The organism is Psychrobacter sp. NPDC078929 (assembly GCF_050267985.1).
Classification (GTDB): domain Bacteria; phylum Pseudomonadota; class Gammaproteobacteria; order Pseudomonadales; family Moraxellaceae; genus Psychrobacter.
Map to the genome: position 1 here is coordinate 1 of NZ_JBNNFX010000013.1, position 57,671 is coordinate 57,671.

Sequence of the window (57,671 nt, forward strand, 5' to 3'; positions counted from 1 at the left end):
ATAGCGAACGATATCTTTTTTGTGTGAGAGCTTAAAGATTAACCGTTCGCTATTTTTTTTGCCATTAATTTGTCGCCAATGTTCAACACGCCCTAATCGTTATCTATTAATAAACACCTATTGATGACTGTCTGTTATTTAGCATCGTATCTAGGTCAGACTAACGATATAATTACTGGTATTACCATTCATAAATAAAGCTTCCTTAAACTATGACTATCAATCAACAAGACCTCGCAACATTACAACCCACAGCAAATACGATAGATAACGATAGTATCGAGAAAATATCTATCGAAGAAAATATCTCTCAAACTGTAAATAGTAGTGCTGAATCAGATCTAATCGAAGAAGAGCTGCCTGAAGAAGACAGTGTCGATATTACGCATCTGCGCACTCCTATAAAGGTAGACTTATCTCCTGTTTATAACTTTTTAGGTGCTCGAACCACGCAAGCTTGGGTAAATGCTGCGATTGAAAACCTACCTATGATCATTCAAGACCATGCCAACTGCGAAAAAAAGGCCGCTGGTACTGCGATGAATTTGATATTTCGTTATGAGTTCTCGTATGACTTGCAGCGTAAATTGGCACAGCTGATACGAGAAGAGATGCTGCACTACGAGCAAGTACTGGGTATCATGAATGAGCGCGGTCAAGAGTGGAAATATCTAAGTGCTGGACGCTACGCCAAAGGTATGTTGAAGCATAAACGCACTTACGAGCCAGCAGCGATGGTTGATGTATTGATAATTGGGGCATTTATTGAGGCGCGCTCTTGTGAGCGTTTTGCAGCGTTGGCCGAAGTCATCGATGATGAACGCTTAGCGAAGTATTATCGTTATCTACTCAAGTCAGAGAGTCGTCATTTCGAAGATTATCTTGCGCTCGCTCAATCATTATCAGATGAGAATATCGATGAGCGAGTTGCTTTCTTTAAGGAAGTAGAGGCTGAATTAATCAGTAGCCCAGATGCTGAGCTACGCTTTCATAGTGGCACACCTGCTTAAAGCCCACGCCTTACCTAAACCTGTTACCTATATAATGTAGAAAGTAAAAATGTAGGAAACAAAAAAAGGCACTGTGTTTGATACGAGTTATATACTCTTACCAAACACAGTGCCTTTTTATCTATATACAAATGCCTATTTATATACAAATACTAATAGCTACCGATATAGTTAATTCTTACTTTTTATCTTCCATCAATGGACTATCATACTGTTTGTTACTCTTAGCGACATTATGCGGATCATGATCTTCCGTAGCCTTTTCTGCTGCAGCTGGATTTGCTTTTTGTAATGCATCATCAGGGACAATGCCGTTATTGTCATCTGCATCTTTTAAGTTATGATCGCTATTGACGCTTTCATTATGTGAGTTATTCATTGCTACTCCCTACTATGATAATTACTTATCTAACCCAAGAAACACTATATTTTTTGAGATTTGCCCCTGTTTAATCTTTTTCATCAGGATTTAAGATGCGAGTTTGTGCGTTATCAATGTTGGCATAACGATTTAAATCATTAATACCCTCACTCTTGGGTGCTGCACTACCGACAGTATCTTCATTGATATTGTCATCGAATGCGGTGCTACCTTCTTGATCACGACGATCTGGTTGGCGCGCTGGATTGTCATTATCATTTACGTGTTCTGAGTCGACCACAGATTCATCAAAAGTATCAGTTCCTTTGTTCTCGGTAGTATTTTTTTCAATTGCACTATGATCATCAGATCCTAGTACCTTTGTCTTGTCTATTGCTGAGTCTTTGGCTTGCATTATCATATCCTTTTTTTATATTTATAATTTTGTCGATTTGGTTAGCACACTGTTATCTATAGTCCTTTACTCGTTACCTTTTTGGCTCAAGTCGTAGGCACTTAGTTCTGCTGCGTTCTTGCCACCTGCTGGAAGATTTTCTTCTTTACGTGGATCAGCATAAACTTCGTCAGTCTCTTGCGAGTCTTGCTCAGGGCCATCGATTTCAGGCTTGTGCTTGCGCCCTGCGTAGCTATCTTTAGGGTTTTCTAACTCACTAGCAGCAAGGTCATCCACGATTACTTTTTCTTCTGTTTCCGTTGCTACTGGTGTTACTGGTTCTTGCATAGTCATGGCGCGTCCCTCGCTTTATTATTTGTTGTTATCGTATATTAGGTCGGTGATTAATATTAGAAATTACTTATCAGTACGTAAATCATCATCGATAAAAGGCGTTTGCTCTTCTTCGTTTAACGATTCAGGGGCGTCGGCTTTTTTATTCTCTGCTAAGTTTTTTTCAACTTCCTGACCATTTACCTGTTCTGCAGCTTGCTTGATATCTGAATTGTCATCGTTAGTAGTACTCATGGTTTATTTCCTATTCTTATGATTTTATTAAATTGTTTTGAAACATTAAATCGATATACGTTTTGAACTTGTCCCAACGCCCAAATGAGTAACCAATACTTATCAAGTAGCGTCAGAATTGATATTAATTATAGGTATGACCTTGGGTAATGCACCAGTGTACTGCCGTATCAATATGTGAATAATTGTGAGGTTGCAAGTCAGTTTGTAACTTTTGCAATTGGTGAGCACAAAAAACCAAGCACCAGTATTTACCAGTGCTTGGTCAGATAGATAATTGAATAGCTGATTATCGCCTAAAGGTGCTTTTAAGAATTAGCTAGACTCTTCGACACGATTAATCGTTTTTAATAAATGCTCTTGTGCGACGTGTGGCTCCTCACCTGCTGCTGGCTGTAACTGCTGCCAAACGCCAGTGCCATTAAGTGTCCACGCTTGCGTATTATCCTGTAAGTAGCTAATTAAGCCATCCTGATAAATCTGCTTAAATAGCTTTTTATTCTCAATCGGGAACGCCACTTCTACACGATGGAATAGGTTACGATCCATCCAGTCTGCACTACCGCAGTATAGACGCTCATCACCATCGTTATAAAAATAATAAACGCGCGTATGCTCCAAAAACCGACCGATAACAGAGCGCACAGTAATGTTTTCAGAGAGTCCTTTTACTTGTGGACGTAAACAACACATCGACCGCAGAATTAATTCAATATTAACGCCTGCCTGCGAGGCATCGTATAATTTATCAATGAGACGGCGCTCAGTTAACGCATTGGCCTTGATAATGATATGAGAACGTTTGCCCGCTTTGGCATGAGTGATTTCATCATCGATAAAGCTCATCAACTTCTCATGCAAAGTAAACGGTGCATGTAATAGTTTTTTGAGGTTGGCAGGCTTACCCATGCCGGTTAACTCTTGGAATATCTTGTGAACATCTTCTGAGATATCAGGATCGGCGCTAAACAGACCATAGTCCGTATAGACTTTGGCATTGGCCGCGTGATAGTTACCAGTGCCTAAATGAACATAACGACGGATTCGATCGTCCTCGCGGCGTACGATTAGCATGAGCTTGGCATGGGTCTTGTAACCTACGATACCGTAGACCACGACCGCGCCTGCTTCTTGTAGATAGTTAGCAACGGCAATATTAGAGGCTTCATCGAAACGCGCACGCAACTCAATGACGGCCGTGACTTCTTTACCATTACGAGCGGCTGCTGCCAGTGCCTTAACGATCTCTGAATTGGTACCTGAACGGTATAGTGTCTGCTTGATTGCCAGCACTTTAGGATCGCTGGCGGCCTGCCAAAGCAAATTGATAATGGGAGAAAATGCATGAAACGGATGATGCACGAGCACATCGCTTTTGCGCATGGCAGCAAACATACTGGTCGATTTGTCAGACTTATCCATCTCTCGACGAAATGCTTTAGGTATGGCATGGGTAAACGGCTGATAGCGTAGCGCTGGGATATTAAAATCAAACAGCAAGCGCGTCAGATTGACGGGGCCATTGACACGATATAGCTGGTTGTCATGCAGTTCAAACTCATTAAGCAGATACTCACTGATATGCGTTGGGCAATCAGTTGTGACCTCAAGGCGCACCTTATCACCGAAGCGGCGATTTTCAAGCTCGCCTTCTAGTGCTTTGGCAATATCTTCAACATCATCGGCCAAGTCTAAATCAGCATTACGTGTCAGCCTAAATTGGTGACAGCCTGTCACACTCATGCCAGGGAATAGCTCACCGATATGCTCATGAATGATAGCGGATAGCATTACATGATGCTCTTTACCACCAGTTAGCTCATCTGGCAGACGAATCACACGCGGTAGACTGCGCGGCGCAGGTACAATCGCTAAGTTGATATCACGTCCAAAGGCGTCCTTGCCTTCCAAGGTAGCGATAAAGTTTAAGCTTTTATTTACAAGACGCGGGAATGGATGCGCCGGATCAATGCTAATCGGTGTCAATACGGGTACGACTTGCTCCGTAAAATAACGCTTCATCCATGCAGACTGCTCAGCGTTTAGCTCATCACGTTTGAGATAGCGAATATCTTCGAGCGCAAGTGCTGGCAGGATATCCTCATTGAGAATACGATACTGCTCACTGATAGCCGCATGAGTAATAATAGATATCTCGTTTAACACTTCGCTAGGACGCATGCCATGAGCACTGGTAGATACATCACCGATGTTAAGCTTTTGCATGATACCAGCGACACGAATCTCAAAAAACTCATCAAGATTGGATGAAAAAATAATCAAGAAAAATAAGCGTTCAAGCAATGGGTGACGTGAACTAGATGCCTGCGCTAATACTCGCAGATGAAACTGTAATAAAGACAAATCTCGATTGATATAACTGCTGGGTGAATAGCTGCCGTCTTCTGAGCGTTGCCAGTCGATGTCGGTCAGATCATTATAGTTACTGCTTACGCTCATATTTTTATTAACGTTTTCGTTGCCATCTTCACTCACACTATTAACGTCGATCATCTCGTTCATATCACCGCTGTTCTGATTATTATTTATCTCTACCACGTTACTACTCCTTTTGCGTTATCGATACGCCATCATCTTTTATCGTTCTGTCTTTTCTAGGGCATGTCCTAGTCTTATTCGAAATAGCCGAGCCTACAACATCCGATCCTATAATCTAGGGCGTGTCCTCAATTCAAACGAGTGTCCTCTAAATGGGCTAAAAACAGCTAAATTTTGCCAAACATCGTCAAATAGTTGGTCAATATCTCGATATTATCTGCACTATTTTCCTTGTTTGACGGCAATTTATCTCATTTTTATCACCATTTTTAAAATGAGGACACGCCCTAGCCCAACCTTAATGCTTTATATTTATGAAGATGCTTGCGGTAATACAGCGTTTTTCATGCGTTTTTTGATAATACGTTGCTTGTTACGTAAACGCTTATCGCCTTGATTGTCTTCGTAGTATTTTGGATTGGTAAGCATCGCAATCAGAAGCGCTGACTCATCTCGGTTTAGATTGGCCGCAGACTTATCGAAATAATGATGCGCTGCTGCATCAATACCATAGATACCATTACCAAACTCCGCCACATTTAGGTAAGCGGTCATGATGCGCTGCTTGTCCCACAGCGTTTCTATCATGACAGTAATGACAGCCTCTTCTGCCTTACGCACATAAGAGCGATGCGAAGTCAGAAATAGGTTTTTTGCTAGCTGCTGCGTAATCGTTGAGCCACCAGCAGACATCTTACCTGTTTCTTCATTTTTCTTTTGCGCCGCTTTAATACCTTTGAAATCAAAACCACTGTGCTGACTAAACGTCGAGTCTTCACTCACAATCGCCGCTTGCTTAGCAGATTTGGCAATCGCATCATATTCAGCCCATGTCTGGGTGACCGTGCCGCCCGTTAGGCGATGCGTCAACATAAACATACTGTTGTTAATTGGCTGTGTTTTCCAAATTAATAATAGCCCGACGACCAATATATGGAATGCGACAACCAATAGCATAATTGCCAATAACAGACGTTTGATAAATGTGCCAAAACTTGTCATGCGCGATATCCGAGTGATTAAAAAAGTAATAAGATAATATAGGTCATCTGCTAATAACTAAAAACAGCAACTATGAACCAATAGTCCTAAAATAGCTGTCATTGCCTTTTATTAACAGGCAGTCATTAGTAATGACCAGTAGCAGGTCATCTTACCTAATCTCACAATCACTGTCATTATTTACACCACTTCTTTATGATGTAATAATAAACCAACTATTTTTTACTTTTTATCAAAATAGCCTAATAATCAGCATTTTTTGGCATACTTTAAGCTCAGAGAGCTCACCATGCATAATAATAGTATAGAAGTATTACGAGCGCGTGTTATTGCCGCAAGCCCAAACCTCAATACCACTGAAAATAGCAATCAATGGTGGCTACTAGGAACCTCTGGCTGTCATTTATGTGATATCGCTGAGCAAATACTTGCACAGTTTCAGTCGGTACAACCAATCACTTACCAAAATGTCGATATTGCAGACTTTGATGAGGCGCTTATGATGGATTTTGCCACGTCTATCCCTGTGATTTTGACTCCATCACAGCGATTAAATTATCCGTTTTCAGTGATGGATTTGCAGCAACTGTTAGCTCACAACTAACGGCACTTTGTTTTGATGTTATAGAGCTTTTAAATTTCTTATATTAGAATATCTACCGCTAATTTTAGCTAGTATGGTATTTCAATATTTGCTAGACTACTTTTATATTCTGTTTGGTAAATTGATTATACTAATGCTAATGATTTACTGATCAATAATCTCAACTCTCTAACCTTGCACTCTGTTAAATCATATACATACAATTCTCAGCGAAAGCACCTAAGAGCAACTATTAGGGCGTGTTTAACACGCCTTAATAAATATAGTTAGCTGAATGTAAAACTGTTATGGATTTAAACGCGCTACTGGTATAAATTTTACTTGCGTGCTGCGTTCCCAGAGGCTGCGCAAAATTCATCCCAGTAGCGCTATGACATTTTTAGAGTGTATCGACTATAGTAATAACTTAGTATGACTTTAAAACCAGTAAAAAATAAGCTGGTATACACAATAATAAGGACTGTTAATAACAATAAGGACTGTTAATTATGTACACTTTCTTAGCCTTAGCGCCAATTCTCGTTGTATTCATACTACTCATAGTTATGCGCCTGCCAGCTAAGATAGCTATGAGTATTGCCTATTTGGTGACAGCTCTGCTAGCCTTTTTCATTTGGCACGCTAGTGGTGCTCAGGTAGCGGCTGCTACTGTTAATGGGATTATTGTGGCACTTACTATTTTATTCATTGTATTCGCAGCTATTTTACTGCTGAATACGCTGAAAGAAAGCGGCGCTCTTGTCGCCATACGTAAGGGCTTTATGGATATTTCACCTGATAGGCGCGTCCAAGCGATCATTGTGGCATGGTTGTTCTGCTCTTTAGTAGAAGGTTCATCAGGATTCGGAACACCATCTGCAGTGGGTGCTCCGCTGTTGTTGGCTTTAGGCTTTCCAGCGATGGCATCGGTCATGGTTATTCTTATCATTCAATCTACACCCGTATCATTCGGTGCAGTTGGTACGCCTCTACTACTTGGCGTTTGGTCTGGTATTACTGATAAACAAGATTTAGCACAGTCCATTGCCCCTACTACTGCCGAAAATTATTTATTACAGATTACAGCTAACGTAGGCCTTGTACATGCGCTTATTGGGTTTTTGATACCTTTAATTTTAAGTGCTTTTTTGACAAGGTTCTTTGGTGAAAAACGCTCCTTCATAGAAGGGCTTAAAGTATGGCCATTTGCCATTTTTGCAGGTCTTTGCTTTACTATTCCTTATTTTTTGGTTGCTAAATTTCTAGGGCCTGAGTTCCCTTCACTCATTGGCGGTTTCATTGGGTTGTTAATTGTACTTCCCGCTGCTAAGCGTGGTTTTTTGATGCCTAAAGATACTTTTGATTTTGCCCCTCGCGCAAAATGGGACAAAGACTGGCTGGGTACTTTAGACGAGGTAAAATATGATGATTCAGCAACCCCAAAGTTCTCTTTAATTCGTGCATTTTCGCCCTATTTCATTGTGATTGCCTTATTGGTCATAACTCGAGTGATTGCACCACTCAAAGCTTTTCTGGTAGGGGATTTAACAACCATTAGCCTTACTAATCTTTTTGGTACAACAATCTCTAGTAAGATACAGCTCGCCTATTCTCCTGGTAGCATTCTAATTATTACTTCTTTATTATGTATTTTACTGTTCAAAATGAATAGCCAAGCGGTAAAGCGCAGTTGGAGTAACTCGGCAAAGACCATGGTTGCTGCCGCACCAGCTTTGCTATTCTCGGTGCCTATGGTACAAGTATTCATTAATTCAGGCTCAGCCGCTGAAGTCGCTACTGCGCTACCGGCTATGCCAATATTACTGGCTGAAAGTGCTGCCGATGCTTTTCAAAATGCGTGGCCGCTAGTGTCTCCATGGATTGGGGCAATGGGTGCTTTCATCGCCGGTTCAAATACTATTAGCAATATGATGTTTTCATATTTTCAATGGTCAACAGCCAATCAGATCGGACTCAATAGCGACCTTGCAGCACAAGTAATAGCCTTGCAAGCTGTGGGTGGTGCGGCTGGTAACATGATTTCGGTGCATAATGTGGTAGCTGCTTGCGCAGTAGTCGGCTTGGTGGATAAAGAAGGCTATGTGATTCGCAAAACACTGCTAGCGATGATTTATTATGTCGTGCAAGCAGGTTTGATCGGTATGGCTATCATCTTCGGTCAAATATGGTGGTGGGCTTTAGCCGTTCTCTGGCCCATAACATTCTTTGGACTGATGTCTTTTTGTGGCAAATTTTCCCGTAGAAAACTGAATGGACGATAATCAGGCAAGCTGACGCTATTAAACTAGATCTAGTAGCGTTAGGTTAAGGTTGCCTTCTAGTTAAAACATAACAGCAATAAGAGATAAACCTATGAAAGACTTAACTAAAATCACCGAAATCGAAGATCTGCGCCGCGTTGCTGAGCGTAAAGTGCCGCGTATGTTCTATGACTATGTCGATTCAGGCTCGTGGACTGAGACCACCTATCGTAATAACGAGACTGACTTTGACCGTATCAAGCTGCGCCAGCGCGTATTGGTCGATATGGATAACCGCAGTCTGGCAACGAGTATGATCGGTGAGCCAGTCAAGATGCCTGTAGCCATCGCCCCAACGGGTTTTACCGGCATGATGTGGGCAGATGGTGAGATACATGCCGCACGCGCCGCTGAAAAATTCGGCGTGCCCTTTTCACTATCGACCATGAGTATCTGCTCTATCGAAGACGTCGCTGAAAATACCAGTGCGCCGTTTTGGTTTCAGCTTTATGTCATGCGTGATCAGGACTTTATGGCCAATTTGATTCGCCGTGCCAAAGCAGCAAACTGTTCTGCGTTGATTTTGACTGCGGACTTACAGGTGCTGGGACAACGTCATAAAGACATCAAAAACGGTCTATCCGCACCGCCTAAGCCAACACTAACCAATATCATAAACCTCATGACCAAGCCGCAATGGTGTATGAATATGCTGGGCACCAAACGTCGCACGTTTGGTAATATCGTCGGTCATGCACAAAATGTTGAGGATCTGTCATCACTCTCTGCTTGGACGGCAGAGCAATTCGATCCGCGTCTGAGCTGGGACGATGTGGCGCGTATCAAAGACATGTGGGGCGGTAAACTTATCATCAAAGGTATCATGGAGCCTGAAGATGCTATTATGGCAGCTCGCAGTGGCGCGGATGCCTTAGTCGTCTCAAACCATGGCGGTCGTCAATTGGATGGCGCGTTATCTTCTATCTCTGCCCTCGCAGACATCGTACAGGCAGTACAAGCCGAAAACAGCGATATCGAGGTATGGCTAGACAGTGGCGTTCGCTCTGGTCAAGATGTACTAAAAGCCATCTCATTGGGTGCAAAGGGCACAATGATTGGTCGCGCTTTTCTCTACGGATTGGGAGCGTATGGTGAAGACGGGGTGCGCCGCGCGCTTGAGATTATCTATAAAGAGTGTGATATATCTATGGCATTCTGTGGTCATACCGATATCAATACTGTCACGGATAATATCTTGGTAAAAGGCACGTATGAAAACCTCAAAGTGGGTCGTTTTTAGAGCGGCTGATTGTAGAACAATCAACGTTTAAAACCGGCTACACATAACATAATTTGCTCATACCCTTTATACTGTCTCTATAACTTTTTGATGACAGTTAGCCTTTATGACCATTCAACAATTATTAAAAACAGCGCCCGTCACTACCCTGCTATTAGCCAGCTTTATCGGGCTATTTGTCATGCAGCTAGTCACGGGCGTCGATGCCAATAATCCCTCAACGGAGTCCCTGCTAAACTGGGGCGCAAACGCTCTGCCTTACACCATGCAGGAACAGCCATGGCGATTGGTCAGCAGTGCGTTTTTGCACATTGGTCTCATGCATCTACTATTTAATGGCTTTGCCATGTATTTCTTTGGGCAGATTGCCGAGCCGATGTTTGGCTCAGCCAAGTTCTTAGCGTTATTTTTATTGGCGGCAATCGGTGGCAACTTGCTCAATAACTATGTCACATGGCAAAGTATATTGGATGGTACAGGACAGCCTGGACTATCAGCTGGCGCGTCAGGCGGTATCATGGGTATTGGCGCGGCATTATTAATCGCTGCACTGTTTAAAATATCGGTCAATGGCATGGTGCTTAACCTCAAAAGCCTGATATTTATTATGGGCATCAACCTCGTCTATGGGTTTGCCGTACCGGGTATTGATAATGCTGGTCATATCGGTGGCGCAATCACGGGACTAGTGATTGCATTGGCTTTTGCCATTGGCTACCGTCAGTGTCTGGCAGTCGCTATACAAAACGCAGCGATTCAGCAGCAGCGCACGTTCAATTCTTATCAAACCAATTACTCATACAGTACTCACGACAACCCACCATATGACAGTCAGTATAATGACCAATACGATAACCAAAGTCCTTATGACGCTACTTCTATCGACCAATCGCCTCATATTGATGCCAATTCAACCGAGCAAGATACTGTGGTTACCAACAATGAAACGAATGCGTCTGATATAAATGCTAACAATAGTGCCGAAAGCATTACTACTATCAACTCATCGTTAGATAATAGCGCGGCTCATGATAGTGGTATTGAACCCGAAGCCCTTAAAAAACCTTCCATTATTTGGCAGCTATTACCATGGCTTGCGATGTTACTTATCAGCATTGGCTTTGTCTGGTGGTGGCAAGATATTCATCAGCAAATCCTACAAGTACTAAAAGCCATTGAGTAAATGCTCATACTTATCTATCATTGCTATATAGCTCCCAAAAACAGCATACTGACCAACATCACTGATTCCTTTTATTGCTTACTCTTTTGAACACGTTTTGCTTACTCGCACCACTCAGTTATTTATACTCACTTACGAGATCCAATTATGTTAAAACTTGCAGCGCTACCTAATATCTCTACACGCACTATGTTTAGCGCGTTTACCGCTACTGCACTATTTAGTGTGGCTAGCCTGTCTAACGCCGCACTTTTTAATGACAACTTGCCGACTGACAAAGATGCTGAGCTTAGCGTTGGGGTCAATGTCATGGCGGTCAAATCCGCCTATGATCTCGAAGACAGCACTGAAGTGCGTGTGTTACCGGGCGTGTTTTATGACAATAATAGGATCTATGCGCGCGGTGCTCAAGCGGGTGCGTACTTGATCAATGATGGTGTCAATCAGCTCTCTGCTTACGCGCAGCTCGCAGGGAATTCGTTTGATCCTGATGATGCTAATGGTGCCCTGCAAGGTCTCGATGAGCGCAAACTATCCGCAGAAGCAGGTATAAGCTACCAGCGTCGCACGCCTATCGGTGCGTTTCGTGGTCAGTTTGCGACCGATGTGTTGGACGAAAGTGGCGGTAATACTGGTCGCTTAACTTACCTTGCCAAGATCACGAGAAACAAGCTGACGGTCTATCCAAGCATCGGCTTTGAGTATCATGATGCGGCCTACAATGAATACTACTATGGCGTCAGTGAAGAAGAGTCAGCAGAAACAGGCGTTGCCGCTTATAAATCTAACTCGAGCTTGAATCCGTATGTCAGCGTTAGTGCCAACTACGACTTTAATGATAAATGGGCAGGATTTGCCAATCAAAGCGTGAGCTATGTACCCAATGAGCAATATGATAGCCCAATGGTAGACTCACGTACTGAAGCGTCGACCACGCTTGGTTTGCTTTATAAGTTTTAAGTATTGAAATATTGACACTTTAAAATAAAAAAGCCGAGCATTTTGCTTGGCTTTTTTTATGGTTGATTAGCTATAAGGCTTGATAATGACTGCTTGATTGTTTACAAGATAGTGCTTAATATCATAACAGAAGACTATCTTTAACAACTCTATTAATGAGCTCCACAATACAACAGTTAATAATATAAAATAGATGGAATACAAATGAACTTCGCTGTAGAGACCTTCCTTTTTGACACTCCACTTTATACAAAGATCACTATAGAAGAAGCAGATAAAGCAGAATTTTATAGATTAGTATATACAGATGGAGATAAAGATGTTGATGGTTATAATCCATTTCGTAAAACTCAGACAACCTTTAAGATTACTAGGGTTTTGGCTGTAAATAATAGTTATTTCGTACCAAATGGAGGTTTTTCAGAGCTGCAAATAAGCTGTAAAAGATACGGTGAGGTAATAAGATACTACTGTTCTTATGACTCAGAGAATAAGAAATTGATGAAAATCGGTCAGTTTCCATCAGTAGCAACTATGCACCTACACGAAATTAAGCAGTATAAAAAACTATTGCCTGATGAAAAAATGAAAGAGATTACGCGTGCAATCGGTCTTGCTGCTAATGGTGTTGGAATAGGTTCCTTTGTATATTTAAGACGAGTATTTGAACATTTAATCCAACAAGCTTATCAAGAAGCAATTGAGAATAAATCAATATCAGAAGGTGATTTTCAAAGAGCAAGGATGGATGGGAAAATTGAACTTTTGAAAGCCTATTTGCCAATATTTTTAGTTGATCATAAGGAACTCTACTCCATATTAAGTCTAGGAATACATGAGCTGGATGAAAACACTTGTCTTCAGCATTTCGATACTTTAAGAGTAGGAATTGAAATAATATTAGATGAGCAGCTCGAAGCTTTGAGGAAAAAAGAAAAAATTGATGCCGCTACATCTAAAATAAAGAACTTAAAAAGTACTATTAAGAAATAGACTTCTAAAAGCTATAAACCGTGCCGTGCCTTAGCAATTATTTTAAGCTATAGTATGAACTATTTCTTTTTTGGAGAAAAATCAATGTATTGGGTAGGATATCGAGTTATAGCGTTAGATGGTAGTAACCCAGGCAGTAAATGCTTGCTAGGTCCCTTTAATTCTTATGAGTCAGCTAAAAAAGAAAAAAGCAAGAATAGAGCAAGAGATATGGAACAAACAGCTATATTCAAAGCTGATTCAGAAGAAAAAGCTGAATTACTTTTGAAAACTGAGCAATTTTCTAGACTTTGATACATAAATTTATGAATAACTGTTTCTGCGGAGAACTTTCAATAAAAAAAGACCTTGCCACATTACATGACAAGGTCTTTTTGTTTCTAACTTCTCAGTGGAGCAAATATGATGCTGCTACCAGAAAAACGAGGGCAAATTGTACTTATCGTACATTAAGCGAATCTGACGCCGTAGCAGGTCATTATTTGGTCTACTGCTTACTTAGGATGCACCATATCAGCAGGAGTGACCCACTCATCAAACTGCGCTTCACTCATTAGATCCAGCTCAACGGCAACTTGCTTGAGCGTTTTGTTTTCTTTATACGCGGTCTTAGCGATTTTCGCGGCATTTTCATAACCGACATGACGGTTCAATGCCGTCACTAGCATAAGTGAGTTATGCAGGAAGTCATCGATTTTTTCTTTAACAGGCTCGATACCCACCGCACAGTTGTCATTGAAGCTATTGCACGCATCGCCAAGCAGCTTGATAGATTGCAACAAGTTAAAGGCAATCACTGGTTTGTAGACATTAAGCTCAAAGTTACCTGACGCGCCAGCCATGCTGATAGTCGTATCGTTACCCATGACTTGTGCCACAACCATAGTCATCGCTTCTGACTGGGTTGGGTTCACTTTACCTGGCATGATAGAAGAGCCTGGCTCGTTTTCTGGAATCGTCAACTCACCCAGACCACAACGAGGGCCAGATGCCAACCAACGTACGTCGTTAGCGATTTTGTTTAAGCTGCCCGCTAGTGTTTTTAGTGCGCCTGACGCAAATACTTCTGCATCACGAGCCGCTAATGCTTCAAATTTGTTTGGTGACGTAACGAATGGCAAGCCAGTCAAAGTCGCTAGTTGCTCAGCTGATTTTACCGCATAATCAGGGTGGGCGTTTAGACCAGTACCAACCGCAGTACCGCCTAGTGGCAATTCATATAGACCTTGTAGCGCGTTGTCGATACGAGTCAATGCATGGTCAAGTTGGCTCACATAGCCGCTGAACTCTTGGCCTAGGGTCAATGGCGTGGCGTCTTGCAAATGCGTACGACCGATTTTTACGATGCTATCGAATTCTTTTGCTTTTTTGTCCAAAGTATCGCGCAATGCTTGGACCGCTGGGATCAATAAGCTGTTGATCTGACGAGCAGCAGCCACACGAATCGCCGTTGGGAAACTGTCGTTGGTAGACTGTGCATGGTTGACATGGTCATTTGGGTGAATTGGCGTGTAGCTGCCACGTTCAGAACCAGCGATTTCGTTGGCACGGTTGGCCAATACTTCGTTCATGTTCATGTTTGACTGGGTGCCAGAACCTGTCTGCCATACAACCAATGGGAACTGATCGACCAGACCACCATTGATGATTTCGTCAGCGGCTTGTACGATGAGATCACGCTTGTCGCCTTCGATACGCTCTAGGCTTGCGTTGGTAATTGCAGCGGCTTTTTTGACCAATGCCATCGCTTCAATCATTGGACGCGGCAATGTCTCGCCACCGATTTTGAAGTTTTCGCGGCTACGCTGAGTTTGCGCGCCCCAATAGGCATCAGCGGGAACTTCTACGTTGCCCATGGTGTCTTTTTCGGTACGAGTTGCCTGATTCTGTGTCGACATAACTACCCTCTTTACTGGTTTGTTGTTAAATAACTGAACGATAAAAAGTGCAACAGCTGCTGCACATAAACGGAAATACGATATAAAGTGGCGTTATGATAGCATGACTAGGACGTGTTGAATATTCACAAATAGCCATTGCTGACGTCTAAAAGCACCAGTCACCACCAATCTGATACTTCATTGGATAAGATACCTATGCACTCTAAAATTATGCACTCTGAAACTATGCACCCCGAACCAATACGATCTGAGCCAAATAACTTTGATTCAAATAACCTTGTTCCAAATAATTTGGACTCAAAAAACGCTGAATTATCCGAACCTGTCATCAGCAACCCACCTAGACGACTTTTTACTCGACAACGCCGCCAGTTAACTGATGGCGCACGCAGACAATTTGCTCAGTCTGCGAGCTTATATCTAACCAAGCTACAGCAGCGTTTGCCAAAGCGTGTACGTATTGGCCTATATTATGATGGTTTTAGTGAGCTACCCACTCAGCCAATATTGGACTGGTGTCAACGCTTAGGCTATTTTCCTTACTTACCAGTCGTCGGCTCACTTGGCCGTACTAGCAATGGTAATGATGATAAACAATTGCGCTTTGTGCCTGTCTATCATTCAAAACTGGTCAATGTCCCCACTCGCACTCATCAATTGGGCATGAAGCAAAATCACAGCCGCGCCCTGCTCTGGGCGTCAGAACTAGACGTGATTATTTGTCCACTGGTGGCGGTCGACACAAACGGCAACCGTATGGGCATGGGTGGTGGGTTCTATGATACGACGCTTGGTAACAGCCATCGCTCAGGTGCGAAAAATCCATTAAAAATTGGCTGGTGTTATGACTTTCAAGTGGTTGAACAATTACAACGGCAATCGTGGGATGTGCCATTAGATGGCTTAATCACGCCAAGCGGCATAAGGTGGTTTTGATGAAAGACGATAAACAGTTTGAAAAAGACTCTAGCGCTGCTGATTCCAGTGCAGACAGTGTGGATGAGTATTTGCAGACATTAGGCAATGAGGACTCTAGAGAGATACGTTACTACAGTCAAGAACAGCCTTTTAGCGCTGAGGAGATGACAAGGCTAGTCAATGAAGAGCGTCTAAATAAACTGCTCGCGCAAAGCGATGATTTTTTGAATGGTTTGAATGGTGAGATAAAAGATTTTGATGATGAGTATTAAAAAACATATTAATTAAGCAATAAAGAGAAATAAAAAAAGCGAGCATAGCTTATAGCTATACTCGCCTTTTATCTCAAACCTAAATGTTCAAGCTTTATTAAAGCACCATCGCTGCAATCCAACCAAAGGCCAATAGCGGGATGTTGTAATGGATAAAGGTCGGTATCACGCTGTCCTTGATGTGGTCATGCTGTCCATCGATGTTTAGACCAGAGGTTGGCCCCAATGTCGAATCTGACGCAGGCGAACCTGCATCTCCAAGTGCGCCAGCCGTACCGATAATCGCCACAGTAGCCAACGGCGAGAACCCTAATGAAATACACAGCGGCACATAAATCGCAGCCAAAATAGGAATGGTCGAAAATGAAGAACCGATACCCATAGTCACAATCAAACCAATCAATAGCATAATAAATGCCGCCATCGCTTTATTACCAGCAAACAGTGACGCTGCTCCATCGACCAATGGCTGAATCTGCTCAGTCGCTTTCATTACTTCAGCAAAGCCTTGCGCGGTAATCATAATAAAGCCAATCATCGCCATCAGTTTGATACCGTCATTAAAGACGCCATCAGCATCACGCCACTTCACCACGCCCGTGGCCATGAACACACCGAAGCCAAACATTGAGCCCAGTAGTAGCGAATCAGTATATAGCTGCACCACAAAAGCAGTCACGATAGCAGCCAGTGCAACCAGCGTCTTTAGCTTGCTTTGCGACTGTGCGCCAGCAGCCGTTTTGCTTAATGCATCACCTTCTACTACTGCATCATGCGCTTGCTGATCTAACGCAATCTGCTGATACGCACGTGGCTTACGGTAGCTGATAAATACAGCAACCAGCAAACCAATTAGCATGCCCAACGCAGGAATTGCCATGGCTTGCACCACAGAGATATTGGCAACATCAATACCCGCTTCACCCACGTTTTTTAGCATAATCTGATTGAGATAAATATCACCAAAACCATAAGGAATAAACATATAGGTGGTGACCAGTCCAAACGTAATCAGACAAGCAATTAGGCGTCTATCAATCTGCATGCGATTAAAGGCGAGCAATAATGGCGGCACGAGCAGTGGAATAAAGGCAATATGAATAGGGATTAAGTTTTGGCTAAAGCAGCTCATGGTGATAAGACCTGCAAATAGCATGTACTTAATCATACCGCTGGTACCAGCAGCATCAATACGCCTAATTACCGCCCCTGCCAACGACTGCGGCAAGCCCGAATGAGCAATCGCTACCGCAAACGCCCCTAGCAAGGCATAAGACAGCGCAATCTGTGCGCCATTACGGATACCTTCTTGAAAAGCATTGAGCGTATCAGTAATACCAAGCCCTGCTAGCAGTCCACCTGCCAGCGCCCCGATTAATAAACTGAGCACCACGTGCACTCGCGAAAGTGACAGTCCTAGCATGACAATGACTGCTAGTAGTACTGCATTGATGGCCATGTGTTGCCCCTTGTTCTTTATACTTTGGCCTTATTGAGACCTATAAATATTGAAACCAATGAATATCGCCCTATTGTCTAAAACCTATCAATATAAGAGCCTGCTTTAGACGCGCGCCAGTTTACCTTATTTTGGGTATAAAGCCTACGCATAGAACCAATTAGGCATCAACATAGGTAGCCAAATATCACCTATACATCTAAACCCTCTTCTGTAATTTCTGACTGTCTTTATCCTTCACAGACCAGTCACACTAATGACAACACATCGTTACCCACATTAATTGCATTAATAACTGGACGCTCAGATAACTATTTAACAAAGATAAGCAGACGACTTCACCAATCAGCCTTGCAATTTTGTCTGTGAGCACCATTTATCTAAACATGAACCACGAACTTGACTTTACAAGTCTGGTGAACGAGGAAAGAATATATGAGTGAATATAATATTGATAAAGACAACATCGACATCGACGTATCATCTGCTTTGGCTGATGACAGTGCATTAGATGCAGCCGCTGAAACTATTCAGGACAACGATAGTAAAGACGCTACTGCTGAAAATAACGTTGAAAGCGATACTGAGAACCATGCTGAAGATAACACTGATATCAGCCGTGCAGCTAAAGATGATGGTACAGTTAACTACTTACCACTTTTAGCATTACGTGACGTCGTCGTCTATCCACATATGCAGATTGCATTGTTTGTGGGACGCGCGCCATCGGTGAAAGCGGTTGAGTTGGCACAGGCTGAGTATGGCAACAAAGTACTGGTAGTCGCGCAAAAAGACTCACTGACCGAAGACATTGATCAAGATAACTTGTATCAGTACGGTACGGTGTGTCGCATCGTCAGCACTATGCCACATGACAGCGATGAGAACTGCATCAAGGTATTGATCGAAGGTCAATACCGCGCTCGTGTCGATAACATAGAAGGCCATGATGATTTATTGATGGCGAGATTTGAGCGTGCCGATCTTGACGTCAGCATGGATGAAAGCCAACAGAAAAATACGATTCAAGCATTAACTACATTATTCGAAAGCTATGCAGATGCGCGACTTCGCAATGCACGTGAGCTGACTCGTGTGGCTAAGCGTATCGACGACTTGCTTGAGTTGGTTTATTTCATCTCAACTCGTGTGTCGATGGATCTTGATATCAAGCAGTCTTTCCTAGAAGAAGACGATATCAAAACGCATATCAACACTTTGACTGAATATCTAGTCAAGCAAAGTGCTGAGCAAAACATCGAACAAGATATCCAAGATGCTGTCCGTCAGCAAATGGAAGACAATCAGCGCGAATACTTCTTAAATGAGAAGATGAAAGCCATCAAAAATGAGCTGTCAGATATGAATGACGGTGCGTTCGACGGTGAAGATGATGTGGCTGAGCTAGAGCAGCGTTTAGAAGATGCTGACTTGCCAGAAGATGTGCGCAAGAAAGCGGAACAAGAATTCAAAAAGCTCAAAATGATGCCACCTGCATCAAGTGAATCGTCAGTCGTACGCAACTATATTGAATGGATTTTGGATACGCCGTGGAATGCGACGACCAAAGTATCTATCAATCTAGACAAAGCCAAAACAGTATTAGACGAAGATCATTATGGCTTGCAAGATGTGAAAGACCGCATCTTAGAATATCTCGCCGTGCAATCACGCGTGAAAAAACTTCGTGGCCCGATTTTATGTCTCGTCGGTCCTCCAGGTGTTGGTAAAACCTCACTGGGTGAATCAATTGCCCGTGCCACTGGTCGTAAGTTTGTGCGTATGGCCCTTGGCGGCGTACGTGATGAAGCAGAGATTCGTGGTCATCGCCGTACCTATATCGGTGCGATGCCGGGTAAAATCGTTCAATCACTTGCAAAAGTAGAAGTCAAAAACCCGCTGTTCCTATTGGATGAAATCGATAAGATGGCGCAAGACTTCCGCGGTGATCCAGCATCAGCGTTGCTTGAAGTATTGGACCCATCACAGAACGATACGTTTAACGACCATTATTTAGATATGGACTTAGATTTGTCGCAAGTGATGTTTATCTGTACTGCTAACAGTATGGATATTCCGCCTGCGCTGCTTGACCGTATGGAAGTCATTCGCTTACCTGGTTATACCGAAGAAGAAAAGGTCAATATCGCACAGAAGTACCTCGTGCCAAAAGCGATTAAGCAAAACGGTCTCAAAGAAGGTGAAATTGAGATTGTTGAAGCAGCTTTGCACAGTATCGTGCGTAGCTATACCCGTGAAGCAGGTGTACGTAACCTTGAGCGTGAAGTGAACAAGATCTGCCGTAAAGTGGTTCGCGGTTCGGTTGAAACTCATGGCGCGCGTGCTCCGAAAAAAGCAGAACGTCAGCTAGTGACAGTCGATGACAAAAACATCGATGACTATCTAGGTGTACATCAGTATGACTACGGTCTGGCTGAAGAAGAGCCTGAGATTGGTCGTATTACCGGTCTTGCATGGACTCAGGTCGGCGGTGAGCTATTGACCATCGAAGCGGTCGGCATGAAAGGTAAAGGCGAGCTTAGCTTTACTGGTTCATTAGGCGATGTGATGAAAGAGTCGATTCGCGCAGCCATGAGCGTGGTTCGTGCTCGCGGAGATAGCTTAGGCATTGATTACGAGACGTTTAAAACAACAGACGTTCATGTCCATATGCCAGAAGGTGCCACGCCAAAAGATGGCCCATCTGCTGGTGGTGCACTAACGACCGCGCTCGTCTCTGCATTGACAGGTATCGCTATCCGTCCAGATATTGCGATGACAGGTGAGATTACCTTACGCGGTAAGATCCTACGTATCGGCGGTCTCAAAGAGAAGTTGCTTGCGGCACATCGCGGTGGTATCAAGCACGTCTTAATCCCAGCGACCAATGAGCGTGATCTGGCTGATATTCCTGATAACGTGAAAGAAGGCCTAACCATTCAGCCAGTTGCCACGATTGAGGAAATCTTAAAGGTTGCTTTGGTCAGTATGCCAACACCAATCAAACCTGCAAAAGTGACCGTTGATAAAACCTCTGGTAAAGCACTACACAATTAATTGATTATTCGTTAGCCAATTCTTAAAAAATAAGAGCTGCTCATCACAATGATGGGCGGCTTTTTTATGCCTGTTTATTATTTATCTACTTGCAGTTCATAGCTTTCTTAGTAGTTCTCTCACGCATTTAAAGCCATTTAATTTTGAAAAACATTTATCTTAGTTCGTTTTTCAAACCCATACGATACTTACATTTATTAACTGATTGTTGCGCATTTGATGAATAACTATAGAGTTAGCTTGGCTATACTGACTCCGATGTTAACGAATATTGACACCGATTTTATAGAATGATAACGATAGATATTCGTGACTTTAATGAAGATTAAAAATAACAACTCAAACAATTGGAGATAATAATGAATAAGACATTACTTGTAAGTACCCTATTATGCGGTTCAGCGTTAGCAATGACTGGTTGCCAAACCGTAGAAAGTCAAATGCAAACGGGTAATCCTTTAGCACAACCGACATTAAAATCAACCATACAAACAGTAGATGGTGAGAAGAAAGAAGTTGGTCAAGTTTTCTTACGTCCAGTTGATGGTGGCGTCCAAGTTTACGGTAAACTCACTAACCTACAGCCAGGCAGAACTGTCTCATTACATATCCACGAAACAGGTAGCTGTGACGTCATGGGTAAAGCAGCAGGCGGTCACTTCAACCCAGACAACAAGCCACACTCTAATCCAGATGACATGAATGGTCATGCTGGTGACTTGCCAAACTTAACTGCCAATGAAGACGGTGTTGCCACTATTAACTATGTGAACAAGAAAATCGCAGCGACTGAAGCAGGCAAATACAGTGTAAATCGTTTGGCCTTTATCGTACATGCTGGCGTTGATGACTATACCAGTCAGCCTTCAGGTAATGCAGGCGATCGTATTGGTTGTGGTATCATCGTAAAAAACTAATACTGTCCAAACCTATGGACTTAGGCTAAGTCTGCAAACGTCGAAATGGCTTAAAAGAAATATTATAAGCACAAAAAAACCCTCTTAAATTATAAGAGGGTTTTTTATTGGAAGTAACTATTAGGTTTGTTGAAGCCAATACAAGAAAGACAAATGTAAATTGTACCTATAGTACATTAAATGAGTCTGACGCTATAAAAGCACTATATTGGATTTACCTAATAATTACTCCTCTACCCATTCACCTTTACGCCAGTACACACCCCAACGCGTGGCTTTGCCATTTTTCTCAGAGCCGATATACTGCTCTTTTTTCTTACGTGACCAGCGCAAGATGGTTGGGTTACCTTCAGGATCTTCATCTGGCCCTGCAAACAGATACTGGAACTTATCTTCCATCTTGTCTTTAACTTCTCGTAGCTCAGCCAGCTTTGGCGGACGTGTCTCGCGCACTTTTGGAAACTTAGACGCTGCCAAGAACATCCCAGCCGCCCCTTCACGCAAGATGAAGTAATCATCGTGCTTGGTCGACTTTAACTCTGGCAGATGGATTGGATCCATACGTGGCGGCGCTGCTTCGCCTGTCTTTAGTACCTTGCGCGTGTTATCACAGTTTTGACAAGCAAAGTACGGACCAAAGCGACCTGTTTTAAGCTCCATCTGCCCATCGCACTTGTTACAGTCAATAGTTGGTGCATCTGAGCCAGGAACTTCAAACTTGCCTTCTTCTAGGATATAACCATCGCAATCAGGGTTGTTACCGCAAATGTGTAGTTTGAGACCACCATCCACGATGTAACCATTCATCGCCGTGCCACATTTCGGGCAGCGTTTTTTCTCCATCAAATCTTTAACTTCTGCCGCTTCGTCATCACCTTCCGCATCATCTAGATTGGCGAATGCTTCAACTGGCATTAGATTTTTGGTGCCTTTACAACGCTCTTTTGGCGGTAGATTGTAGCCAGTACAGCCTAAGAATACACCTGTTGACCCTGTACGCAATTGCATCGGACGATCACAGATATCACAATGGACATCTGGCACGTCAGTTGGATCGTTTGGACGCATACCATCTTTTTCTTTGGCACGCTCTAGAGTGGTTTTGAACTCGCCATAGAAATTATCAAGCACATCTTTCCAGTCTTGCTCACCTTCTGCCACGTGATCGAGCTTGTCCTCTAACGCGGCGGTAAAGGTATAATCCATTAAGTCTGGGAAGCTAGCTGTCAATCTATCAGTGACGATATCACCCATTTTTTCGGCAAACAGACGCTTGTTTTCAAGCTTCACATAGCCGCGATCTTGAATGGTTGAGATAATGGATGCATAAGTCGATGGACGACCGATACCTTTTTTCTCAAGCTCTTTTACTAGACTGGCTTCAGTATAGCGAGGCGCAGGCTTAGTGAAGTGCTGACTCGGATCTAGCTTATCTAGGTTTAACTTATCGCCTTTTTTGACATCAGGCAGTAAGGTGTCGTCAGTCTTGGCCGGTGGCATCACTCTTGTGAAACCATCAAAAACCATGGTACGACCTCGGGCTTTTAACTCGATATCATCTGCGCCTACAAACAGGTTCACTGATAGATATTTGGCAGGTAACATCTGACACGCTACAAATTGACGCCAGATTAGCTCATATAGACGTATTGCATCACGCTCAACACCTTTGAGCTGTGTTGACTTCATATTGACATTAGAAGGACGAATCGCTTCATGCGCTTCTTGTGCGCCCTGCTTGTTACCATAGAAATTTGGTTTTTCTGGTACATATTTTGCACCATAGCTGTCTTCGATATGACCACGGACAGCAGCAAGCGCGTCGCCTGATAAGAACGTCGAATCAGTACGCATATAAGTAATATGACCCGCTTCGTATAGACGCTGCGCTAAAATCATGGTTTTCTTAACAGAGAATCCTAAGCGCGTGCTGGCAGCCTGTTGCAAGGTCGAAGTAATAAATGGTGCGCTTGGACGTGATTGCGTTGGTTTTTCTTCACGCTCTTTAACGATAAAGTCGCTTACCTTGAGCACCTCTAACACTTTATCGGTCTGCTCTTTATTACCAAGTTTTAAAGTTTTACCGCCTTGTTTGGTCGCCTCTAAACGGATACCGACTTGCTCAGCGTCTTTTTTTCCATTAGCAATGTGCGTATCAGCATGAATCTGCCAGTACTCTTCTGGAATGAATGCGCGAATCTCATGCTCACGCTCGACGACCAAGCGCATGGCAACTGACTGTACACGGCCTGCAGATAGCCCGCGAGCTATTTTTTGCCATAATAATGGCGATACCATAAAGCCGACAACACGGTCCAAGAACCGACGCGCTTGTTGCGCGTTCACGCGGTCAATATCTAATTTCGAAGGCTGCTTAAACGCACTTTGAATAGCTGACTTGGTAATCTCGTTAAAGACCACACGTTGATACTTGCTATCAGGGCCACCGATGACTTCTTTTAGATGCCAAGCAATTGCTTCCCCTTCTCTATCCATATCCGTTGCTAGATAGATTTTGTCAGCGTCTTTGGCTAATGCTTTAAGCTCTTTGATGACTTTGGTTTTGTTTGGCAGTACTTCATAGACTGCCGCCCAATCATGCTCTGGATCTACACCCATGCGGCGTACCAGTGCTTGCTGCGCTTTTTCTTCTTTGGTCAGACTGTCATCTTTTTTAGCGGTCGTGGCTTTCTTTGCACTTTTGCTCGCACTGACCGGCAAATCACGGACGTGACCGATACTTGAGCGTACGATAAAGTCATCACCAAGGTATTTATTAATCGTTTTTGCCTTGGCTGGTGATTCTACAATCACCAAAGACTTACCCTTTGGGCTGTCAGCAGCTGGTGCTGGACTTTTTTTGGTTGTGGTTTTTGCCATGTTTGACGACACCATAATATAAGTAAATTAAAAGTAAGGTTAAATTCAGCAGCACGGCAATTTATGGAAGCTAATACTCATGGTTTGACCATGGTTCAGCTATTTATAGTAATAATCGCTGCTGATAAAAAAGGTTATAAAACAAATAATAACCATAAAATAAAGATATAGTTATAAAGACGTTACACTGCTAAGCGTTAAACTGTCAACTTTAAATAATTTAAATATGACAAACTGCTTGCATATTGCCCTTTAATGGAGACGAAAAAACGCTTTACTAGGTTTATGCTTGTTTTTGCATCTGTAGCGCCCACTTCTCAAGGTTTTCTTTGAGCACTAATAAGTCCGCTTCAATCCGTTTTTGATGGTACGTAGGATTAGATGCTGGACGTACATAAGCAATATCTTCCCAATAAATAATAATGCTATTGGCCTTGGTCAATAGACCTTTAACAAACGGCTCGATACTTACTGGCAGCTCCAACGGCACTTGATCCAAGCTAAAATCAGTCTTTTTGACTACTGGATTATTGCTGATTTGACTAGATCGAATCGCACTGGGAATAGTAAGCGTCTTATCATCTGTACTGGTATCGACAAAACTGCTGTCTGGTCGCCACTGTCCATCAATCACTTGATAACGGGTATGCGGCAGTTTAGTGTCTTCAAATATTAGGCAGTACTGTCCAAGCATACCGCGGCCATACTCATTATCACGACCTTTGATCCAATCAGGGCACGAAACGAGTTTTGGATTGAGCTGTAAACGACGCGCGGTCATACGCAGCTTATCCAAACGCTGATCGATACCGTTCGGTTTGAGCGCCATCATACTCCCTAATACGAATAGTACAATGATAACGCCAATCAATGTTCCCATGATGGTCTGGCCTTTTGACTAAATGAAAAAGATACTAAAAGATATAGCGATAAATATCGCTAATGAACCGTTATTTATAAATAGTACATATAGATTTGCGATTAGCACGATAATAAACAACGATATATAAGGGCTTATAATGAGCACGAACCATTAAAAATCAAGCGTTGTCGTCCAATCGCGGTGCAACAGGTGCTTTTAAAGCATATGAAAATTTAGCAAGTTACGCTATTAAATCAATTGTTTAACGTATATAAACTTACCGAGTACAGTACGCTATAAAAACCAGATACTAAAAGTGGTCAGTTCAAAAAAGTGCTATGATAAACCATAATTTTAAACGCGCGCAGGTTTATTATGAATTATATTATTGAGTCAAACTCATCGGGCGCTTATCACGCTCGCAAGCTGACAAGTAAAGTCATGAGCAAAACAGGCATAAGCATATCGCTACTTGGCGCGGTCGTACTAACATTATCAGGCTGTGCCACGACTCAGAGCCTAACCCCGCAGCAATGTCAAAACAGTAACTGGCAAGAAGTCGGCTACGCTGATGGCTCGCAAGGACGTTCAGGTGCCTACTTCGGTCACTATACCAATAGCTGCGCTAGTATAGGCGGTGCTAGCCCTAACCGTATCCAATGGGAGCAAGGCCGTCAACAAGGTCTCAAAAACTATTGTACTGAATTGAATGCTTATAAGCTCGGTCGCGAAGGCTATGACTGGCAACCTGTTTGTCCGTTAGAAGGTATTGAGAAGTTAGAAGAAGCTTACTCTCAAGGGCGCTACTACTATATTCGCCAACGTGATCTCGACTACTTACGCTCACCTTACCCATTTGGCTACAGACATGCAGGTTTTGGTTACGGCTATCGTCCGTTTGGCTACGGCTGGTAAAAAAAGAAAACCTCACTAACGACTTAATTTGAGGTTTAAGTAGTTAATGAGGTTGGAGAAAATTTTATTATTTTAATTGTTTTTATTATAGCGGTTCTGGTTGTTTTACTGGTTGGGCTATTGGTTTATCTAGCCAGTTTTCTACTATAGGGCTAAACCTATTAGCACTGACTCACAGTGCTTAAACTATTCAATGCTTAAGCTTTTCAGTATTTAACTACTAAACTATTCATTCACAAATGCGATTTTGGTCAGTCCAGCGTTACTTGCCGCTGCTAAGACTTGAGCGACCGTATCGTACTTACCTTCTTTATCTGCACGTAACTGTACCGCTGGATTCTTACCCGTCGCGCCTTGTTGCTGCAAGCGTGTCTCTAATTCTTCCATGCTGATTGGGTCGCTATCCCAGAATATCCCCGCATCTTTATCAATACTGACTTGGATCGCTTCTGGCGGCGTCTCATTAAGCGCGGCACTGGTCTCTGGCAAATCTAAAGGCACCGTCGGATTCAGCACGGTCGCTGTCAATAAAAATATAATCATCAATACCAGCATGATATCGATAAGCGGAATGAGGTTCATCTCATCCATGCTTCGTACGTCATCATCACCCAATTGAAATGCCATAGTTACTCTCAATGCTTTTGGTTATTTTCACACAGCCAAGCCGTTTTTTGACGGTTTTTCGACTTGTCGTTTGAGCCTTTACAGACCTAGCGCTGGCAGATTTAATGCTTGCAAGATCAACACTATCTATAGCTGCTTTGGCACAGAATTACTGTAGTTATTGGTATGCTGAGTCTCGCTCGTCGTTGAACGACTGCTTGGTGCAGCGTGCACTTGTGAGGCGCTAGCAGCATGGCTCGCGGTTACCTTGGTAGTATCCACAAGACCCGTTGATTGCGCCAATAAATCATGCGCTCTATCGTTGGCTTGATACATTATGCGGCGATTGATACGTACTGCAAGGTTATAAAACACCACAGCTGGAATCGCTACTGCAATACCAAGACCTGTCATAATTAGAGCTTCACCGACTGGCCCTGCAACCTGCCCCAATCCTGCCTGACCACTCATACCGATATTGTGCAAGGCATGGAAAATACCCCATACCGTACCAAACAAGCCGATGAACGGTGCAATCGCTGCCGTCGTACCAAGAATCGGCAGACCGCGCTCACTAGCAAAGCGATAGCGACCGATATGCTTGAGCAAAGTCTGCTCAGTCACCAAGCGGCGAGTGGCAGCATCAGTACCAGCCAAGTCAGACTGTTTGGCTTGTAATTGCTGACTCAAATCATCTGCTACATTGGTCGCCAGCTTACGGCTTTGCAATACGCGGACGATACCTGTCACCCAAGAGAGAATAGATAACGCAAGCAACAAAAAGAACAACGTTTTTGTCACCATGTCGCTGATCTGCCAGTATTGCATAAAGTCCATGTCAGACTCCTTAATGTGTAATGCCATTACATGATACTGAGGTAAATATCATGTTTAGTTTTATAATGAAAAATGATTAATAAATACGTTGTTATAAAATGTGAGCTATCAAGGAACCGCGTAACTGATCGGTAGAGTTACATCACCTACCACGGGTACGCCATTCTTAGTAAAGGGTTTGAACTTGCCAGATCGAACTTGACGTCGGGCTTCTTTGTCTAGTAGCGGATTACCTGATGATTGAGCAACTCGCACGTTATCGATGCCGCCTTGTTTGTTGACTCGTAATACTAAGACAACGTTGAGCGTATCACCAGAACGAGCTCTACGTGCGGCGCGCTCAGGGAAACTAAAGTTTGGCGCAGATGCCCAGTTGGCTGAGCTAGCAGTAAAGCTCACAGGCTCATTACTCTGTGCTAAAGCAGCTGCTGCTTCTGCCTCAGCTCTTGCTTGTGCAGCGGCGGCCTCTGCGGCAGCCTTCGCCTGAACGGCAGCTTTGGCATCAGCAACCCTTTTGGCTTCTTGCTCTGCCCTAGCTTGTGCCTCTTGCTCAGACTTTTTGGCTTGTCGCTCTGATTCAGCTTGGGCAGCTGCTTGACGTTGTGCTTCAGCTGCTGAGTTATCAACCTTTGGTTTCGGTAGCGGCTCTTTTGGGGCTACTTTTTGACTGGTATCAGGACGAGGCTTTTCTGACGCTATCACAGGCGTCACTTTCGGCTCTGTATTTTTTACAACAGGCTCTTTTGGTTTTACGGGTGTCTCTGTTGGTTGTTTAACCGGCTCTTTAGGCTTTGGTTCAGGTTGCGGCGCTGGCTGAACTTGCACCTCAGGCTGTACTTCTTTTTTGGCTGTGACTGTTTGTTTTTCTACTTCAGTTGAGACCGTTTTTGCCGGTAATGACACAAACTTTATCTCAAGTGGTGACATCTCTTTTTTTGGCTCAGGTTTGAGTTCAGGCGTTTTTATTGCCACTAGTGCAATTGCGGCAAGCACATGGAGTCCTAGTACTGCAACAATAGCTAGCAATAACGACTTAAGTGGTGGCGCGTCTAAATCCGTTGAACTCATAACAGCCTAATGTTTATTACTCAGAGTAGAATGGCGTAGATAATAATGCAAACGATAATTATTATCAATAATAATTTACAATATTTTCGCTATTTAATACATCTCTGACACGTGACATTGCTTAGTAGCCTTATTTATCAGAACGCTTATTTCTATGAACGTTACCTACTTTTATACCTCACTACTATGAATCTTATCTTTACATCAAATGATACGTTGCGTTTAATATAACAAGTGCTGTTAATAAAAACCATTATCATTTATATTGATAATGAGTCTCAACTACTTTATTATAACCGCTGTATTGTCTACCCATACTATTTTTATAAAAACTATTCGTATAAAAAATTAGTGAGTGGTACTAGGGCGTGTCCTCATTTTAAAAATGGTGATAAAAATGAGATAAATTGCCGTCAAACGAGGAAAATAGTGCAGATAATATCGAGATATTGACCAACTATTTGACGATGTTTGGCAAAATTTAGCTGTTTTTAGCCCATTTAGAGGATACTCGTTTGAATTGAGGACACGCCCTAAGTAGACTATTTATTTTATGCTTTTTATCTCAAGCATCTTTCAGACTTAATATTTTTAGCGTTATTCATTTGCAATTATTTTAGACAATTGCTTAAACATTTTTTGATAAACCGAGTTCATTATGCCGACACCCTTATTATCTAGCAGATCTACCGCCTCTTTTTTCAAACGTCCATTACTGACTGCTGCCATGACAGTGTTATTAGCTACGGTAGTGGCAGGATGTAGCTCGCCTGAATCTAATGATTCTGAGCCAGCAGACGCCAAAACTGAAAACCCAACGGCTGATGAATCACAGAACGTTGCCAGTAATGACGCTGTATCTGCTGAGAAAATCATGGTCAATACCGTAAAAGGTGATGTTGAGCTGGCTATGAACCCATCGCCACTTGTCGTCTATGACATGACGTTGATGCAAGACTTGGCCGCGCTAGATGTGGCGGTCGATGGTATGCCTGGTGGTCTATTACTAAAGAACCTACATTCAGAAACACAGCCTGATCCAAAATCGGTAGGTACTGTATTTGAGCCAGATCTTGAAGCGTTGAATGCAATGCAGCCACAAGCTATTTTGGTTGGTTCACGCATGGCAGAAAAATACGACGAGCTATCAAGTATCGCGCCAACGTTAGACATGAGTATTGATACAGCTAACATTTATGAGTCAAGCAAGCAGCGCCTACATGATCTAGGTGCACTGTTTGGTAAAAGCGATCAGGCAGCTAAGCTACAACAAAATATCGATGGACTCATCACTGAGACTAAGAGTCTGACAGAAGAGAATAAAGGCACTGGCCTAGTCGTCATGGTCAATGGCAACAAAATGTCAGCCTATGGTGACAAGTCTCGCTATGGTTTTATTCATACCGTATTGGGTGTCCCAATGTCAGATGACAAAATTGCCGATGCGCCTCACGGTCAACCGATATCTTTTGAATACATTCAAAAAGCCAATCCAGATTGGTTATTTGTCATCGACCGTAGTGCCGCGATTGGTGAAGATGGTATTGGTGCCAAGGCCGTGTTAGACAATCCATTGGTTGCTCAAACCAATGCATGGAGCAAACAGCAAGTGGTCTATCTAAGTCCAGACTCTTACTTAGCATTTGGTGGCTACTATCAATGGATGCAGGATCTAACGACAATCAAAGATGCTTTTGCTAGTGCTAAATAACGTTGTTTTCTATGCAAACTATTGTTGCACAAGTAGGTATTATTACCGTTAACCCTGCTCATTTTTAAGCCAGTAGAGATTATGTCGTTATTTTCACACCGTACTCATGCTAGGCTCAAATCCAGTACTGCTACATCAGCGTCAAGCTGGCAAAGCGGTACTGGCAATGCGTTACATCGACGTACTGTCATACCACCGTGGTTCATCAATATAGCAAGCCTCATTCTTATGGGGCTTTTGGTGTTATTGAGCTTATCTATTGGGGTGGCTGACTTTTCGTGGTCAGGTATCTTGCAAAGCCTGCTGACCCAGAGTGCTAATTCCGATAGCTCGCTGCTATTGGTTAGCCGTATACCGCGTACTATCGCCATTATTTTGACTGGTATTGCGATGGCAGTGGCTGGGATGATTATCCAAGTAGTACTAAAAAACCGCTTTGTAGAGCCATCTATGGTTGGTGCGACTCAGAGTGCTGCACTTGGTTTGCTGGTGGTCAGTTTACTGTTCCCTGCCAGTGCGCTCATTGTAAAAATGGGCGTGGCAACCATCGCTGCTGTCTTTGGCATGATGCTATTTATGCTGCTCATTCACCGTATTCCGCCTACTGATTTTTTGATGATTCCACTGATTGGCATTGTCTTTGGCGGCATTATTGAAGCCGTCACTACCTTCATCGCCTATCAAACCGAATCACTACAAATGCTGAGCGTGTGGCAGTTTGGTGATTTTTCGGGCGTATTGGCAGGGCGCTATGAGCTGTTGTGGCTGACGGGTGGACTGTGTGTGCTGGCTTATATTATTGCTGACAAGCTGACTATCGTCGGTTTGGGTGACAATATCGCCTTGAACTTGGGTATTAGTAAGCGTCAAGTCACTTGGATTGGCGTGGGTATGGTAGCCATGATGAGCGCTGTCGTGGTCGTGACTGTAGGCATGATTCCTTTTATTGGGCTGGTCGTGCCAAACATTGTGAGTCGCCTAATGGGAGATAAGTTACGTCGTAGCTTGCCAGCAGTTGCCCTACTTGGTGCTTCAGCCGTGCTGCTATGCGATATTATCGGGCGCTCTATTCGCTACCCATTTGAAGTGCCTGTCGCCACTATTTTTGGTGTGGTTGGTACGGTGCTGTTTTTATGGCTGTTATTACGTGCGCCAGCTGAGCAGTAGCACCATGTCCACTAACTATGTATTAATTTTCAGTACTCACTTACCGTCGTTCATTTTTTGCCTTATTAGATAAGCTTGGCACCATAGGATTTTTGTATGTTCTCATCAACTAAGCTTACTTCTACCAAGACTGGTGCTACCAAAACCAGCACAGCGATAGATAACTCATCTTCAGCAGATGGTCAGTATTCAGCCGCTGCACAAGGACAGTTGGCAAAGCTTTGGACATGGATAGCTGCCCATCCAAAATCTATAGCAGCTATTATTCTAATTATCTCGATGACCTTGTTTATGACACTCAATGTCAATGGCTATTGGGACTTTGCGCTACCATTACGCGGCAAAAAATTGCTGGCACTAATGGTGGTTGGCTATGCGATTGGCGTATCGACATTACTGTTTCAGACGTTGACTCACAATCCAATTCTAACGCCCTCCCTACTCGGGTTTGACTCACTCTACGTTCTGTTACAGAGCTTACTGGTTTTCTTTTTAGGTGCGATTAGTTTTACCAGTCTCGATCCTATTGCCAAGTTCACGTTAGAGATTGTCCTGATGTTTGGGGCATCTTTATTATTATTTAAGTTATTATTTTCTAAAAGCAGTCAGGATCTGACACGGCTAATATTGGTGGGCGTTATCTTTGGCGTGTTGTTTCGCAGCTTATCAGCACTCATTGCACGGTTGATTAACCCTGATGATTTTGTGGTCGTACAGTCTGCCAGCTACGCGCAGTTCAATACGGTCAACCCTCAGCTACTAGGTATCAGCTTATTTATCTGTGCCATCACTGCGATATTTGTGTGGCGCTGGCGTTATCAATGCGATGTGTTGATGCTCGGACAAGCACAAGCCGTCAACCTTGGTATCAACTATCAACGTCTGGCATTTGGTCTATTAACTGTCACCGCTGTACTGGTTGCCACGGCTACCGCTCTGGTCGGTCCAGTGACTTTCTTTGGTCTATTGGTTTGCGCATTGACCAATCGTATCGCGCGACATATGTATCACACTGAGCGGCTGATATTGGTCAGCTTGGTTGCTATGATTTGCTTAGTGCTGGGTCAGACTATCTTTGAGCAAGTGTTAGATATGGCAGGCGTATTATCCGTGGTGATAGAGCTAGCGGGCGGCTTAATGTTCTTGGCATTGATATTTATGTCTCAACGCCGTTCGTTATAACGACTTAGCCGACATTGTTTATTTAGCTGATGCTGTTGATAAAGAAAGCCCTAAGACTTTTTTAAATAAGACTGACTATGATTAAACTAAATAATATCTCTCACCATATTGGTAAACAACAAATCTTGCATGACATTACGTTGTCCCTCCCAACGGCGCAGGTGATTGCTTTGATTGGGCCTAACGGCGCTGGGAAGTCTACGTTGTTTTCTGTCATGGCTCGCTTGCAACCACTACAATCTGGGCAGGTGAGCTTCGCTGTAGATAATGAGGAACGTGACATTGTCAGCTGTCAGGCGCGCACACTGGCCAAAACTGTCGCTATGCTTGGGCAAGACAATCATGTGCAAGGACGTCTGCGCGTACATGAGCTACTGATGTTTGGGCGTTACCCTTATCATCAAGGGCAACCGACCGCTGACGATCAGCAAAAAGTGCAAGAAATCCTCGAGCGCTTTGAGCTTGAGCCACTTGCCGAGCGTTTCTTGTCAACGCTATCGGGTGGACAGCGACAGCGCGTGCTGATCGCTATGATTGTCTGCCAAGATACACCCTATCTATTGCTCGATGAGCCACTAAATAACCTAGACATGTATCATGCTGGTCGGCTGATGCGTGAGCTACGTCAGCTTAGCCACAATCAGCAAAAAACCGTGGTGATCGTCCTGCATGATATCAACCAAGCGGCACAGTTTGCAGATACAGTAGTTACGATGAAAGCAGGAGAAGTGACGGCTGTTGGTTGCCCTGCTGACGTTATTACTAAAGAGACGATGAAAGATTTATATAACGTCGATGTCACTGTCCTAAGTCATCAGGGTCGTCCAGTGATTGTTGATACGGTTTAAGTACAGCATTTTGCAAATAATAAAAGAAATTATAGATGCATAGAGCGCTATTAAATAATCGATGGATAAACTACAAGAACCTATCTCTATTAATTTTAGTGATTAGCCTTTGCCTGTTTATTTATTATGCTCTAAATAAGGAGATATCAAATACCTTTTTTTGGTTAGGAATGACCTTATATGGTCTAAGATTAGTGGTTATTCCTATGGATTTTACTCAAGACATTTCTTCAGTAGATTACACAAAGAACTATGATGAAAATAGTAGTTGGCATAGATGGGTCATGATAGGTGAGACGTTTGCTTTCTTCATTTTTACTGTCTCAATAGCATACACAATATTTTTGCAATTAAATTTATAACTAGGGCATGCTTTTGAGTCAACAGATAACTATCTAAATAAAAACATACCCTAGAAATATCACTATATTACCTACCCTTTTGCGATGCTTTAAGTCGTTGCTGTCGACCTTTCCACCACAGATAGACGCCCGTAACTGACAACACTGTCACAGCCAAACCTATCAATGCTAAAAATATTTGATACAGCAAATGGCCAATACCTTGACTGATATGCCCCATATGTAAGGTCGATAGCCATTGATCGGCTTTGCTGCCAAATGATGAACTTTGATAGCCAAAATTTACACGCTCGATGCTACCAGTCCTTGCATTGACGGTAATAGACGAAGCGCCGCCTTTTTTACCGATATCTCTATCTGTTTTAAAACGCAGCTGCCATTGACCTTCATCCTCTACCCAGCGTACGCCCAATAGCTGTTGTACTGTCATGCCCTTACTTTTGGCAGCGATGTCTGCTTGCTCACTTAAATAAGCAATGCTATTGGCTTTGTTGACCACATCAACAGCCTCGACATCGACAGCCTTATTGTTTACAGCCTTAACCCTAGTCGCTGTTTCTGCACCAGACGCCTGCTCCGCTCTTTCTAATGGTTTTCTTGAGTTCTCTGGTCTTTCACCTCTTCCTTCAAGCCCTACGACAGCGTGCATCACAGGTTGATAGACCTCTCTTAGGTTAAAACCAACACTCGACCACGCGATGACAAATAAGATTCCCCAAAGCCACAACCCAAAAGCATGATGCAAATCATAGTTAAGCTTAAAGGTATTGGTTTTGCGGCGAATTTTCCACGCTGGTAACCAACGCTTGAGAAAGGATGCGCGTTTTTTAGAAGAAGGTTTTTTTTGTGCGTTTTTCTTTTTAACTGCCCTCGGAAATGTTAAATAAAAACCGATAAAACAATTAATGGTCCAAACGACAGACACGATACCTAATACCCATTTGCCGATATCGCCAAGCAATAAATCGCGGTGCAACCAAAAAACTTTCCACATGGTGTTGTGCCATGCCCACTCATCTCTATCACGAGTACCAATAATATCGCCAGTATAAGGGTGGACATAAACTTGTTGAAACGTTGCTTTTGGTTGGTTTTGGGCGGCTTTGCCTCGGGCTCTATCTACCGAAAATACGGCCGATCTCTCTGTCGCTATCGAGGTTGGCATGCTAGAAAAAGTATATTGAGGATATGCGCTAATGACCTTGTTATGAAGCTCTGCAATAGGCAGATGTGATGCGTTTTGTTTCTCGACCTGGGCCAGTTTATGGTTGAAGATATCATCTAGCTCGTCATGAAATGCCAATAATGTGCCAGTAATACCAGTAATAATTAAAAAAGCTGCCATGGCAAGCCCAGTATAACGGTGAATCCAAAGACAGCTATAGCGAAAATTAAATGACATAAATAAATCTGCTGTTATATTGTGATAGTAAGTTATTGAATTATTAAAAATATTTACGGGGGCATGGGCTTATTTTGAAAATAAGACCCTGCCCTAACAACACAAAAGGTCTAAGCAAATAGCTCAGACCTTTTTCTAACCTAACAAACTCTGTGTCTACCTCCTAAAAATCAACACTCACATCAAACACATAAGTACGGCCAGGCTCATTAAAAGTACGTGCACCAGCATTCGTAGCGGTACCCTCACGATAAACACCCGTATCAAATAAGTTTTTGACACCAGCACCAACCGTAATCGCGTTTGTCAAATCATAGCGAGTGCTCACGTTAGCAATGGCATACGGCTCGCGATCAAGCAACGGGTCATCACTATCATCTCCCGTCGTCGCTGAAATCGTTGGGGCTTCAATCGTGCCATAGTAGCTCACATCAAAACCAGCATTCCACTGAGGCGTGATATCCCAATCGACACCCGTGTTTACAGTGAACTTAGGAATGAGCGATAATGGCTCGCCATTGTCTTTACGCTCAGAGCGGATGTTACCAGTGATATTAGAAGACCACGAAACATTGTCAGTGACTGGTACTTGTACAAAACCTTCTAAACCTTCGACAATTGCTTCACCTTGATTGTCCCATTGAAAGATAGAACGATTTGTCGCTGGGTCTACCGCCACACGATCCGTACCAGCACCAATGCGGTTATCATAGGCATTATGGTAGTAAGTCAAACCAGCATTTAGCCCAGTGCCATCATCATAAGTAAAGGTGATCTCTTTATTCCAAGATGTCTCATTTTCTAGGTCAGGGTTACCTAATACATGACAACCTCTTTCATCAGCAGGTACCCAAGATGGACAACCATTGCCACCAGTATAGTAAATATAGTTTGGATCAAGCTGATATAACGATGGGGCTTTAAACGCACGACTGACGCCGCCTTTTACTGACCAATCAGGGCTGAAATGCCAAGTAGTATTGATACTAGGCGACCAATTACTACCAGCCTCGCTATGATAGTCGAAGCGTAGACCTGGAGTCACATACCAGTCAGGTGTGATCTCGTAGTTATCTTCTAAATAAGCACCAATAAGATAAGCATCTGAAGTTGGATCACGCTGTTCAGGATCGGTCTCTACGTCACCAAAATCAAAACCATCTGCAAATGCCAAATCAGATACCACAGGGTTATCTAGCTTTTCGCCGCGAAACTCTGCGCCAGCAGTCAAGGTATGACGATCAAAGTAAATATCCCATTCTGATTTGGCATTCAGAGTATCGTAAGTCGCCTCTGTCCACTCAAAATCTTCGCCTTCGTCAGGTATTTGAATTTGACCTTCACCACCACCCGCACTACCTTCACCCAAACGCTCATTAACTGTCCGAGTATACTCAATGAAACTGTTACTACTAGCGTCATCATACTCACCGCGATGTGTGATCGCCGCGCCATAGCGTTGCATTTTGCTCGTTGTTTCACCTTCTAACTCATCTAACAAATTTTGGTTCACGGTTTGGAACAATGAATCACCCGCCCAGCGGTTTTCTTGACGGCTATAATTCACTTCAAAACCGACCGTATTCATCGCATCCATCGCGTATTCAAACAATTGGCGCACATCGATATTTTCGACACCTTCAGTACCTGCCGCTACCGAGGCAGCCGGACCACTGCGCCCGTCAACAATCTGTGCATCTTTGGCATTGATATAAGGATCATCGCCTTCACTATCGTGATAACCAAGAGTGGTACGCGAGGACAGTTTATCCGTCAATGCACCTGCCATATTGATATTGGTACGCCAGCTACTGCCTTCTAAATCGCTCTCTGGTGCCTCATAGTGACCACTGATAGAAAACTCTGGCTCAGTCGGACTCTTAGTAATGATATTTACCACACCGCCCATACTACCAGAGCCATAACGGGCTGCTGCTGGACCACGCAATACTTCGATGCTTTCGATAGCGCCTGGTGGTACCCACTGCGAGTCACCACGCGTGTCTTGCTCACTCCCACGACTAGGTCGTGAGGAATTACGAGAAGTCACAGGACGACCATCGATCAAGATAAGCGTGTTGTTTGGCCCCATACCACGCAAATCGATTTGACGCTGGTTACCACGCTGACCTGACGTTGAAGAACCCGACAAATTCACACCTGGCATCTTACGTACAATCTCTGAAATATCATTAGAAACTGATGCTTTTTCGATGGCCTCTTCACTAATAATAGACAGCCCTGCTGCTTGTTCTAGCTCGTCCCTTGCTGCCCGCACCACAATTGTATCCAATGTAGCTGTAGGCACAGCTTCTTGGTCGGTCGCCCCTTGCACAGCTACCTCATCACCCTCGGCAGCAAAAGCGGTACTACTAAGAATAGAAGTCACAGCGATACTTAGTAAAAGCTTACCAGTCACGACGCGTTGAAGTTTTTTTGGAGAAGTGATGACTGAGAAATCAGAGCAACCTGATTGGTTTGACATAAGTAATATTCCTTGAAGCGCACAATTTCGTTAATACCTGTTTATCTCATCGTCAGTGAATGGTTTTAGCCACTTTTTATGCAATGCTTCGGATGCATTCTCGGTGCAAGTACACATAAATAAACGTCTAAAATTGACATACGATGGTCGGATAGACGTGTCCGTAAATATATGTGTTATAAAAACATGACTAAAATATCGCCAAGAGGCTTAGCTATTGAGAGTAAACGAATAAGGGTATCTACTAAGTAGGGTTAAAAGTTTGATGACGCTGTAACTATCATTAGCTAACGAATTAAATATTTAGCGTAAAAAAGTCTCTATAAATAGAATAGAGCAAAGGGTCATTAACTGTTCTGTAAAGAACGAAACACACTTTAGCAAGATAAATATAAGAATGCAAACATTAATGATAATAATTATCATTAATGTTTGCATTCTTATATTTGGTCCAGTTAACGGTTGAATTAATGCTCAATATATTTATAGAAATGCCTGATAGTTTCAGTTGTATAAGCGCTACCCTGTCAAACCTTGTCGATATTTCCAATATGATAACTCGGCCAGTTAGAAACATTATGTGTCAGATTCAAAAGTTCGACGTTTACTTACTCTATGCCCATATTCACTCACAACTATTTCCTGATAATTTGAAAGATATAAATGAGCTTCGATGATAGCTCGCTGTTGTTTAGAGTATTGGCATAGTGCTCGCATACGATTTAACTCATATGCTATTTATACGGTAGCCTCACCTTCTACCGAACAAGCAACTTAACATCTAATCTTAGATAAATCGCACTCTCAAAAATCTCGTAAAAAAAGCCAGCTCCCGTATAAGACAGCTGACTTTATAAGTACGATTAGACTTAAATTCGATAAGCTAGATTAGAACTGATAAGTTAAAGACGTTTTGATATTACGTCCCATTTCAAAATCAGTATAGGCATCATCGATAGAGTTACGTGACGCATGGCTTGCATAAGTCTCATCAAAGATGTTGTATACACCTAGCGTGGCCTTCAAACCTTCGATTTGAGTTGGCGTGTAAGTCATGAAGATATCGTGCACATCATAGCCTGGTTTTTCGTTGTCATCACCAGCGGTATTCGGTGTCACATCGGCGACATAAGTACTGCGCCAGCCAAGCTCAGTAGTATTGGTTGGAGCGTAACCTAGGTTAACCATGTACTTATCGCCAGACTCAGAGCCACTGCCACTGACAGAAGAGATATTGTAACCTGTATCTTCGCCTTTGCTACGTGCACGAGCATAGCTTAGACCCATGTTGAAGTTATCTGCGCGATAATCGGCTGATAGCTCTACACCTTTGATTTTGAAATCTTCATCATTATTGATGACACCTTGGCAGGCTTCAGGGGCAGCACTTGTACCTAGTTGCCCAGTTGTGCAATTCATGCCAGTTCTACTACCACCTGCACGTACAAACTCAATATAGTTTTCGATATTGGTTTCAAAGTACTTAGCACTTAATTTTAAAGAGTCATCAGCCATAGTCAGACCACGCAGCGTTGTAGCAATACCGACTTCTGCATTGTCACCTTCTTCTGCTTTTAGGTCATTGTTCACATACGTATCAGCGCCATCGGTGTTAAAAATCGTTTGGCTAAGATCTGGACCATTAAATAACTGAGTATAGCTTGCAAATAGCTGGGTGCGCGGTGCAATCTCATAGCTAGCAGCCAATGCGCCAACGACATTGTCATAAGTCTTGCCAGCCGATACATACTCTGGAGACTCATAACGGTCATAACGGACGCCTGGCGTTAAGCTAAGCTTACCCATTTGCCATTGGTCTTCTAGATACACTGAAGTATTGGTTGCCTCATCAGTGCTCGCATTACCAAAGTCACGTGTCATCTCAGATTCTTTTTTGTAATGCTCAACCCCAGCGATTAACTTGTGAACCCCTGGCACACCATTGATAATACTACTATCGATGATACTGGTGTTTTGTACTTTTGCACCTGTGGTTTTGACTTCTGCATCAAACTCAAACCCAGGTTCGCCATCAGAGTTACGCAAAATCTGCGTGCTAGTCTGATATACATTGGCGTCTACATTGACCAACTGGTTGGCAGGACTATATGCGTAGTCAAGCGCATAGGTATCGCGTTTGACTTCCTGCGGGATGATTGGGTTCCAGCCACCAGCAGGAAAATCTGGACGCAATGGGAACTTGCCTTTGTTTTCGGTACGGCTAAAGCTAGCGCCTACATGATGATCACTACCGACATAAGCACCAGCTTTTAATAGGATGTTTTCGCCTTCGCTGTCTTCCGTTTGGATTTTACGGCCTTTACCGTCTTCACCAGCGTCCGCATTGCGTTTGCCATAATAAGCCAGTAAATCAATATTTTCTGTTGGCGCACCATACACAGTAGCTGAAGTTAGCAGTTCATCATTGTTGCTAGCATAACCTGTATGCAGCTTAGCACCTACCTTTTGACCTGGCTTGAGTAAATCTGCCGCGTCGACTGTCTCAAAAGCAACCGCACCGCCGATAGCATCATTGCCTAGCGTCACTGAGTTATTGCCCACTGATACTTCTGCTTGTTTTAGCAGATCTGGATCAATAGTGACATCACCCATATGGTAGAACAACGCGCCTTCTTGACGTGCGCCATCAATCGTGACTTTTAGGTTGGTATCATCAAGACCACGTACACGAATACGTTGGTTGACCGATGAGGTACCGCCCACGCTTACCCCTGGCACAACGTCCAGAAAATCGCTCAAATGGCTGGCTTGTGCAGCTGGGGTGTAGTCATCTATGTAGACAGAGTCTTCTTGTACAGCGTCACGTACTGAGCTATTCGCTGTTACAGTGATAGTCTGCAATGTCGTGTTTGGCATATCTGCTGCCGTTGCAGCGCTGGCAGCTTGCGTCCACAGTACAGCGGCGACACCGATAGACAATACTGTCAATTGACTAGATAACTTTACTTCGCGCATAACACATTTACTCACTTTGTTTACTGTCAGAAATTAGAATTTTTAGAATTATTTTTAAAGGCTATCGTCAAACAACCTTTAAAATAGTGCCCACCAGAAGATTAAACACCTTAAAACACTTAACTCATCGTGCGAATAACATGATTAATGTTAATGATAATAATTAGCGTTTAAATAATGAGAGGCATAATAACTAAGTATTAACAATTTGGCAATAATTAATATTATACATTCTCAATTCTAGTGCTTAGTATGCCAAGGAAACACAGCAACGCTTGGTACCAACTATAAATATGCTATCAAATATGACAATGACTACGAGTTGAATCTGTATAAACAAGGCTTAAAAATCATCACTTCTACAGCAGCCTGCTATTAACTCAACTTATCACTTGTATTTCTTGTACTACTGTACTAGAATACTGAAACAAGATGGTTCTCAGCGAAAAATCGCTCAACAAGCGACCTATCTATTTTCTTTGGCTAAGATGACCTATTATGACTACCGATCCTTATCAGAGCTTAGTGAAACATTTGACCAACTGTACTGATAGCGCAGATATCGAAAAGCTGCTCAGTGCCTTGCTGACCGATAAAGAACAGCATGACATCGCCAATCGTATTCGCATTTTTGACTTGCTAGATCGTGGTAACACCCAGCGTGATATCTCTGAGCAGCTAGGGGTTGGTATCGCCACTGTCTCTCGCGGTGCCAAGGCCAAGCAAAGCCATGATGTCAGCGCGTTATTGGCCACTCATAGAGATCACTCTTAACCTCTAACGACCATACTATCTAGCTTTTTACTAACGACTCTTATACTTATTAATCGACACTTATTAATCAACACTTATTAATCAACACATATTTGAACCTTTTCGGACTTTGTTATGACCTCTAGCACTCGCATACAGACCAAGCCTGCTCCTATCGATATCCCGAGCAAACCACAACGTATCAAACTGACGCAAGATATCGATTTTTTTGCATTATTCAAACGTATCGAAAGCGCGTTTGATACCTGCTATTTACTCGAATCATTAGGTGAAGACAGCCATATCTCGCGCCATCATGCGATTGGCTTTGATCCTGTGACAACTATCGCCGCATTAGATCGCAACACGCTTGCGATTACCGATAATAAAACTGCTGAGACAAGCCATTATCAAACCGACAATCCTTATCAGCTACTGCGCAACATAACGCCGCAGCATGTCATCGCTCGTGACCAAAGCGGCGGTCTGGTTGGCTATTTGGGTTATGACTGCGTGAATTTCTTTGAGCCAAGCCTCAATGCAAAAGCTAGCGACGACTTTGAACCATTTAAGTTTGGCGTGTATCTAGATGGATTGACCCTAGATAAGATGACTGGGGAAATTTTCTATTTTTATTACCCAACTGCTCAGCAAGAAAAACGCATCGAGCAAATCAAAGCTCTACTCGATGAGCCAACGCCTAGCTATGAAGCGCCTAAAGTTGAATTTTTAGGTGATGGCATGAGCCAAGAAGAGCATGCCAATGTCGTCATGCAAGTCAAAGAAGACATCATCGCTGGGCGTATTTTTCAGTGCGAGGTAGGCTTTAAGTCTAAGTACCGTATTGCCGGTGACAAGATGCCGATTTATGAAAAGCTACGTGCCGTTAACCCATCACCGCATATGTATTTTATGAAATTTGCGCAGCAATGCATCATTGGTGCCTCGCCTGAGCTGTTATTCCGCTTGCGTCAGGGTGAAATGGAAACCTATCCGCTCGCAGGGACTGCCAAGCGCGGCGCCGATGTGATCGAAGACCGTAAGCTTGCCCGCGCCTTGCTCAACGATGACAAAGAGATTGCCGAGCACAATATGCTAGTCGACTTACATCGTAATGATATTGGCCGTGTGGCACGATTTGGTACGGTAAAAGTACGTAGCCTCATGGACATTAAGCGCTTCTCTCACGTGCAGCATATTTCTTCTGAAATCGTTGGTATCTTGCATCCTAACGAAGATATGTTTAGTGCCCTTGCTAGCAATTTCCCTGCTGGGACGCTATCAGGCGCACCTAAAGTAGAAGCCATTAAAGTCATCAACGAGCTAGAGCCGGATGGTCGCGGTGCTTACGGCGGTGCATTAGGCTCGTTCAATTTCAATGGTGATTGTATCTTTGCCATTCCTATTCGCAGTCTGTTTATCAATGGCGAGTCTGCCTATGCTCAAACTTGCGGCGGTAACGTTTACGACTCAAACCCAGCCGATGAATACTTAGAGATTCAGCGTAAACTGTCGGCGATGAAAGTCGTATTAGACAGCTTTATGCAATCATAATTGAAGCTAAACGTACTGAATAAATTGACCATATTTTACCTAGCACTATTTTTACAAAAGAGTTTATGACCCATGAATGTTTTAATTATCGATAACTACGACTCGTTTACCTTCAATCTCTACCAATACGTGGGTGAGATTTTGCAAACCTTAGACCGTGATGAAGAAGCCAGCGTCATCGTTAAACGCAATAACGAAATTACCTTAGCAGATGTGCAAGCGATGAATCTTGATAGAATCATTATCTCACCTGGCCCAGGCTCTCCCGATGATCCGGCCTACTTTGGTATCTGTGCCGAAGTGATCGAAGTAATGGGTAAAACGAAGCCACTACTGGGTGTGTGCCTCGGCATGCAAGGCATCGCTCATGTGTTCGGCGGTGATGTGGTACGCGCCAGTGTGCCGATGCATGGCAAGGTCTCATCAATTCGCCATGATAATTCAGGTATCTATCAAGGCTTGCCACAAGAGCTTGAGATCATGCGCTATCACTCACTGGTGGTAAAAGCCGACACCATCCCAAGCTGTCTTACGATTACCTCAGTAGTCGCTAATGAGAGCCGTGCTGACTTAAGCTTTGCTGAATCAGCGCTGACAGGGGATGAGATTATGGGACTGGCGCATAAAGAGTACCCAATTCAAGGCGTACAGTTTCATCCTGAGTCGTTTGCCACTGAAGGCGCTAAGCGATTGCTAAGTAATTTTTTATTGCAGGTGTAAGCACTACTATCCAGCCACGCCTTCTATTTTAAATGACAGTCGATTAAATTTAGACCACGACCTAGTAGCCACTTATTATCTTTTAGTGATAGACTCAAAAGAATAAACAAAAGACAGCCTTTAATCAGGTTGTCTTTTCTTATTTCAGTATTGCTTGGAGAGATTGTATCAATAGCAATCTTACAACATCTTGTGTCACTTAGAGCGTAAGAAGAAAACAGTATGGCAAACATCGACAACGGAATGACGACCCACTCGCATCAATCATGGCTAGGCACCATTCAAATCATCACGGCTGCTATTTGCTGGGGTACATTGGGTATATTCTCGACTTACCTAAACCAAATTGGATTTAGTGGTTGGCAAGTAACCATATTACGCATCGTCACGGCAGCCTTTATCATCTTAGCCATGCTACCAACACTGTGGCCCCACCTTATCAAGTTACAGCCAAAACAATGGCTTGGACTGGCGATGCAGTCGTTGATAGGTGTCCTTGGCATGTCGGTCTGCTATTTTTTTGCGGTCAGTTATGTCGGTGCTGGCCCTGCCGTTGCCTTACTCTATACCGCGCCCGTATTTAGTTTATTGTTCTCAAAATTCTTACTGAGTGAGTCCATCACTCGGAAATCAGTGTTGCTAGCACTAATGGCAGTATTTGGTGTTGGATTGACGATGTTAGGTGAACAAGCAAAAGTTAACTGGGGTATTTTACTCGGTCTATCAGCCGGGATGTGTTATTCGTTATATGGTGTATTGGGCAAGCGCGCGATGCATTATGCTCACCCTGCCCCTTTGGTATTTTTCACTTCCATTATCATTAGTGCTGGCGTACTACTGCTCTTGCCTGAGACCTATAACACTTATGATCAGCTATTAGATCTCCCCTTAATGACTTGGGGCTATGTTTTAGGATTGTCATTATTGGGAACCGTCGTGCCATTTGGGCTATATATGAAGGCATTGGAGAAGCTGCCCGCCACTCGTGCATCGGTATTTACGATTTTTGAGCCATTGACTGCGATTGCGCTCGCGATGCTGTTACTACATCAATCTTTGTCTTGGATTCAGTATTTGGGTGTGGCGCTTATCTTACTGGCGGCTTTGTTGAATGCTGTATTAAATGGTACCGCCACTCGTGTACCTCGCTGGTTAAAACAACGACAAAAAGTATAGTTTACTGTCTACTCATTTGAGATATATCCTATTTATTTCGACAAAAAAAGCCCCAACCATAGCATCATGATTGGGGCTTTTTTGTTTGATTACTTACGCAAAAACAAGCGTATTTACTGCTCAATACGTTGCAAAAATGCCTGCGTACGAGGATGCTTTGAGTCCTCAAAGAGCTGTTTGGCACTGCCTTCTTCGACCACATGACCATCCTCAATCAGTACAACATGATCGGCAACGTCACGAGCAAAGTTGATTTCGTGAGTCACTACGACCATCGTCCAACCTTCAGAGGCGAGCTGCTTCATTGTCTCTAGCACATCCTGTACCAACTCTGGATCAAGTGCAGAGGTTGGCTCATCAAACAGTAATAATGACGGCTCAATAGCAAGCGCACGGGCAATACCAATACGCTGCTGCTGACCACCAGATAACTGGAACGGATAGAGATCCGCTTTGTCCGACAGTCCAACTTTCTCTAGTAGTACCAATGCCTGCTCACGGGCTTGCGCTTTGCTTTGCCCCTGTACTACCGTAGGCCCAAGCATCAAGTTTTCAATGGCTGTCTTATGTGGAAACAAGTTATAAGACTGAAATACCATACCTGATTTACGCTGTAAGGCTAGTAGCGTTTTTTTGCTTGGCTTAGTCGCAAAGTCCACGCTCAAGCTATCGTCATCAAAAGCAATCACACCTTGGTCAGGAATCTCTAGCGCATTCAAACAACGCAAAAAGGTGGTTTTACCCGATCCTGAAGGTCCTAATATTACGACCACTTTGCCTTTATTAATGGTCAAGTCGATGCCTTTTAGCACCTGATTGCCACCGAAGGCTTTATGAATATTAGTGACTTTGATCATAAAAATTCCTGTTGTACTAGGGCGTGTCATCAATTAGCCCATTCAATCATTTAGCGGTCTTAAAATGGCTAAATCTTGTCAAATATCGTCAAAAATATTGTGAATATACCTATATTCTCTGCAATTTTTTCCTCATTTGACTACTATTTATCTCATTTTAAGCCTCGCTATCTAAATGATGACACGCCCTAGTCTATATTTGCGAGTGTCTATTGAGCCATAACTTATTTTACTACGTAGCTTATTTTGCTACATAACGGTCTAGCCTAGTTTCAAGCTTGCCTTGGATGAAGGTCAAGAACAGACAAATACCCCAGTAGATAATTGCCGCTTCTGTGTAGACAAGCATAAACTCATAGTTACGAGCTGTGATAATCTGCGCTTGTTTAAATAGTTCAGTGACCAGTACCAGTGAAGCAAGTGAGGTATCTTTTACCAGACTGATAAAGGTATTAGATAACGGCGGCACCGACACTCGAAGCGCCTGCGGTAAAATCACATGACGAAAAGTCTGTAGATACGTCAAACCAACCGTCGAGCCTGCTTCCCACTGTCCTTTTGGTATCGATAAAATCGAAGCACGCACTGTCTCCGATGCATAAGCACCGATGTTCAATGAGAATGCAATAATCGCTGAAGGAAAGGGATCAAGCTTCACCCCAACACTTGGCAGACCATAGAAAATAATAAATAGCTGAACCAGCATCGGTGTACCGCGAATCGCAGACACATAGACGCGAGCGAGCCGATAGATAATTTCATGGAACCAAGTAGCACGCGGAATGATACGAATCAATGCCACTGTCAGTGCAATGGCCATACCAATCGCAAATGAGATCAATGCCAGCGGTATCGAATAATAGATACCGCCCTTGAGCATTGGCCAAAACGACGAGATGACAATCTGCGCTCGATCAGGACTCATAAATGGCAATACTGCCAATAAGTCCGCGAACCATGATGTAGACATTACAGAAGCTGACATGATAGAAACTGACATTATTTTTGTTGACTTATATCAGCACCAAAGAACTGTTCGCTAAGCTTAGTTAGCGTACCTTCAGCCGCCAATTCAGCCATTGCTTCATCTAATTTAGCTACAACTTCATCATCACCTTTGATAAGCACTAGGCCTGAACCACGCAACTCACTAGCAGGTGCTGTCAGTTTAATCTCAAGATCAGAATCTGGGAATTTCTTTAGATAATCCAATACTGCTAGATTGTCATTCATCGTAAAGTCAGCACGGTCTTGCTTCACTAACTGAATCGCTTGCGCCATACCATCGACAGGAACGATCTCTGCGCCATAACGCTCTGCAAGCTCACCGTAGTTACTGCTAAGTGATTGCGCCGTACGTAGGCCTTTTAGACCTTCCCACGAGCTATAACGGTTGTCATCAGTAGGTGCCAATACAACCGCACCTGACCAGCTATAAGCCATTGATTTGTCATACTTTGCTTTACGCTCAGGCGTGGTCAAACTGACTTGGTTAGCCACCATATCAAAGCGTTTTGAATCCAAACCAGCTAGCATCGCATCCCATTGGGTTTCTTTAAACTCAACGTCTACGCCTAATTTATCCGCGACTGCACGCGTTACTTCAACATCATAACCCGTTAGTTTGCCACTCTCATCATGGTACGTGAACGGAGGATAAGTACCCTCTGTACCGACGTTGATAGTGCCGCCGTTGTTGATACGTTGTAGCAAATCAGAACCGCCTGTTGCAGCGCTGTCAGTTGCACTGGTATCGGCTTCGTTGGTAGCAGATTGACCACAAGCGGCAAGGAACATGGTGCTGGCGGCAAGGGCTAAAAGAGTACGACGTTTCATAAGACGTCCTTATAAGAGTGAATGAATAAAGTAAAAACGCATAATGCTAATAAGACACACAGCACTAATAAAATATACGGTGCTAATAAATAGGACAAGCCGACACAGAAGAACAATATAAGCTCCTCTATGATATTCGGCTTTGGTTGCCCGATTTGAGGCTATTTGAGCTATTTTTCAATACTGTTTCTATATTATATTTTAATTTTTAGCGATTGTTCAAATATTCTGGCGAGTTTAATTAACGCTAATTGCTATCTTATTAAATAGCAGCTTATGGATATAGTATCTCACTTTAGACAGAAAAACGTACAAAATCAGTGAGCATACGTAAGCTATAGTCAGTTCAATATAATTTCGATACAAGCAAACCAAGTGCAAGTTATACATTAGTATGCTTAGCGAGGATAACGATGTAGCGGATTTATATAGGCTTGACTATATCTGCTACAATTCGCCTGAGAACTGATAGCGATCACCCGCATGCCACATTTTGACAAAGGTAACGACTTGGCCAGCCGAATAGGTCTGCCGGCGCAACACAAGCGTTGGTGACTGCGGCGCAATTTGCAAAAACTCAGCAATCTCATTTGGCGCTGCCAATGCTCGGATGGTATAGCTACCACTCTCTAGAGGGCTTTTGGCAATTAAGTAATCACTGGTATTGACCACACTAAAATCCTGATCGATAAACTTCGGCACTTTTTTGGCATCGACCCAACGTTCTTCAAACTGTATGGGCTGACCATCGGCAAAGTGAATGATTTTTACTTCATACAGGACAGCTTCATCACTAGCATCTGTCTGAGCAACCGCGTTTACAGACGTAGCCTCTTCATCAATCACAGCCCCTTCACTAATACCAAACTTACGACACAATTCATTATCGAGCATATCAGCTGTAATAACACGCTTACTCACGACCTGTGCCTCATAATCACGATTGGCAGACTTTAAATCCTCAGCGATGTTGCGTACCTCAACAAAGGTATGATTGAACTGTTGCTGCGCGACAAACGTGCCCGACCCTTGTCGACGCTCTAACACCCGCTCCTCGCTCAGCTCTTTTAGCGCACGGTTGACCGTCATTCGTGACACACCAAACTCTTCAGCCAATGCCATTTCTGTCGAAATCGCGTTGCCCGCTTGCCACTTACCAGAATGAATATTGTCTAGTATGGCGTTTTTTATACGTTGATACGCCGGAATCGTCTTTGTCATATCCGCCTTTGACCGTCAGTTTTGCTAATAGGAATGACCACATAATATCACGAGACCACCGTGCAAGCCTTAGTCAAAATGTCTGAGCGTTCAGTATTGACTAGGGGATTGTTCATCTCACTCGGTGTTATCTAAATCGGCTGAGTGAATAACAAAAATAATCAGCTCATGAAAAAAAACCTTGCATGAAAAAAGTATCTTTGATAATTTGTATATACAACTTTACAGCAGTGCTAGAAAATTTGCTTTATCGATTCGATATTTTTATGAATTTAGATGAATACTTAGTAGTAGATAAATACTTAGTAAATGAATATCTAGACTGACTGTAAGACACTTACTCTGATGACTTTATCGCCCTATTCGCTATCACAAGGATATGATCATGACTACTGACAACGGAACCAACAAAGAGACTAAACTGACTCGCCGCGATGAGAGCCGTAATATTGCTGCGCCTACCGGTAGCACGCTACATTGCAAAAGCTGGCTGACCGAAGCCCCTTATCGCATGCTGCAAAACAACCTGCATCCTGATGTAGCAGAAAACCCAAAAAGCCTAGTCGTGTATGGTGGTATCGGACGCGCAGCCCGTAACTGGGAAAGCTACGATCAAATCTTAGAGTCATTAAAAGAATTAGAAGATGATGAGACGTTGCTAGTACAGTCTGGTAAGCCAGTCGGCGTGTTTCAAACACATGAAAACGCACCACGCGTATTGATTGCCAACTCCAACCTTGTACCGCGTTGGGCAACGTGGGAGCACTTCAACGAGCTCGATCGCAAAGACCTGTTTATGTACGGTCAAATGACTGCTGGTAGCTGGATTTATATCGGCACGCAAGGCATCGTCCAAGGTACGTATGAGACTTTTGTGGAAGCGGGTCGTCAGCATTATGACGGTAGCTGGGCGGGTCGTTGGATTTTAACCGCTGGTCTGGGCGGTATGGGCGGCGCGCAGCCACTAGCCGCAACTTTTGCGGGTGCAACGTCATTGAACATCGAATGTCAGCAGTCTAGTATCGATTTCCGTTTGCGCACGGGTTATGTCGACAAGCAAGCAGACGATCTTGACCATGCTTATGAGTTAATCAAACAACATACGGACGCGGGCGAAGCCGTCTCTATTGCTCTACTTGGTAATGCCGCAGATATCTTGCCTGAGATGGTCAAGCGTGCTAATGCTGGCGGTATGAAGCCTGACTTGGTCACCGATCAAACCTCAGCGCATGACTTGATCAATGGCTATCTACCAAGCGGTTGGACAGTAGAGGAATGGAAAGCTGCTCAAGAAGATCCAGAGCAACATGCAGCACTGACCAAAGCCGCTGCTCAGTCTTGTGCCGTACACGTCCAAGCGATTTTAGACTTGCAAGCGATGGACATTCCAGCGACTGATTACGGTAATAATATCCGTCAGGTCGCTTTTGATGAAGGGGTCAAAGATGCCTTTAATTTCCCAGGCTTTGTCCCTGCTTATATTCGTCCGCTATTTTGCCAAGGCAAAGGCCCATTCCGCTGGGTAGCGCTATCAGGTGATCCAGAAGACATCTATAAGACCGATCAAAAAATCAAAGAGCTGTTCCCTGAAAACAAGCATATCCACCGCTGGCTCGATATGGCAAAAGATCGTATTCAGTTCCAAGGCTTGCCTGCTCGCATCTGCTGGTTAGGTCTTGGTGAGCGTGACAAGGCAGGTTTGGCATTTAATGAGATGGTCAAAAACGGTGAGCTAAAAGGCCCAATTGTAATTGGTCGTGATCACCTAGACACAGGTTCTGTCGCCAGTCCAAACCGCGAAACAGAAAGTATGAAAGATGGCTCAGATGCGGTATCTGATTGGGCACTATTAAACGGCATGCTGAACGTAGCAGGCGGTGCCACTTGGGTATCACTGCATCATGGTGGCGGTGTCGGTATGGGCTACTCGCAGCATTCAGGCATGGTCATCGTGGCGGACGGTACAGATGCCGCAGCCAAACGCTTGTCAAGAGTACTGGTCAATGACTGCGGCTCAGGCGTCATGCGTCATGCCGATGCTGGTTATGAGTTGGCGATTAAGACAGCGAAAGATTATGGTTTAAACCTGCCAATGCTCAAATAATTTGCCCTCTGTCCTTATGAGCTTGTAGCTAGGCATAAGGACATAATCGCCTATTTATCAAGGAGGATAATATGATTGAACAAGACACCACCTCTGATCTGCATGATGGCCATGCAACGACATCGTCAAAAAAACTGCTATCAAAGCCTGTGGCACTGATACAGCTGATTGTCTTTAGTGCTATCGGTCTAGTGATGTTCTTTGTGCCGTTTACCATTGGTGAAAAAAGCACGATATTGTTCGATCATGGCGCGACCTACTTAGTGACGCAGCAGCATACTTTATCTGTCACGCTATTGTTTTTACTCATGCTCTACGGCGTGAGTAAACCATTTATCGACGGCTCGTGGCATAAGAATATCACTCATATGATTATGACGACTTTCAAGATCATCGGTCTGATGTTGGCAGTGATGTATGTGGCTGACATAGCGCCTACCTTTATGATGGAAAAGGACATGCTGCCGTTTCTGTTTGAAAAACTGGCCTTACCAGTCGGCATGATTATACCGCTTGGGGCACTAATATTGGCCTTCTTGGTTGGCTTTGGCTTATTAGAAATGGTTGGTGTGCTCATGCAGCCGATTATGAAACCTATTTGGAAAACCCCAGGTTCATCAGCGATTGATGCTGTAGCTTCCTTTGTCGGTAGCTACTCCATTGGCTTACTCATCACCAATCGTGTGTACTTGCAAAAGCAATATTCAGCGCGTGAAGCCATTATCATTGCGACCGGGTTTTCGACTGTATCAGCGGCGTTTATGGTTATTGTTGCCAAAACGCTTGATCTGATGGAATTTTGGAATATGTTCTTTTGGTCTACGCTAGTGATTACCTTTATTGTTACTGCGATTACTGCTCGTATTCCGCCTATCAGGCTCTTTGATGATAGCGTTGAACGTCCCGCTTTAGACCATAAAGGTGGTACACGGCTAGCAGCTGCGTTTGATGTAGGTTTATCCACTTCGCGCCGTGCCACTGACCTCAAACAAATCTTGTGGTCTAACTTTCGTGACGGTCTAACGATGGCAGCCGCTATTGTGCCTTCTATCATAGCTGTTGGCTTAACAGGATTACTGTTAGCAAAATATACACCCGTTTTCGATGCCTTGGGCTTGCTTCTCTATCCATTTACATGGCTTGGCGGCTTACCAGAACCGCTCGTCGCTGCCAAAGGCATGTCAGCGGGATTGGCTGAGATGTTCTTGCCAGCATTATTGCTAAGTGAGGCAGATATTCTGACACGCTATGTCGCAGGGGTAATCTCCATCAGCAGTGTGCTGTTCTTCTCGGCCATGATTCCGTGTGTGCTTGCGACCGAGATTCCTGTCTCTGTTGGCAAAATGGTCATCATTTGGTTCGAGCGCGTTGTACTTAGTATTTTATTGGCTGCGGCATTCGGACATCTGGCTATGTATTTCAACTGGATTGGCTAAAAAGCTCAAACTCAATAATAAATATTGCATTGATTAAAATCCTTTTAACAACTTCATTTTAATAAAGATACGAATCAAAAATAATATAACCCATATAGTCGATTCAATTTAAAAGTAGTACAAGGCAACCGAGTGTAGATGTATATGTGATACTTCAAGCGAGGTTAACGCTGTAATACTTTTATAGTGGAATGGCTATGTGACTTACAACACTAGGATTACCCCTATGAACGACATCAAACAACTAACCCTACACCCTCGCCAGCTTAGCTTTGAGATGCTACGTGATATCTACGAGCAGCCTGTCATATTGACACTACCTGAGAGCGCTTATGAGGCGATAGATGCCTCGCACGAAGATGTACGTACCATCATTGCGCGAGATAAAAGCGCTTATGGTATCAATACTGGTTTTGGCTTACTTGCTAAGACACGTATCAGTGATGATCAGCTTGAGCTACTTCAGCGTAACCTAATCGTTTCTCACTCAGTGGGCACGGGTGAAGCTCTCCCTGCAGGCGTCGTACGACTAATTATGGTGATGAAAGTTGCCAGTCTGGCGCAAGGTGTTTCTGGTGTACGCCGCGAAGTGGTAGACAGTTTACTTGGCTTAATCAACAATCAAATCACACCCAATATTCCAGCCAAAGGTTCAGTTGGTGCATCTGGTGACTTAGCGCCATTATCACATATGACGCTGGCGATGATGGGTGAAGGCGATGTGTTTGTTGCTGGCAAAAAAGTACCTGCTGCTGACGCTCTAGCAAAGCATGGACTTGAGCCTATTACTCTTGCAGCCAAAGAAGGCCTTGCACTGATTAACGGTACGCAAGTCTCAACTGCTCTAGCATTACGTGGTTATTTCTTAGCGCGTGATTTACTTGAGACCGCCACTATTGTCGGCTCACTATCAATTGATGCTGCCAAAGGATCAGACTCACCATTTGATGCGCGTATTCACGAAGTACGTGGCCATCATGGTCAAATCGAAATCGCCAAAGCACACCGTCAATTAATCAAAGGTAGCGCTATTCGTGCCTCACATGATGGTGAGCAAGACGATAGAGTGCAAGACCCTTACTGCCTGCGTTGTCAGCCGCAAGTCATGGGTGCCTGTCTTGATATCATCAACCAAGCAGGAAAAACCTTATTAATTGAATCCAATGCAGTAACTGACAATCCACTTATCTTTAATAATGAGGATGGCCCTGTCGCCATATCGGGTGGTAACTTCCATGCTGAGCCAGTCGCTTTTGCCGCGGATATTTTAGCCTTGGCAATCGCTGAGATTGGCTCGATGTCTGAGCGCCGTGTGGCCCTACTGATCGATGCAACTCTATCAGGTGGCTTACCGCCATTCTTAGTGGATAATGCTGGGGTAAACTCAGGCTTCATGATTGCTCATGTAACCGCAGCAGCACTGGCTTCAGAAAACAAATCTATCGCCCATCCTGGTAGCGTCGACAGTATCCCGACCTCGGCTAACCAAGAAGACCATGTATCCATGGCCACCTACTGCGCACGCCGCCTATACGAGATGGCGCAAAACACCGCCACCATCATTGGTATTGAGCTATTAGCTGCTGGTCAAGGCATTGACTTCCATCGTGGACTAGATACGTCAGAGCCGTTGACTGTGGCACATCAAAAACTACGTGAGCAAGTGACTTTCTATGACAAAGATCGCTACCTAGCCCCTGATATCGAAGCGGCCAAGCAGTTAGTATTAGACGGTACGCTTGCTGAACACTGGCAGTCACTACGCAGCGATTGGTACGAGTCTAAATAAATATTAATGTGCGGAGAGCAGCGATGACAACAGCGAGAACAACAGCAACGACGACCACACGCATTAGCCATACACCTGCTGATATGACCCAGTGGACAGGACGTGCAGAGTCATTTGAGAATGCGCGTGCCCGCTATTGGTATCAGCTTGCTCAGCCTTACAAGGATCAAAACATTGGGCTAATTGGCTTTGCCTGTGATCAAGGCGTCAGACGCAATCAAGGCCGCGTGGGTGCTAGAGCTGCACCGTCATTGATTCGTCGAGCTTTTGCTACGCTGCCAGTCATCGCTGATTTGCAACAACGTTTTGATAGTCAATTATCAACCTTATTGGGTGATGCTGGCGACATTCATTGTGATGATAATGATGGCTTTGCCGACAGTATTCTTGAGCAAGCTCAGATCAAATATGCCGATGCAGTGGGCACTATCGTCAAGCAAGGTGGATTACCCATCGGGCTTGGCGGTGGTCATGCCATTGCTTATGGTAGCTTTTTGGGATTATGGCAGGCCTTAGAAAAGGCAAACGATACAACTATCAGCACAAACACAGCGCCTACTATCGGGATTATTAATTTCGATGCCCATCTTGATATTCGTCAGTCTGATGTAGCAACCTCTGGTACACCGTTTCGCCAGATTGCCGAGCATCTTGACGCACACGATCAGCCCTTTCATTATTGCTGTATTGGCGTCAGTCACTTTTCTAATACCGCCGCGCTCTTTGATCGCGCTGAGCAACTGGGCGTACAGGTTATTAGTGATGAAGACTGTCATTATCAACCTTGGGACACAATTGCCGAGCAGGTCAAAAGCTTCATAGATCAGGTTGATATTATTTATCTCACTATTGATATGGACTGTCTCCCCTCTAGTGTCGTTCCGGGTGTCAGTGCGCCTGCTGCTTTTGGTATTGAGCTTGGTTTTGTTGAGCGTATGGTCAAGCTGATTGTGTCATCAGGCAAAGTAAAAATGGCAGATATTGCTGAGATCAACCCGACCTTTGATGTGGATAGTCGTAGCTGCAAAGTCGCTGCTCGACTGCTGGCAACGATTGTAGAACAGCACTTACTTGTCAGCTAGCTCTTACAAAAAAAGGTCTTAACAGGTTACTCGCCTCCCAATTATTAGGAGCATACTATGAATGAATCAGAAAATTTTAAAGAGCAGACGCTCGACAAATCTACTATGACATCGTTTGATCAACTCATTATCAATGCCAATATTGCGACGTTTTCAGCGCACTATGGTTTTAATAATGATAAGAATGAAGACGCTCGTAGTATCCCATATGGTCAGTTAGAGAACGCGGCTATCGGTATTAAAGACGGCAAGATTGCATGGATTGGGGCACAAGAGCAAATCACGACGCATCTGCCACATTATCAAGACAATCAGGTTACAGACGCCGATGGCAAATGGCTAACGCCTGGGCTTATCGATTGTCATACGCACATTGTCTACGGTGGCAACCGCAGCAATGAATTCGAAGCGCGTTTGCAAGGGGCCAGTTACCAAGACATCGCTGCACAAGGCGGCGGTATTGTCGCGACCGTTAGTGCCACCCGCGCCGCCAGTATTGAATCGCTATTTTCCCAAAGTGAAAAACGTCTAGTCGCGCTAATGAAAGAAGGCGTCACCAGCATCGAAATCAAGTCAGGTTATGGTCTCGACTTAGACACTGAGCGCAAAATGCTTACCGTCGCGCGCCAGCTTGGCGAAAAATACGACATCCACGTCAGCACCACGTATCTTGCAGCGCACGCCTTACCACCTGAATATAAGTCTCACTTGCAAGACCGTACCGACGACTATATCGAGCAAGTCTGCGAGTGGCTATCAATCCTGCATGCAGAAGGCTTAGTCGATGCGGTCGATGGCTTTTGTGAAAACATTGCGTTTAGTAGCGATCAGATTAGACGCGTTTTTGAGGTTGCACGCTCCTTAGACCTGCCAGTCAAACTTCATTCTGAGCAATTATCTGATATTGGTGGTAGCGCCTTAGTTGCCGAATACAAAGGGCTATCTAGCGACCATTTAGAACATTTATCAGAAACTGACATAGAGAAAATGGCTGCTAGCAATACGGTTGCGGTGATATTGCCCGGAGCGTTTTATACTTTACGTGATACCAAGCTGCCACCGATTGAGGCACTGCGCAAGCATCACGTCCCTATGGCAATTTCAACTGATTGTAACCCCGGCACCTCACCGTTGACGTCGCTGTTATTGACGATGAATATGGGCTGTACGCTATTTTACTTAACCACTGAAGAGGTTTTGGCAGGAGTTACTGTTCACGCAGCACAAGCATTGGGTCTACCTAATAAAGGAAAAATAGAAGTCGGCTGTGATGCCGATTTAGCGCTATGGAATATCGCTCGTCCTGCTGACTTGGCCTATCAGATGGGGCTAAATCCCATCCAAGGCATCATGGTTCAAGGACAATGGCGCGACACAATATAATCAATCTACCTTTGTTTATCTCAATTAAAAAGCCCCAACCATTCAATGATTGGGGCTTTGCTATTTGTCCATATTAACCAACCACTAAGGCTTGTTTACCACTTATAAGTAAGACTAGTTCAAAATACCAAAAGCGACCAACGCATCAGCCACACGTTTGAAGCCAACCATATTGGCACCAGCCATATAATCGACATAACCATTGTCAGTTTGACCATATTGTTCTGAAGCATTCGCAGCACTGTCGTGGATATCTTTCATAATACCTTTTAAACGCTCATCGACTTGCTCAAAGGTTTGATATTGACGGACAGAGTTTTGCGACATTTCAAGCGCAGATACTGCTACCCCGCCCGCATTAGCAGCTTTACCAGGTGCATAATGAACACGGTGCAAACGGATACAATCAATTGCTTCCGCAGTGAGCGGCATATTAGCGCCTTCCACCACATACTTCACGCCATTTTCGACCAATAATTTGGCATCAGCTTCATTGACTTCATTTTGAGTAGCGCATGGAATCGCAATATCAGCTTCAAACTGCCACGGTTTCTGTTTGGCAAGCCACTCGCCACCATAAACATCAACATACTCTGCTAAAGGCTTGTTTTGCTGCTTTTGTTTTTTGAGCCAATCAATTTTTTCTTGATTGAGACCATTTTCATCATGCAACGTCCCTTGTGAATCAGAGACAGTTATTGCCATACCACCTAGCGCATTCACTTTTTCGGCAGCATGTAA

The 57,671-nt window shown here is 43.7% G+C and carries 47 protein-coding genes (1 of these 47 running past the window's edge); 26 read left to right on the plus strand and 21 right to left on the minus strand.

Features of this window, described 5'->3' with window-relative positions; genetic code table 11:
- The first annotated feature begins 212 nt into the window (after window positions 1-212).
- Complete coding sequence (locus ACQKCG_RS08515) at window positions 213-1,010, plus strand: tRNA-(ms[2]io[6]A)-hydroxylase (protein WP_227522914.1); 798 nt, start codon at window positions 213-215, stop codon at window positions 1,008-1,010.
- A 178-nt stretch (window positions 1,011-1,188) separates the two neighbouring features.
- Here the strand turns inward: ACQKCG_RS08515 and ACQKCG_RS08520 are convergent, their stop codons facing one another.
- From ACQKCG_RS08520 to mtgA, 6 genes are all read right to left on the minus strand, one after another.
- The gene (locus ACQKCG_RS08520) at window positions 1,189-1,389 is read right to left on the minus strand and encodes a hypothetical protein (protein ID WP_057761189.1); all 201 of its coding nucleotides are present in this window, start codon (window positions 1,387-1,389) and stop codon (window positions 1,189-1,191) included.
- A 70-nt stretch (window positions 1,390-1,459) separates the two neighbouring features.
- Window positions 1,460-1,786 carry a hypothetical protein gene (locus tag ACQKCG_RS08525; protein WP_101205163.1) on the minus strand — a complete coding sequence of 109 codons (327 nt, stop codon included), beginning with the start codon at window positions 1,784-1,786 and terminating at the stop codon, window positions 1,460-1,462.
- A gap of 66 nt (window positions 1,787-1,852) precedes the next feature.
- Window positions 1,853-2,119 carry a hypothetical protein gene (locus tag ACQKCG_RS08530; RefSeq protein ID WP_227522915.1) on the minus strand — a complete coding sequence of 89 codons (267 nt, stop codon included), beginning with the start codon at window positions 2,117-2,119 and terminating at the stop codon, window positions 1,853-1,855.
- A 63-nt stretch (window positions 2,120-2,182) separates the two neighbouring features.
- Window positions 2,183-2,353 (minus strand): hypothetical protein, encoded by a 171-nt coding sequence (locus tag ACQKCG_RS08535; protein ID WP_166739243.1) that lies wholly within the window; start codon window positions 2,351-2,353, stop codon window positions 2,183-2,185.
- Window positions 2,354-2,668: 315 nt separating this feature from the next.
- On the minus strand, window positions 2,669-4,813 hold the full coding sequence (gene ppk1, locus ACQKCG_RS08540) for a polyphosphate kinase 1 (RefSeq protein ID WP_227522920.1): 2,145 nt from the start codon (window positions 4,811-4,813) through the stop codon (window positions 2,669-2,671).
- A gap of 411 nt (window positions 4,814-5,224) precedes the next feature.
- Window positions 5,225-5,914 carry a monofunctional biosynthetic peptidoglycan transglycosylase gene (gene mtgA / locus ACQKCG_RS08545; RefSeq protein ID WP_101205165.1) on the minus strand — a complete coding sequence of 230 codons (690 nt, stop codon included), beginning with the start codon at window positions 5,912-5,914 and terminating at the stop codon, window positions 5,225-5,227.
- A 289-nt stretch (window positions 5,915-6,203) separates the two neighbouring features.
- On the opposite strand from mtgA, the gene ACQKCG_RS08550 reads away from it, so the two are divergent.
- From ACQKCG_RS08550 to ACQKCG_RS08580, 7 genes are all read left to right on the plus strand, one after another.
- On the plus strand, window positions 6,204-6,518 hold the full coding sequence (locus tag ACQKCG_RS08550; protein WP_101205166.1) for a glutaredoxin family protein: 315 nt from the start codon (window positions 6,204-6,206) through the stop codon (window positions 6,516-6,518).
- Between the two features lie 488 nt (window positions 6,519-7,006).
- Entirely contained in the window at window positions 7,007-8,779 is a 1,773-nt protein-coding gene (locus ACQKCG_RS08555) for an L-lactate permease (RefSeq protein WP_101205167.1), read from the plus strand.
- A 91-nt stretch (window positions 8,780-8,870) separates the two neighbouring features.
- Complete coding sequence (locus ACQKCG_RS08560) at window positions 8,871-10,058, plus strand: alpha-hydroxy acid oxidase (RefSeq protein ID WP_427585372.1); 1,188 nt, start codon at window positions 8,871-8,873, stop codon at window positions 10,056-10,058.
- A 106-nt stretch (window positions 10,059-10,164) separates the two neighbouring features.
- Entirely contained in the window at window positions 10,165-11,241 is a 1,077-nt protein-coding gene (locus tag ACQKCG_RS08565) for a rhomboid family intramembrane serine protease (protein ID WP_427585373.1), read from the plus strand.
- A gap of 147 nt (window positions 11,242-11,388) precedes the next feature.
- Window positions 11,389-12,201, plus strand: coding sequence for a MipA/OmpV family protein (locus ACQKCG_RS08570; RefSeq protein WP_160022513.1), 813 nt, complete (start codon window positions 11,389-11,391; stop codon window positions 12,199-12,201).
- Window positions 12,202-12,405: 204 nt separating this feature from the next.
- Entirely contained in the window at window positions 12,406-13,194 is a 789-nt protein-coding gene (locus ACQKCG_RS08575) for a hypothetical protein (protein ID WP_427585374.1), read from the plus strand.
- A 54-nt stretch (window positions 13,195-13,248) separates the two neighbouring features.
- Window positions 13,249-13,488, plus strand: coding sequence for a hypothetical protein (locus tag ACQKCG_RS08580; protein WP_427585375.1), 240 nt, complete (start codon window positions 13,249-13,251; stop codon window positions 13,486-13,488).
- Window positions 13,489-13,688: 200 nt separating this feature from the next.
- Here ACQKCG_RS08580 and fumC read toward each other — a convergent pair whose 3' ends face one another.
- Window positions 13,689-15,092, minus strand: a complete 1,404-nt coding sequence (gene fumC, locus ACQKCG_RS08585) for a class II fumarate hydratase (protein ID WP_427585376.1) — start codon at window positions 15,090-15,092, stop codon at window positions 13,689-13,691.
- Between the two features lie 198 nt (window positions 15,093-15,290).
- Between fumC and ACQKCG_RS08590 the strand changes: the two genes are divergently transcribed.
- A complete protein-coding gene (locus tag ACQKCG_RS08590; protein ID WP_427585377.1) occupies window positions 15,291-16,031 on the plus strand; it encodes a 5-formyltetrahydrofolate cyclo-ligase in 741 nt (246 codons plus the stop codon).
- On the plus strand, window positions 16,031-16,285 hold the full coding sequence (locus ACQKCG_RS08595) for a hypothetical protein (RefSeq protein WP_427585378.1): 255 nt from the start codon (window positions 16,031-16,033) through the stop codon (window positions 16,283-16,285). The genes ACQKCG_RS08590 and ACQKCG_RS08595 overlap by 1 nt, the downstream gene beginning before the upstream one ends.
- Before the next feature lie 97 nt (window positions 16,286-16,382).
- On the opposite strand, the gene ACQKCG_RS08600 is transcribed toward ACQKCG_RS08595, so the two are convergent.
- Window positions 16,383-17,744: a Na+/H+ antiporter family protein gene (locus ACQKCG_RS08600; protein WP_427585379.1), complete on the minus strand. Its 1,362-nt coding sequence runs from the start codon at window positions 17,742-17,744 to the stop codon at window positions 16,383-16,385.
- Window positions 17,745-18,179: 435 nt separating this feature from the next.
- Here ACQKCG_RS08600 and lon point away from each other — a divergent pair, with 435 nt between their 5' ends.
- Window positions 18,180-20,801 carry an endopeptidase La gene (gene lon, locus ACQKCG_RS08605; RefSeq protein ID WP_427585380.1) on the plus strand — a complete coding sequence of 874 codons (2,622 nt, stop codon included), beginning with the start codon at window positions 18,180-18,182 and terminating at the stop codon, window positions 20,799-20,801.
- Between the two features lie 359 nt (window positions 20,802-21,160).
- Window positions 21,161-21,718, plus strand: coding sequence for a superoxide dismutase family protein (locus tag ACQKCG_RS08610; RefSeq protein WP_160022501.1), 558 nt, complete (start codon window positions 21,161-21,163; stop codon window positions 21,716-21,718).
- Window positions 21,719-21,943: 225 nt separating this feature from the next.
- Here the strand turns inward: ACQKCG_RS08610 and topA are convergent, their stop codons facing one another.
- Together topA and ACQKCG_RS08620 are read right to left on the minus strand one after the other, a co-directional pair.
- The gene (gene topA, locus ACQKCG_RS08615; RefSeq protein ID WP_427585381.1) at window positions 21,944-24,598 is read right to left on the minus strand and encodes a type I DNA topoisomerase; all 2,655 of its coding nucleotides are present in this window, start codon (window positions 24,596-24,598) and stop codon (window positions 21,944-21,946) included.
- A gap of 283 nt (window positions 24,599-24,881) precedes the next feature.
- Window positions 24,882-25,478: a hypothetical protein gene (locus ACQKCG_RS08620; protein ID WP_101205178.1), complete on the minus strand. Its 597-nt coding sequence runs from the start codon at window positions 25,476-25,478 to the stop codon at window positions 24,882-24,884.
- Window positions 25,479-25,835: 357 nt separating this feature from the next.
- Here ACQKCG_RS08620 and ACQKCG_RS08625 point away from each other — a divergent pair, with 357 nt between their 5' ends.
- Window positions 25,836-26,375 carry a DUF2799 domain-containing protein gene (locus ACQKCG_RS08625; protein WP_227522918.1) on the plus strand — a complete coding sequence of 180 codons (540 nt, stop codon included), beginning with the start codon at window positions 25,836-25,838 and terminating at the stop codon, window positions 26,373-26,375.
- A gap of 225 nt (window positions 26,376-26,600) precedes the next feature.
- Here ACQKCG_RS08625 and ACQKCG_RS08630 read toward each other — a convergent pair whose 3' ends face one another.
- From ACQKCG_RS08630 to ACQKCG_RS08640, 3 genes are all read right to left on the minus strand, one after another.
- A complete protein-coding gene (locus ACQKCG_RS08630) occupies window positions 26,601-27,002 on the minus strand; it encodes an ExbD/TolR family protein (RefSeq protein WP_025651314.1) in 402 nt (133 codons plus the stop codon).
- Between the two features lie 126 nt (window positions 27,003-27,128).
- Window positions 27,129-27,818, minus strand: a complete 690-nt coding sequence (locus ACQKCG_RS08635; protein WP_101205179.1) for a MotA/TolQ/ExbB proton channel family protein — start codon at window positions 27,816-27,818, stop codon at window positions 27,129-27,131.
- A 108-nt stretch (window positions 27,819-27,926) separates the two neighbouring features.
- Window positions 27,927-28,886 (minus strand): energy transducer TonB, encoded by a 960-nt coding sequence (locus ACQKCG_RS08640; RefSeq protein ID WP_101205180.1) that lies wholly within the window; start codon window positions 28,884-28,886, stop codon window positions 27,927-27,929.
- A gap of 658 nt (window positions 28,887-29,544) precedes the next feature.
- Between ACQKCG_RS08640 and ACQKCG_RS08645 the strand changes: the two genes are divergently transcribed.
- The 4 genes from ACQKCG_RS08645 (at window position 29,545) to ACQKCG_RS08660 (ending at window position 33,794) form a co-directional block, all read left to right on the plus strand.
- Complete coding sequence (locus ACQKCG_RS08645; RefSeq protein ID WP_101205182.1) at window positions 29,545-30,597, plus strand: siderophore ABC transporter substrate-binding protein; 1,053 nt, start codon at window positions 29,545-29,547, stop codon at window positions 30,595-30,597.
- A gap of 81 nt (window positions 30,598-30,678) precedes the next feature.
- The gene (locus tag ACQKCG_RS08650; RefSeq protein ID WP_101205183.1) at window positions 30,679-31,764 is read left to right on the plus strand and encodes an ABC transporter permease; all 1,086 of its coding nucleotides are present in this window, start codon (window positions 30,679-30,681) and stop codon (window positions 31,762-31,764) included.
- Window positions 31,765-31,860: 96 nt separating this feature from the next.
- A complete protein-coding gene (locus tag ACQKCG_RS08655) occupies window positions 31,861-32,946 on the plus strand; it encodes an iron chelate uptake ABC transporter family permease subunit (RefSeq protein ID WP_101205184.1) in 1,086 nt (361 codons plus the stop codon).
- 77 nt (window positions 32,947-33,023) lie between these two features.
- Window positions 33,024-33,794 (plus strand): ABC transporter ATP-binding protein, encoded by a 771-nt coding sequence (locus tag ACQKCG_RS08660; protein WP_101205185.1) that lies wholly within the window; start codon window positions 33,024-33,026, stop codon window positions 33,792-33,794.
- Window positions 33,795-34,223: 429 nt separating this feature from the next.
- On the opposite strand, the gene ACQKCG_RS08665 is transcribed toward ACQKCG_RS08660, so the two are convergent.
- From ACQKCG_RS08665 to ACQKCG_RS08675, 3 genes are all read right to left on the minus strand, one after another.
- A complete protein-coding gene (locus ACQKCG_RS08665) occupies window positions 34,224-35,501 on the minus strand; it encodes a PepSY-associated TM helix domain-containing protein (RefSeq protein ID WP_404944634.1) in 1,278 nt (425 codons plus the stop codon).
- 220 nt (window positions 35,502-35,721) lie between these two features.
- Window positions 35,722-38,043: a FepA family TonB-dependent siderophore receptor gene (locus ACQKCG_RS08670; RefSeq protein WP_101205188.1), complete on the minus strand. Its 2,322-nt coding sequence runs from the start codon at window positions 38,041-38,043 to the stop codon at window positions 35,722-35,724.
- Window positions 38,044-38,931: 888 nt separating this feature from the next.
- On the minus strand, window positions 38,932-41,019 hold the full coding sequence (locus tag ACQKCG_RS08675) for a TonB-dependent receptor domain-containing protein (protein WP_101205189.1): 2,088 nt from the start codon (window positions 41,017-41,019) through the stop codon (window positions 38,932-38,934).
- Window positions 41,020-41,517: 498 nt separating this feature from the next.
- Between ACQKCG_RS08675 and ACQKCG_RS08680 the strand changes: the two genes are divergently transcribed.
- From ACQKCG_RS08680 to ACQKCG_RS08695, 4 genes are all read left to right on the plus strand, one after another.
- A complete protein-coding gene (locus ACQKCG_RS08680) occupies window positions 41,518-41,793 on the plus strand; it encodes a Trp family transcriptional regulator (protein ID WP_101205190.1) in 276 nt (91 codons plus the stop codon).
- Between the two features lie 114 nt (window positions 41,794-41,907).
- The gene (locus tag ACQKCG_RS08685; protein ID WP_101205191.1) at window positions 41,908-43,326 is read left to right on the plus strand and encodes an anthranilate synthase component I family protein; all 1,419 of its coding nucleotides are present in this window, start codon (window positions 41,908-41,910) and stop codon (window positions 43,324-43,326) included.
- A 72-nt stretch (window positions 43,327-43,398) separates the two neighbouring features.
- Window positions 43,399-44,046, plus strand: a complete 648-nt coding sequence (locus ACQKCG_RS08690) for an anthranilate synthase component II (protein ID WP_101205192.1) — start codon at window positions 43,399-43,401, stop codon at window positions 44,044-44,046.
- 222 nt (window positions 44,047-44,268) lie between these two features.
- The gene (locus ACQKCG_RS08695) at window positions 44,269-45,222 is read left to right on the plus strand and encodes a DMT family transporter (RefSeq protein ID WP_101205193.1); all 954 of its coding nucleotides are present in this window, start codon (window positions 44,269-44,271) and stop codon (window positions 45,220-45,222) included.
- A 113-nt stretch (window positions 45,223-45,335) separates the two neighbouring features.
- Here the strand turns inward: ACQKCG_RS08695 and ACQKCG_RS08700 are convergent, their stop codons facing one another.
- The 4 genes from ACQKCG_RS08700 to ACQKCG_RS08715 form a co-directional block, all read right to left on the minus strand.
- Window positions 45,336-46,079 (minus strand): amino acid ABC transporter ATP-binding protein, encoded by a 744-nt coding sequence (locus ACQKCG_RS08700; RefSeq protein ID WP_057761251.1) that lies wholly within the window; start codon window positions 46,077-46,079, stop codon window positions 45,336-45,338.
- Window positions 46,080-46,320: 241 nt separating this feature from the next.
- Entirely contained in the window at window positions 46,321-47,064 is a 744-nt protein-coding gene (locus ACQKCG_RS08705) for an amino acid ABC transporter permease (RefSeq protein WP_057762590.1), read from the minus strand.
- Window positions 47,065-47,078: 14 nt separating this feature from the next.
- Entirely contained in the window at window positions 47,079-47,915 is an 837-nt protein-coding gene (locus ACQKCG_RS08710; RefSeq protein WP_101205194.1) for an amino acid ABC transporter substrate-binding protein, read from the minus strand.
- Window positions 47,916-48,362: 447 nt separating this feature from the next.
- Window positions 48,363-49,136: a UTRA domain-containing protein gene (locus ACQKCG_RS08715; protein WP_101205195.1), complete on the minus strand. Its 774-nt coding sequence runs from the start codon at window positions 49,134-49,136 to the stop codon at window positions 48,363-48,365.
- A 385-nt stretch (window positions 49,137-49,521) separates the two neighbouring features.
- Here ACQKCG_RS08715 and hutU point away from each other — a divergent pair, with 385 nt between their 5' ends.
- From hutU to hutI, 5 genes are all read left to right on the plus strand, one after another.
- Window positions 49,522-51,240, plus strand: coding sequence for a urocanate hydratase (hutU, locus tag ACQKCG_RS08720; protein ID WP_101205196.1), 1,719 nt, complete (start codon window positions 49,522-49,524; stop codon window positions 51,238-51,240).
- Between the two features lie 71 nt (window positions 51,241-51,311).
- Window positions 51,312-52,676 carry a YjiH family protein gene (locus ACQKCG_RS08725; protein WP_198551531.1) on the plus strand — a complete coding sequence of 455 codons (1,365 nt, stop codon included), beginning with the start codon at window positions 51,312-51,314 and terminating at the stop codon, window positions 52,674-52,676.
- Window positions 52,677-52,902: 226 nt separating this feature from the next.
- Entirely contained in the window at window positions 52,903-54,465 is a 1,563-nt protein-coding gene (gene hutH, locus ACQKCG_RS08730) for a histidine ammonia-lyase (RefSeq protein ID WP_101205197.1), read from the plus strand.
- A gap of 23 nt (window positions 54,466-54,488) precedes the next feature.
- On the plus strand, window positions 54,489-55,547 hold the full coding sequence (gene hutG, locus ACQKCG_RS08735; protein ID WP_101205198.1) for a formimidoylglutamase: 1,059 nt from the start codon (window positions 54,489-54,491) through the stop codon (window positions 55,545-55,547).
- Between the two features lie 57 nt (window positions 55,548-55,604).
- The gene (gene hutI / locus ACQKCG_RS08740; RefSeq protein ID WP_101205199.1) at window positions 55,605-56,930 is read left to right on the plus strand and encodes an imidazolonepropionase; all 1,326 of its coding nucleotides are present in this window, start codon (window positions 55,605-55,607) and stop codon (window positions 56,928-56,930) included.
- Window positions 56,931-57,044: 114 nt separating this feature from the next.
- Here hutI and gdhA read toward each other — a convergent pair whose 3' ends face one another.
- Window positions 57,045-57,671: the 3' end of an NADP-specific glutamate dehydrogenase gene (gene gdhA / locus ACQKCG_RS08745; protein WP_101205200.1), read on the minus strand. It continues 720 nt past the right edge of the window; the window shows 627 of its 1,347 coding nt (coding positions 721-1,347); the start codon falls outside the window, past its right edge; its stop codon occupies window positions 57,045-57,047.

Coding starts and splice junctions, on each gene's coding strand:
- ACQKCG_RS08610 (WP_160022501.1), top strand. CDS start 21,161: ATGAATAAGACATTACTTGTAAGTACCCTATTATGCGGTTCAGCGTTA.
- ACQKCG_RS08595 (WP_427585378.1), top strand. CDS start 16,031: ATGAAAGACGATAAACAGTTTGAAAAAGACTCTAGCGCTGCTGATTCC.
- ACQKCG_RS08660 (WP_101205185.1), top strand. CDS start 33,024: ATGATTAAACTAAATAATATCTCTCACCATATTGGTAAACAACAAATC.
- ACQKCG_RS08625 (WP_227522918.1), top strand. CDS start 25,836: ATGAATTATATTATTGAGTCAAACTCATCGGGCGCTTATCACGCTCGC.
- ACQKCG_RS08630 (WP_025651314.1), bottom strand. CDS start 27,002: ATGGCATTTCAATTGGGTGATGATGACGTACGAAGCATGGATGAGATG.
- ACQKCG_RS08520 (WP_057761189.1), bottom strand. CDS start 1,389: ATGAATAACTCACATAATGAAAGCGTCAATAGCGATCATAACTTAAAA.
- ACQKCG_RS08680 (WP_101205190.1), top strand. CDS start 41,518: ATGACTACCGATCCTTATCAGAGCTTAGTGAAACATTTGACCAACTGT.
- ACQKCG_RS08530 (WP_227522915.1), bottom strand. CDS start 2,119: ATGACTATGCAAGAACCAGTAACACCAGTAGCAACGGAAACAGAAGAA.
- ACQKCG_RS08685 (WP_101205191.1), top strand. CDS start 41,908: ATGACCTCTAGCACTCGCATACAGACCAAGCCTGCTCCTATCGATATC.
- ACQKCG_RS08575 (WP_427585374.1), top strand. CDS start 12,406: ATGAACTTCGCTGTAGAGACCTTCCTTTTTGACACTCCACTTTATACA.
- ACQKCG_RS08650 (WP_101205183.1), top strand. CDS start 30,679: ATGTCGTTATTTTCACACCGTACTCATGCTAGGCTCAAATCCAGTACT.
- lon (WP_427585380.1), top strand. CDS start 18,180: ATGAGTGAATATAATATTGATAAAGACAACATCGACATCGACGTATCA.
- ACQKCG_RS08710 (WP_101205194.1), bottom strand. CDS start 47,915: ATGAAACGTCGTACTCTTTTAGCCCTTGCCGCCAGCACCATGTTCCTT.
- ACQKCG_RS08550 (WP_101205166.1), top strand. CDS start 6,204: ATGCATAATAATAGTATAGAAGTATTACGAGCGCGTGTTATTGCCGCA.
- ACQKCG_RS08535 (WP_166739243.1), bottom strand. CDS start 2,353: ATGAGTACTACTAACGATGACAATTCAGATATCAAGCAAGCTGCAGAA.
- ACQKCG_RS08690 (WP_101205192.1), top strand. CDS start 43,399: ATGAATGTTTTAATTATCGATAACTACGACTCGTTTACCTTCAATCTC.
- ACQKCG_RS08640 (WP_101205180.1), bottom strand. CDS start 28,886: ATGAGTTCAACGGATTTAGACGCGCCACCACTTAAGTCGTTATTGCTA.
- hutH (WP_101205197.1), top strand. CDS start 52,903: ATGAACGACATCAAACAACTAACCCTACACCCTCGCCAGCTTAGCTTT.
- topA (WP_427585381.1), bottom strand. CDS start 24,598: ATGGCAAAAACCACAACCAAAAAAAGTCCAGCACCAGCTGCTGACAGC.
- ACQKCG_RS08700 (WP_057761251.1), bottom strand. CDS start 46,079: ATGATCAAAGTCACTAATATTCATAAAGCCTTCGGTGGCAATCAGGTG.
- ACQKCG_RS08620 (WP_101205178.1), bottom strand. CDS start 25,478: ATGGGAACATTGATTGGCGTTATCATTGTACTATTCGTATTAGGGAGT.
- ACQKCG_RS08670 (WP_101205188.1), bottom strand. CDS start 38,043: ATGTCAAACCAATCAGGTTGCTCTGATTTCTCAGTCATCACTTCTCCA.
- ACQKCG_RS08580 (WP_427585375.1), top strand. CDS start 13,249: ATGAACTATTTCTTTTTTGGAGAAAAATCAATGTATTGGGTAGGATAT.
- ACQKCG_RS08665 (WP_404944634.1), bottom strand. CDS start 35,501: ATGGCAGCTTTTTTAATTATTACTGGTATTACTGGCACATTATTGGCA.
- ACQKCG_RS08590 (WP_427585377.1), top strand. CDS start 15,291: ATGCACTCTAAAATTATGCACTCTGAAACTATGCACCCCGAACCAATA.
- ACQKCG_RS08695 (WP_101205193.1), top strand. CDS start 44,269: ATGGCAAACATCGACAACGGAATGACGACCCACTCGCATCAATCATGG.
- ACQKCG_RS08705 (WP_057762590.1), bottom strand. CDS start 47,064: ATGTCAGCTTCTGTAATGTCTACATCATGGTTCGCGGACTTATTGGCA.
- ACQKCG_RS08560 (WP_427585372.1), top strand. CDS start 8,871: ATGAAAGACTTAACTAAAATCACCGAAATCGAAGATCTGCGCCGCGTT.
- hutI (WP_101205199.1), top strand. CDS start 55,605: ATGAATGAATCAGAAAATTTTAAAGAGCAGACGCTCGACAAATCTACT.
- ACQKCG_RS08645 (WP_101205182.1), top strand. CDS start 29,545: ATGCCGACACCCTTATTATCTAGCAGATCTACCGCCTCTTTTTTCAAA.
- ACQKCG_RS08565 (WP_427585373.1), top strand. CDS start 10,165: ATGACCATTCAACAATTATTAAAAACAGCGCCCGTCACTACCCTGCTA.
- fumC (WP_427585376.1), bottom strand. CDS start 15,092: ATGTCGACACAGAATCAGGCAACTCGTACCGAAAAAGACACCATGGGC.
- ACQKCG_RS08725 (WP_198551531.1), top strand. CDS start 51,312: ATGATTGAACAAGACACCACCTCTGATCTGCATGATGGCCATGCAACG.
- hutU (WP_101205196.1), top strand. CDS start 49,522: ATGACTACTGACAACGGAACCAACAAAGAGACTAAACTGACTCGCCGC.
- ACQKCG_RS08555 (WP_101205167.1), top strand. CDS start 7,007: ATGTACACTTTCTTAGCCTTAGCGCCAATTCTCGTTGTATTCATACTA.
- hutG (WP_101205198.1), top strand. CDS start 54,489: ATGACAACAGCGAGAACAACAGCAACGACGACCACACGCATTAGCCAT.
- ACQKCG_RS08655 (WP_101205184.1), top strand. CDS start 31,861: ATGTTCTCATCAACTAAGCTTACTTCTACCAAGACTGGTGCTACCAAA.
- ACQKCG_RS08515 (WP_227522914.1), top strand. CDS start 213: ATGACTATCAATCAACAAGACCTCGCAACATTACAACCCACAGCAAAT.
- ACQKCG_RS08635 (WP_101205179.1), bottom strand. CDS start 27,818: ATGGACTTTATGCAATACTGGCAGATCAGCGACATGGTGACAAAAACG.
- ACQKCG_RS08525 (WP_101205163.1), bottom strand. CDS start 1,786: ATGCAAGCCAAAGACTCAGCAATAGACAAGACAAAGGTACTAGGATCT.
- ACQKCG_RS08715 (WP_101205195.1), bottom strand. CDS start 49,136: ATGACAAAGACGATTCCGGCGTATCAACGTATAAAAAACGCCATACTA.
- mtgA (WP_101205165.1), bottom strand. CDS start 5,914: ATGACAAGTTTTGGCACATTTATCAAACGTCTGTTATTGGCAATTATG.
- ACQKCG_RS08675 (WP_101205189.1), bottom strand. CDS start 41,019: ATGCGCGAAGTAAAGTTATCTAGTCAATTGACAGTATTGTCTATCGGT.
- ppk1 (WP_227522920.1), bottom strand. CDS start 4,813: ATGAGCGTAAGCAGTAACTATAATGATCTGACCGACATCGACTGGCAA.
- ACQKCG_RS08600 (WP_427585379.1), bottom strand. CDS start 17,744: ATGGCCATCAATGCAGTACTACTAGCAGTCATTGTCATGCTAGGACTG.
- ACQKCG_RS08570 (WP_160022513.1), top strand. CDS start 11,389: ATGTTAAAACTTGCAGCGCTACCTAATATCTCTACACGCACTATGTTT.